At 36.0% G+C, this 57,671-nt stretch carries 50 protein-coding genes (2 of these 50 cut by a window edge); 19 read left to right on the forward strand and 31 right to left on the reverse strand.

Features of this window, described 5'->3' with window-relative positions; all coding sequences use genetic code 11:
• From FB551_RS17265 to FB551_RS17290, 6 genes are all read left to right on the forward strand, one after another.
• Positions 1-374: the 3' portion of a phosphatidate cytidylyltransferase gene (locus FB551_RS17265; protein ID WP_047427173.1), read on the forward strand. Its footprint begins 499 nt before the window's first position; 374 of the gene's 873 nt are visible here — the last part of the coding sequence; the start codon falls outside the window, past its left edge; the stop codon is at positions 372-374.
• A gap of 4 nt (positions 375-378) precedes the next feature.
• Complete coding sequence (locus FB551_RS17270; RefSeq protein WP_047427176.1) at positions 379-1,035, forward strand: phosphatidylserine decarboxylase family protein; 657 nt, start codon at positions 379-381, stop codon at positions 1,033-1,035.
• A 433-nt stretch (positions 1,036-1,468) separates the two neighbouring features.
• Positions 1,469-2,461, forward strand: coding sequence for a helix-turn-helix transcriptional regulator (locus tag FB551_RS17275; RefSeq protein ID WP_142018378.1), 993 nt, complete (start codon positions 1,469-1,471; stop codon positions 2,459-2,461).
• Positions 2,462-2,558: 97 nt separating this feature from the next.
• Complete coding sequence (locus FB551_RS17280) at positions 2,559-2,972, forward strand: transposase (RefSeq protein ID WP_142018379.1); 414 nt, start codon at positions 2,559-2,561, stop codon at positions 2,970-2,972.
• A gap of 4 nt (positions 2,973-2,976) precedes the next feature.
• Positions 2,977-3,315, forward strand: coding sequence for a hypothetical protein (locus tag FB551_RS17285; protein WP_047427182.1), 339 nt, complete (start codon positions 2,977-2,979; stop codon positions 3,313-3,315).
• Between the two features lie 269 nt (positions 3,316-3,584).
• A complete protein-coding gene (locus FB551_RS17290; protein WP_226798726.1) occupies positions 3,585-5,384 on the forward strand; it encodes a hypothetical protein in 1,800 nt (599 codons plus the stop codon).
• A 50-nt stretch (positions 5,385-5,434) separates the two neighbouring features.
• Here the strand turns inward: FB551_RS17290 and FB551_RS17295 are convergent, their stop codons facing one another.
• The 4 genes from FB551_RS17295 to FB551_RS17310 all read right to left on the reverse strand — a co-directional run bounded on the left by FB551_RS17295 (position 5,435) and on the right by FB551_RS17310 (position 9,326).
• Positions 5,435-5,782: a DUF1801 domain-containing protein gene (locus FB551_RS17295; protein WP_142018381.1), complete on the reverse strand. Its 348-nt coding sequence runs from the start codon at positions 5,780-5,782 to the stop codon at positions 5,435-5,437.
• A gap of 18 nt (positions 5,783-5,800) precedes the next feature.
• On the reverse strand, positions 5,801-7,639 hold the full coding sequence (locus FB551_RS17300; RefSeq protein WP_142018382.1) for an ABC transporter ATP-binding protein: 1,839 nt from the start codon (positions 7,637-7,639) through the stop codon (positions 5,801-5,803).
• 233 nt (positions 7,640-7,872) lie between these two features.
• Positions 7,873-8,793 (reverse strand): M28 family peptidase, encoded by a 921-nt coding sequence (locus tag FB551_RS17305; RefSeq protein WP_142018383.1) that lies wholly within the window; start codon positions 8,791-8,793, stop codon positions 7,873-7,875.
• Positions 8,794-8,936: 143 nt separating this feature from the next.
• Complete coding sequence (locus FB551_RS17310) at positions 8,937-9,326, reverse strand: DUF4293 family protein (protein WP_034691563.1); 390 nt, start codon at positions 9,324-9,326, stop codon at positions 8,937-8,939.
• Positions 9,327-9,469: 143 nt separating this feature from the next.
• Here FB551_RS17310 and rho point away from each other — a divergent pair, with 143 nt between their 5' ends.
• Positions 9,470-11,299: a transcription termination factor Rho gene (rho, locus tag FB551_RS17315; protein ID WP_047427197.1), complete on the forward strand. Its 1,830-nt coding sequence runs from the start codon at positions 9,470-9,472 to the stop codon at positions 11,297-11,299.
• A 28-nt stretch (positions 11,300-11,327) separates the two neighbouring features.
• On the opposite strand, the gene FB551_RS17320 is transcribed toward rho, so the two are convergent.
• A complete protein-coding gene (locus tag FB551_RS17320; RefSeq protein WP_142018384.1) occupies positions 11,328-12,077 on the reverse strand; it encodes a 4-hydroxy-tetrahydrodipicolinate reductase in 750 nt (249 codons plus the stop codon).
• A 281-nt stretch (positions 12,078-12,358) separates the two neighbouring features.
• On the opposite strand from FB551_RS17320, the gene FB551_RS17325 reads away from it, so the two are divergent.
• Entirely contained in the window at positions 12,359-12,955 is a 597-nt protein-coding gene (locus FB551_RS17325) for a superoxide dismutase (RefSeq protein ID WP_047427203.1), read from the forward strand.
• A 70-nt stretch (positions 12,956-13,025) separates the two neighbouring features.
• Here the strand turns inward: FB551_RS17325 and FB551_RS17330 are convergent, their stop codons facing one another.
• Positions 13,026-13,445 carry a DUF6146 family protein gene (locus tag FB551_RS17330; protein WP_047427206.1) on the reverse strand — a complete coding sequence of 140 codons (420 nt, stop codon included), beginning with the start codon at positions 13,443-13,445 and terminating at the stop codon, positions 13,026-13,028.
• Between the two features lie 51 nt (positions 13,446-13,496).
• On the reverse strand, positions 13,497-14,687 hold the full coding sequence (locus tag FB551_RS17335) for an endonuclease/exonuclease/phosphatase family protein (RefSeq protein WP_142018385.1): 1,191 nt from the start codon (positions 14,685-14,687) through the stop codon (positions 13,497-13,499).
• Between the two features lie 246 nt (positions 14,688-14,933).
• Here FB551_RS17335 and FB551_RS17340 point away from each other — a divergent pair, with 246 nt between their 5' ends.
• Positions 14,934-17,810 carry a carboxypeptidase-like regulatory domain-containing protein gene (locus FB551_RS17340; RefSeq protein ID WP_142018386.1) on the forward strand — a complete coding sequence of 959 codons (2,877 nt, stop codon included), beginning with the start codon at positions 14,934-14,936 and terminating at the stop codon, positions 17,808-17,810.
• Positions 17,811-17,835: 25 nt separating this feature from the next.
• On the forward strand, positions 17,836-19,260 hold the full coding sequence (locus FB551_RS17345) for a DUF5689 domain-containing protein (protein WP_142018387.1): 1,425 nt from the start codon (positions 17,836-17,838) through the stop codon (positions 19,258-19,260).
• A 93-nt stretch (positions 19,261-19,353) separates the two neighbouring features.
• On the opposite strand, the gene FB551_RS17350 is transcribed toward FB551_RS17345, so the two are convergent.
• The 6 genes from FB551_RS17350 to FB551_RS17375 form a co-directional block, all read right to left on the reverse strand.
• Complete coding sequence (locus FB551_RS17350) at positions 19,354-19,905, reverse strand: inclusion body family protein (RefSeq protein ID WP_047427218.1); 552 nt, start codon at positions 19,903-19,905, stop codon at positions 19,354-19,356.
• Positions 19,906-20,183: 278 nt separating this feature from the next.
• Entirely contained in the window at positions 20,184-20,654 is a 471-nt protein-coding gene (locus FB551_RS17355) for a DUF6702 family protein (protein WP_226798727.1), read from the reverse strand.
• 58 nt (positions 20,655-20,712) lie between these two features.
• Complete coding sequence (locus tag FB551_RS17360) at positions 20,713-21,465, reverse strand: LOG family protein (RefSeq protein WP_142018388.1); 753 nt, start codon at positions 21,463-21,465, stop codon at positions 20,713-20,715.
• A 9-nt stretch (positions 21,466-21,474) separates the two neighbouring features.
• Positions 21,475-22,188, reverse strand: a complete 714-nt coding sequence (locus FB551_RS17365) for a nucleotidyltransferase family protein (protein WP_142018389.1) — start codon at positions 22,186-22,188, stop codon at positions 21,475-21,477.
• Positions 22,189-22,256: 68 nt separating this feature from the next.
• Positions 22,257-22,673, reverse strand: a complete 417-nt coding sequence (locus tag FB551_RS17370) for a RapZ C-terminal domain-containing protein (protein WP_142018390.1) — start codon at positions 22,671-22,673, stop codon at positions 22,257-22,259.
• Between the two features lie 86 nt (positions 22,674-22,759).
• A complete protein-coding gene (locus FB551_RS17375) occupies positions 22,760-23,779 on the reverse strand; it encodes an aminoglycoside phosphotransferase family protein (RefSeq protein WP_142018391.1) in 1,020 nt (339 codons plus the stop codon).
• Positions 23,780-24,008: 229 nt separating this feature from the next.
• On the opposite strand from FB551_RS17375, the gene xrtF reads away from it, so the two are divergent.
• Together xrtF and FB551_RS17385 are read left to right on the forward strand one after the other, a co-directional pair.
• A complete protein-coding gene (gene xrtF / locus FB551_RS17380) occupies positions 24,009-24,539 on the forward strand; it encodes an exosortase family protein XrtF (RefSeq protein WP_142018392.1) in 531 nt (176 codons plus the stop codon).
• Complete coding sequence (locus FB551_RS17385) at positions 24,526-24,966, forward strand: exosortase F system-associated membrane protein (protein WP_047427239.1); 441 nt, start codon at positions 24,526-24,528, stop codon at positions 24,964-24,966. The genes xrtF and FB551_RS17385 overlap by 14 nt, the downstream gene beginning before the upstream one ends.
• 17 nt (positions 24,967-24,983) lie before the next feature.
• Here the strand turns inward: FB551_RS17385 and FB551_RS17390 are convergent, their stop codons facing one another.
• The 3 genes from FB551_RS17390 to FB551_RS17400 all read right to left on the reverse strand — a co-directional run bounded on the left by FB551_RS17390 (position 24,984) and on the right by FB551_RS17400 (position 27,538).
• Complete coding sequence (locus tag FB551_RS17390; protein ID WP_142018393.1) at positions 24,984-25,991, reverse strand: cation diffusion facilitator family transporter; 1,008 nt, start codon at positions 25,989-25,991, stop codon at positions 24,984-24,986.
• Between the two features lie 57 nt (positions 25,992-26,048).
• The gene (locus tag FB551_RS17395) at positions 26,049-27,041 is read right to left on the reverse strand and encodes an aspartate-semialdehyde dehydrogenase (RefSeq protein WP_047427247.1); all 993 of its coding nucleotides are present in this window, start codon (positions 27,039-27,041) and stop codon (positions 26,049-26,051) included.
• A 65-nt stretch (positions 27,042-27,106) separates the two neighbouring features.
• Positions 27,107-27,538 (reverse strand): hypothetical protein, encoded by a 432-nt coding sequence (locus tag FB551_RS17400; protein ID WP_047427250.1) that lies wholly within the window; start codon positions 27,536-27,538, stop codon positions 27,107-27,109.
• A 644-nt stretch (positions 27,539-28,182) separates the two neighbouring features.
• Here FB551_RS17400 and FB551_RS17405 point away from each other — a divergent pair.
• The 7 genes from FB551_RS17405 (at position 28,183) to FB551_RS17435 (ending at position 36,039) form a co-directional block, all read left to right on the forward strand.
• The gene (locus tag FB551_RS17405) at positions 28,183-28,476 is read left to right on the forward strand and encodes a class I lanthipeptide (protein ID WP_047427254.1); all 294 of its coding nucleotides are present in this window, start codon (positions 28,183-28,185) and stop codon (positions 28,474-28,476) included.
• Positions 28,477-28,493: 17 nt separating this feature from the next.
• The gene (locus FB551_RS17410) at positions 28,494-28,772 is read left to right on the forward strand and encodes a class I lanthipeptide (protein ID WP_047427257.1); all 279 of its coding nucleotides are present in this window, start codon (positions 28,494-28,496) and stop codon (positions 28,770-28,772) included.
• A 21-nt stretch (positions 28,773-28,793) separates the two neighbouring features.
• Positions 28,794-29,075, forward strand: coding sequence for a class I lanthipeptide (locus FB551_RS17415; protein ID WP_047427261.1), 282 nt, complete (start codon positions 28,794-28,796; stop codon positions 29,073-29,075).
• 22 nt (positions 29,076-29,097) lie between these two features.
• Positions 29,098-29,397, forward strand: coding sequence for a class I lanthipeptide (locus tag FB551_RS17420; RefSeq protein WP_047427264.1), 300 nt, complete (start codon positions 29,098-29,100; stop codon positions 29,395-29,397).
• Positions 29,398-29,494: 97 nt separating this feature from the next.
• On the forward strand, positions 29,495-30,700 hold the full coding sequence (locus tag FB551_RS17425) for a lanthionine synthetase LanC family protein (RefSeq protein WP_142018394.1): 1,206 nt from the start codon (positions 29,495-29,497) through the stop codon (positions 30,698-30,700).
• Between the two features lie 22 nt (positions 30,701-30,722).
• Positions 30,723-33,818, forward strand: a complete 3,096-nt coding sequence (locus FB551_RS17430) for a lantibiotic dehydratase (RefSeq protein WP_142018395.1) — start codon at positions 30,723-30,725, stop codon at positions 33,816-33,818.
• A 19-nt stretch (positions 33,819-33,837) separates the two neighbouring features.
• Entirely contained in the window at positions 33,838-36,039 is a 2,202-nt protein-coding gene (locus FB551_RS17435) for a peptidase domain-containing ABC transporter (protein WP_142018396.1), read from the forward strand.
• 27 nt (positions 36,040-36,066) lie between these two features.
• Here the strand turns inward: FB551_RS17435 and FB551_RS17440 are convergent, their stop codons facing one another.
• The 15 genes from FB551_RS17440 to FB551_RS17510 all read right to left on the reverse strand — a co-directional run.
• Positions 36,067-36,807, reverse strand: coding sequence for a nucleotidyltransferase domain-containing protein (locus FB551_RS17440; protein WP_047427276.1), 741 nt, complete (start codon positions 36,805-36,807; stop codon positions 36,067-36,069).
• A gap of 70 nt (positions 36,808-36,877) precedes the next feature.
• A complete protein-coding gene (locus FB551_RS17445) occupies positions 36,878-39,520 on the reverse strand; it encodes a TonB-dependent receptor (protein WP_142018397.1) in 2,643 nt (880 codons plus the stop codon).
• Positions 39,521-39,728: 208 nt separating this feature from the next.
• On the reverse strand, positions 39,729-40,589 hold the full coding sequence (gene nadC / locus FB551_RS17450; RefSeq protein ID WP_142018398.1) for a carboxylating nicotinate-nucleotide diphosphorylase: 861 nt from the start codon (positions 40,587-40,589) through the stop codon (positions 39,729-39,731).
• A 14-nt stretch (positions 40,590-40,603) separates the two neighbouring features.
• A complete protein-coding gene (gene nadB, locus FB551_RS17455; RefSeq protein ID WP_142018399.1) occupies positions 40,604-42,175 on the reverse strand; it encodes an L-aspartate oxidase in 1,572 nt (523 codons plus the stop codon).
• A gap of 31 nt (positions 42,176-42,206) precedes the next feature.
• Positions 42,207-42,833, reverse strand: a complete 627-nt coding sequence (locus FB551_RS17460; RefSeq protein WP_142018400.1) for an NAD(P)H-dependent oxidoreductase — start codon at positions 42,831-42,833, stop codon at positions 42,207-42,209.
• A 122-nt stretch (positions 42,834-42,955) separates the two neighbouring features.
• Positions 42,956-45,214 carry a T9SS type B sorting domain-containing protein gene (locus FB551_RS17465; protein WP_142018401.1) on the reverse strand — a complete coding sequence of 753 codons (2,259 nt, stop codon included), beginning with the start codon at positions 45,212-45,214 and terminating at the stop codon, positions 42,956-42,958.
• A 138-nt stretch (positions 45,215-45,352) separates the two neighbouring features.
• Positions 45,353-47,611, reverse strand: a complete 2,259-nt coding sequence (locus tag FB551_RS17470) for a T9SS type B sorting domain-containing protein (RefSeq protein WP_142018402.1) — start codon at positions 47,609-47,611, stop codon at positions 45,353-45,355.
• Between the two features lie 165 nt (positions 47,612-47,776).
• Positions 47,777-48,253, reverse strand: a complete 477-nt coding sequence (rnhA, locus tag FB551_RS17475; protein ID WP_047427291.1) for a ribonuclease HI — start codon at positions 48,251-48,253, stop codon at positions 47,777-47,779.
• Between the two features lie 69 nt (positions 48,254-48,322).
• Positions 48,323-49,912 carry a replicative DNA helicase gene (gene dnaB, locus FB551_RS17480; RefSeq protein ID WP_047427293.1) on the reverse strand — a complete coding sequence of 530 codons (1,590 nt, stop codon included), beginning with the start codon at positions 49,910-49,912 and terminating at the stop codon, positions 48,323-48,325.
• A 156-nt stretch (positions 49,913-50,068) separates the two neighbouring features.
• Positions 50,069-52,216 carry a T9SS type B sorting domain-containing protein gene (locus tag FB551_RS17485; RefSeq protein ID WP_142018403.1) on the reverse strand — a complete coding sequence of 716 codons (2,148 nt, stop codon included), beginning with the start codon at positions 52,214-52,216 and terminating at the stop codon, positions 50,069-50,071.
• A 102-nt stretch (positions 52,217-52,318) separates the two neighbouring features.
• Complete coding sequence (locus tag FB551_RS17490) at positions 52,319-54,391, reverse strand: T9SS type B sorting domain-containing protein (protein WP_142018404.1); 2,073 nt, start codon at positions 54,389-54,391, stop codon at positions 52,319-52,321.
• A gap of 170 nt (positions 54,392-54,561) precedes the next feature.
• On the reverse strand, positions 54,562-55,164 hold the full coding sequence (locus tag FB551_RS17495; protein WP_142018405.1) for a tetratricopeptide repeat protein: 603 nt from the start codon (positions 55,162-55,164) through the stop codon (positions 54,562-54,564).
• 303 nt (positions 55,165-55,467) lie between these two features.
• Complete coding sequence (locus tag FB551_RS17500; RefSeq protein WP_142018406.1) at positions 55,468-56,703, reverse strand: MFS transporter; 1,236 nt, start codon at positions 56,701-56,703, stop codon at positions 55,468-55,470.
• A 92-nt stretch (positions 56,704-56,795) separates the two neighbouring features.
• Complete coding sequence (locus tag FB551_RS17505) at positions 56,796-57,158, reverse strand: hypothetical protein (protein ID WP_047427308.1); 363 nt, start codon at positions 57,156-57,158, stop codon at positions 56,796-56,798.
• Positions 57,159-57,227: 69 nt separating this feature from the next.
• On the reverse strand, positions 57,228-57,671 hold the 3' portion of the coding sequence (locus FB551_RS17510) for a GH3 auxin-responsive promoter family protein (protein WP_142018407.1). Its footprint extends 1,056 nt past the window's final position; only the last 444 of its 1,500 coding nucleotides appear in the window; the start codon falls outside the window, past its right edge; its stop codon occupies positions 57,228-57,230.

Consider the following 57,671-nt stretch of genomic DNA (forward strand, 5'->3'; position numbering starts at 1 on the left):
TCCTGATCTGGAGTAGCGATACCTTTGCCTATCTGGTTGGAAAGTTCTTCGGGAAACATAAAATGGCGCCTAAAATTTCGCCTAAAAAAACTTGGGAAGGGTATGCCGGAGGTGTTGTTTTAACATTGGTTTTATCCTACTTTATTGAACACTATCAACCTGAGCTGAGAGGCAACTGGATGGTTGTAGGATTTTTGATTGCAGCCTTTGCTCCTTTAGGAGATCTGGTGGAGAGTCAATTGAAGAGAAACTTCGGTGTAAAGGACAGTGGAAACATCATTCCCGGGCATGGAGGAGTTTTAGACAGACTGGATAGTTTTATTATCTGCGTTCCTGTCGTATATTTGTACTTTATTTTAGAAAAATTTATTTAGTCTCATGAAATTACATAGAGAATCAAAAGGAACGATTACCGTTGCAACCCTGCTTTTTATTATTCTGGGTGCTTTAGCAATTTATTTCCTTGAAATATGGTCACTGGTGATCATTATGCCTTTGTTGGTTATTTACGGTTTAGTTTTCTGGTTCTTCAGAGTTCCGGATCGTAATATTCTTGATCACAAAGAAAATGTTATTGCTCCGGTGGACGGAAAAGTGGTAATGATTAAAGAAGTGGAAGAGGATGAGTTTATCAAAGGAAAAGCCATCCAGGTTTCTATTTTTATGTCACCACTTAATGTTCACATCTGCAGATATCCGGTTTCGGGAGAAGTGATTTACAAAAAGTATCACCCGGGAAAATATCTGGTAGCATGGCATGAAAAGTCTTCCACAGAGAACGAAAGAACTACAGTAGCAGTTCAGACGATGACAAATCATAAAGTAGTCTTCAGACAGATTGCCGGATATGTTGCAAGAAGAATCGTTTTCTACTGTAATGAAGGAGATAAAGCAAAAGCCGGACATGAGTTCGGATTTATTAAATTCGGTTCCAGAATGGATGTGTTCCTGCCTTTGGATACTGAGATTATCTGTAAAATCGGAGATATTACAAAGGGAGGTGAGGATGTCATTGCCAAACTGAAAGAAAATTAATATTCTTATCATATATAAAATCAAAAGAGAGCCATTATAGCTCTCTTTTTTATTTGAGGGATAAAGTGATATATTTTGTTGTTTGAGTTTAATTACGCATGCGTACTATTGCGTATCAGAAGAGTAATGCTTTTCCATTTGGATCAATAATTTTGCCTGCTTAAAAACACAAGCCCATGCTTTTTAAGTGATCTGAGGTAAATGATTGTTAATTTATTGTCAAAAATGGCATTTCATTTGATAATTTTAACATTGAATTTTAGTAAATTGTAGAAAAACACCTTGATCATCTCCTTTTTAATGCTGAAAAAGACTGTACATTTCGTTTTGTAGATTTTTTATTTTGCATGAAAGGCTGTTAATATTGGAAAATTTATACTTTCAGGAGTACAAATGCCAACTTAAGCTTGTGAAAGCATAAAAAAACAACAAGATGATTTATAAGTTTTTCTTTAAGGTGATCAACGACGAAGCCGAGAATATGGATGATGATTTTGAAAGTAATTATCTTCATCTTATTAACCGGTATTTGCTTTTACTGTTTTTCATATTCCTGTTTTATTCTATTTTCATTATTGCTTTTTTCGGGGATATGCTGATCTCCATATTTCTTACCATCATTACCTTTTTCTGGTTGTTTCTCATGGCCATTAAAGGAAAAACCAAACGGTTCAGAAGGGTTTTAAAACCATTCATTGTCGGTATATTTGTTTTACTCACATTTATCGTAAGCTTTTTTAATATTTATACTTACAAAAATGCCGGAGTAGAGTACTTTTACTTTTGTCTTTTGTTTGCTGTTCCGTTCTTTCTGAAATACAAAAAAGACGCCTATACCATCTTTTTTATCACTTTCATCATCAGTATCAATTTTATTGCCTGTCTTTATTTTGATTTTGATTTTCTTCCTAAAAGCAGATATATAGAAAAAGCAGATTTTAAAACAATCAAATTGCTGAATATTTTATTTTCGGTTGCTTCTTTTCTGATGGATATTGTTTTTATTACCCAAAAAGACGCTTTGATTCATGGCTTAATTTCTGATAAAAAAGAAAAAGATTCTACCATCAAGGATCTCGTAAAAACAAATGCAGAACTGATGAAGCACCAGATGCTGATAAACCATCTCTCAGAAGAAAATATTCAGGAGATCTTAAATTTAGCGGAAAGTAATTCACCCATGTTTTTTGAAAAGTTTCAGGTGTTCTTTCCTCATTTTATTCCCGAAATTTTAAGAATAAATCCTAATCTGATCCATTCTGAGCTCTATTTCTGCGCACTGATGAAGCTGGATTTTGATACCAAGAAGATTGCACAGTGTACGAATAACAGTATCCGGGCGGTGGAAAGTAAAAAATACAGAATCCGTAAAAAACTGAATATCTCCTCTGAGATCAATATCAACAGCTTTTTGATTAAAATTTAAACAGAATTCCGATTTTTGTTACTCATACGTAATCTTGAGTAGTTTCCGATGATGTTTTTTGGTTTTCTTGTGAATATTTTTACTTAAAAACATTGTGATGAATATTAAGAACATTCATATTGGAAGCCTGATCCAGTCTAAAGTGGAGGAGTGCCAGATTTCAATAGAAAGAATTTCCAGGTTTCTGAACCGTACGGAAGATGAAGTAGAGATGATGTATCATGCAAAAAGTATGGATACCGATATTCTCCTGAAATGGTGCAAGCTTTTAAAATTCGATTTCTTCAGATTCTATACCGGACATTTGATTTTGTATGCTCCCCAGGCAAGAATTGATACTGTCTTCACTCAAAATAAAAACACGCTGGTTTTCAGAAAAAGTATCTATACACAAGAGGTTAAAGATTTTATTCTTGATAAAATAAAAACCGGGAAAATGACAGCAAATGATGTAGTGATAAGGTACAAGATTCCCAAGACCACTTTATATAAATGGATGAAAAAGATATAGTGCTATGATACCTGATTACAAACAGATTTACACCGATATTCTTGAAGAGAAGTTTCCCGAAAAATTATCAGATGCCACCATCAGACATAAGTTGGAAACATTTCATTCTGCTTTTGACATTCTGAAATTTAATCAACTGATTTTTGGAGAAACTGAATATATGATGGAACGTAAAAATCAGAGACTCCGTTCTTATGATAAGGAATCTATTTTGAAAATTCTTACTTATCAAAAAAGAAACGGGCTGACCAATCTTCAGGTGAGTGATCATTTTAAAATAAGCCGAAATACCATTGCCAAATGGAAAGCCATTTTTATGACAGAGGTGTTGCAGTCTGTTTAATCTAATTATTTTATTAAGTAAGAAATAATTGGTCTTCTACTATTTTGATTTTCTTTTTTGAATTAATGGTTGGGTTTTGTTAAATAACTCAACTTTTTATTGATGTGTAATGTTTTGATAAGTCATTGTCATTTTGTGAGTTTTACTACGCGTGAGTAGTATTGCGTAGTGAAAAATTAACATGTAATAACCTGTGGTTGATAATTTTGTGGAAGTTAAATGTCAAGATTAATATTTTTAATTATCAAACAATTATAACTTATACAATGATGGAAACAAAATTTACAATGCCTTCAATCAAAGTCTTGCTTATGGCAATGCTCTTTGTTTTTGGAAAATCTTTTTCTCAAACCAATAATGGTGCAGTAGGGATTAATACTACAACACCGAATGCTAATTCCGTTTTGGATGTTGTTTCAGGAAATAATAACAAAGGAGTACTTATTCCAAGATTAACGGAAGCACAGCGAAATGCAATAGTAATTAATCAATCCAATGACGATGGGCTGACAATTTACAACACCACAGAAGACTGCTTTAATTACTGGAGCTTTGCGGATAACGAATGGAAAAGTGTCTGCGGACAGATGGGTAAATCTGTTTTTACCATAGACTGTTCTACTTCAAAAGCAATGGGAAGCTATGTAAAAGGAAAAGAGCTTACCAATTCAAATTATCTGAACATTGCTGTGAATGTAACAAAACCCGGTAATTATACCATTTCCGGAACTACTGCAAACGGATACAATTTCTATGGAACCGGAGTATTTCTAAACACCGGAACACAAACAATACAGATTCCGGGACAGGGTACTCCTCAGAATATCCAGACCGATAATGTTGCTCTTGAAGCCAACGGAACTGAAGTGACTTGTACACCAGCTATTTCCATTACTGTGCTGAGTCCGGCAGGAACTTATACCATGAGCTGTGGAACTGCAACAGTAAATGGAGTATATAAAGTGGGGACGGCTCTTACTGCTTCAAATACAATTACCTTACCTGTGAACGTTTCAACATTGGGAAGCTACACGGTTACAACCAATACGGTTGACGGTATTTCTTTCAGCGGATCAGGAACTTTTACTTCTACAGGAAATCAGAATATTACATTAAGCGGAACAGGTACTCCAACCTCTACATCGGTGAAAATAATTACAATTACTTCCGACAGCCAGGGAGGTGTATCTACAACATGTTCTGTAAATGTAGTGGTTGTTATTCCTAAGAAAACGGTTCTCCATATCGGACTGGAGACAGCTTATGGTTATAGCGCCTATACCGGCCCGTCAAGAAGTCTGATGGATTCTCCGACAAATTTCGGTACCACTGCTTCCAGTATTGTTAAATATGAAGGTTTTACCCATACTTCTTTAGGAAATTCACCTTCATCAACAGCCCTTCAGACAGCTCTGAATAATAAGCCGGATATTGTTGTGATTGGTTACAACTATACACCTAATGCTACAGATGCCGGTTATATTGCTTCTTATCTTAATAAAAAAGGAGTTGTCATTGCGATGACTGATGATACAGGGACTGCACAGAATTTATTCAGAGGAATATTTTCTGATCCTACCATTTCAGCTTCTTATGGAGGTGGTGCAGGTTCTGTGTATGCTCTTACCAATACTGATGATCCTATCCTTAACGGGCCTTTTGGAGATATAAGAGGAAAAAACTGGGGTGAAGATGCTTCTACAACCGTAAACATGTCAGGATTGACAAGTGGGTTTGTTCCTTACAGCTACGCGCAGCCTATCAACAGTACAACTACGAGAACGGGAATTTCAGGGTTAAGAAATACCAGCTTAAACTTTATCTGGTTTGGTGACGGTGGCTTTTTAAGTAATGAAAATGCCAATGGGAATCAGTATTCCAGTAATACTATTGAGCCTTTTGTAGCGCCCAGCACAGGAGGATATTTCCCGGTTCAGAAATCAGCTTACGGATATGCAGGAAACGGATATACAACAGGAGGAATGCAGGTTCAGAATTCAATCCTTTTTGCCAATATGATTGCCTGGGCAATAAAGCAGGCAGAATTTAACGGAATAAACACACAATGATAAAAGGTTTTTAAAGATGGCTCCGGCACGATTATTCGTGCCGGAGTTTTTTATTTTATATGTTTTTTAACCTCCTGTATCATGTTTAATATCAAATCCACAGGAATATCTTCTTCCATATCAATAAGAAGGATTTTAAACTTCTTTCGGTCATCCTGGATCAATTCGGGATAATCAAGTCTGTCACCGTGATAAAAACTCAGATAATGTTTTTGATATTTTTTGCTGTAATAAAAGTAGCACAGCATTTTCTTTTTGTATTTGATAAAAGGAAGTCCGAAACTGAATGTTTCTGTAATATTTTCCTGATCTGAAGCTAGGATAGTATCACGCAAAAATAAAAGAGTACTTCTTTCAGGCTCTTCGATTCTGTAGAAATACTCTTGTATTGGGTTCATTTTAATTAAGTTAAAAGATTAGTCGAAGTTTTGAAGTTCAACAAGTTTATGATACATTCCTCTTTTTGCAATCAGGTCGTGGTGGGTTCCCTGTTCCACGATATCACCTTTTTCCATTACCACAATCCAGTCTGCTTTCTGAATGGTTGAAAGACGGTGGGCAATCACTAACGAAGTTCTGTTTTCCATCATTTTCTCCAGTGCATCCTGTACAAATCTTTCGGATTCTGTATCCAGTGCAGAAGTTGCCTCATCCAGAATCATGATTGGTGGGTTTTTCAATACCGCTCTGGCAATAGAAACCCTTTGTTTCTGACCTCCGGAAAGTTTACCTCCATCATCTCCGATATTGGAATCATATCCTTCAGGAAGTGAAGTGATAAATGTATCAGCATTGGCAATTTTAGCTGCAGCAATTACTTCTTCTCTGGTAGCATCAGGTTTACCCATCAGAATATTATTGTAAACAGAATCATTGAATAATACAGATTCCTGGGTTACCATTCCCAATAGCTTACGGTATTCCTGTAATTTTAAATGCTTGATATCGGTTCCGTCAATCAGGATTTCTCCTTCCGAAACATCATAGAATCTTGCCAGAAGGTTAGCAATAGTTGTTTTACCACTTCCACTTTGGCCAACAAGGGCAACCGTTTTCCCCTTAGGGATGGAAAGTGAGAAGTTTTTAAGAATGGTATGGTCTTTATCATAGTAGAAACCAATATTATTAAATTCGATTGAATGATTTAATGTTGAGATGGAAACAGGGTTTGGTACTTCATCAATTTTCACATCAGCATCCAGAATAGCCAGAACTCTTTCAAGAGAAGCTTCTCCCTTCTGAACATTTGAAATAGACTGTGATAAACTTTTTACAGGAGGCAAAATCTGGAAGAAAATACCCAGGAAAACCAGGAAATCCGCAGGTGAGATACTTTGCTCTACAATAATTTGTTTTCCACCATACCAGGCAATAATTAAGAATGTAACCGAACCTAAAAATTCGCTCATCGGAGAAGCCAATTCCTTTTTTCTTCCTAAGCTTATGGAGCTGTTGATCCACTTCTGCATAGACTGCATAAAGCGGTTGTCCATTATTTTTTCTGCACTGAAAATCTTAATCACCTTTGTAGATTTCAATGTCTCATCTACGATTGAAAAAATATTCCCCATCTCATTTTGAGCCTGGTGAGAATCTTTTTTGAGACTTTTTCCTATTAAAGCAATCATCGTTCCCATGACAGGCAATACTAAAAGAGAGAAAAGAGTCATTTCTGTACTTAAAAAGAAAAGAGTTACCAATGTACTGATCAGCATGAAAGGTGCATTGATTAATTCTACCAAACTTCCCAGAATATTCCCTTCAACTTCACCCACATCATTGGACATACGGGACATCAGATCTCCCTTTCTGCTTTCTGTAAAAAAGGAAACAGGTAAAGCAAGAATCTTTCTGTACATTGCTCCACGAAGGTCTTTAGTAACCCCTACACGGTAATTGATCAATAAAAATGAACCTAAATATCTGAAAAGGTTTCTCAGTAAAAACATAAACGCTGTTACCACACAAAGCCACGCCAAAACGTTAAGTGCTCCATACTGGGTTACTAGACTCTGAACATAATAATTGGCATATTCTTTTGCATAAGAGAAAAAATCTAAAATTTCTCCCGAATACACAGGTGGATGGCTGTATTTTTTAGCCTCAATGGTTCCGAAAAGCATTCCCAAAACAGGTAGGATAGTCCCTAAGGAAGCAATCTGAAATACAGAATACATAAGATTGAAAAACAAACTTCCGTAGATGTATTTTTGGTGAGGTCTTGCGAACTTTAGTATTTTAATATATTGGTTCATTCAATGAAAAAATTGGATAGCAAAATTACGTAAAATTAAAAGATAAGACGTTCTTAATCCTATTTTACTTTACCTGATAAGTTTCAAAAAATATATTTTTGTTACAGCTCAGGGCTATTCAGCTATATTTTTTAAATATATAAAACCGAATAGGGCTTAAGAACAGGGGATAAGAAAGTAGTATTGGTTAATAAAAAAACTGCTGAAACAGCAGTTTTTTATAATGATTTCACTTAAAATTTCACCTGATCATTGTACTTCGGGGCAAAATTTTTAGGACTCAGTTTATCCAGTGTTTTACCAAAATTATTGATGATCTGGGTCATGTTATCAAAATCTACAATAGTAACATCATCATTTTCATGGTGATAATGAGACGCTTTCGTCATATCCACAGTAGAAAATGAATGGGCAATGATTTTCTTTTTGACAAAACTTACATTGTCTGAACGGTAAAACAGCTGCTGTTTCGCATATGGATCTGCATTTATTTTTAAACCGTTTACTGCATTTTGATTGAATAATTCATCAAGATCTGAGAATCCGTCTCCTGTCATATATAATGAATTTTTCCCCCATTGAGATTCTGTAGCTACCATTTCAAAATTGAAAAGAGCGGTCATCTTATTATAAATGTGATCCAGATTTTTATCGGTGGAAATCGCTCTTGAACCCAGCATTCCTTTTTCCTCTCCATTGAATGCCATGAACACCATAGAGAATTCCGGTTTTTTGTTTTTAAAATAATCAGCGATACCTACCAGAGTAGTGATTCCGCTGGCATCATCATCTGCTCCGTTATAAATATTATCTCCGCTTTTATCACTGGTTCCGATATGATCAAAATGACCTGAAAAACCCAGATACTGATCTGACTTTCCTTTTTTGATTCCACAAACATTGTATACGGTCTTTCCGTTATAATCAAAAGGCACCAGATAAGATTTTCCGGTACAATATTCCAGATTATTTTCTTTGAAAAGTTTAGCAATATAATGGGCTGCATTTTCATTTTCCTGAGTTCCGATTTCGCGGCCTTTCATTTCATCTGAAGCGAGAGTGGAAAGAACTGTTTTTACTCTTTCTTTGGAAATCTCCTGCCCGAAGGTCAATATAGAGAATAGTGATAAAGTAAGATACGTTAGCTTTTTCATTGTCTTTTATTAAAATTATATGATCTGTCGTGGTTTTAATCAAAAAGTTGCAATGAATTTACATAATTTAAATCAGGAATGGATATCAAATAAAAAAACAGCTCCTAAAAGAAGCTGTTCTCACTCAAAAAATCGTTGTAAGGCTATCGAAGTCTGTCTACAGATTTTACGAGCCTCTCATCTTTACGGATGTAAATGTTTGCTATAAGCAGACAGATTACCGCAATTAATGGGAAAATCGGCTCAATACCCTTCTCAGGAATCTGAATTCCTCCGGATAAGTTTAGTAACCAGTACGCCAATACACCAATCAACAAAACGTTTATAATGATGCTGATGGTATTCAGCAAAATTTGTCTTTTTCTGTTTTTGAAACTAAAAATACTTAATGCTCCAATAATAACAAGTACTATACAGCTTATATTAAGTAAGGGAATACTGTCTGAAATGACAACATCCTGTCCTGTTATAAAAAGGAAAACAGCAGCTAAAACTGCTAATAAAGTCCATATTGTTTGTATTCTCTGTAGCATTGAATATTAAATTCTTGGCAAAAATAACATAAATTTTGCACAATTCAAAAATAAGTGTAGATTTGCATTATACAATGTACTTGAAAACCAAAGTCGCCGGACTTACTTTTCTTACTCACAATTAATTACATTTTTACATAAATATGTTTAACATAGAAACGTTAAGGTCAAAATCCGTAACGGAACTGACTAAAATCTTGAAAGATTTGGGCGTTAAAGTTGCAAGAACCAGCAATGAAAATGACAAGATCTTTGCTATTCTTGACTTTCAGGCTTCTAACCCTAAAGTTGCAAAAGATTATTTCAACGCCACCGAAACCACCAGTGTAAATACTGAAGAGGCTCCAGCAGAAAAACCTGCCAAAGCCCCGGCAAAAAAAGCTGCCCCGAAAAAACCGGCAGCCAAGCCAAAAACAATCGCTAAAGCTCCGGTAGAACCTAAAACTGAAGATATAGTAGAAGAAAAGATACCTGTCTCTGAAGAAATAAAGCCGGAAGCACCAAAAGCTGAAACCAACGTAGCAACAGTAACAGAAGAATCAGCCGCCGCCGCTCAGGCCAAAAAGAAGAGAAAAAGAGTTTCTACCAATGCAGGGAATGCAGAAGTATCTCAGGAAAGAACTGAAACTCCAAAAAACACAGAATCCCAGGAGCCTGCTCAGGCTGAAGAAAAGCCTAACAATCCTCAACAACCACAGGCTAACAGACCTCAAAAAGGACACAACAATCCACAGAACAGTGGAAACCAACATAAAAATCAAAACCAACAACATCAGCAGCATCAAAACCAGAATCAGAATCAAAACAGACATTCTGAAAAGGCAGAGGAGCAGAACGACCATAAAAAAGAATTCAATTTCGATGGTTTGGTAAGTATTGAAGGTGTTTTGGAAATTTTACCTGATAACTACGGATTTTTACGTTCTTCAGATTTCAGCTATATCTCTTCTCCTGATGATGTGTATGTTTCTACCGCTCAGATCAGAAATTTCGGTTTAAAAACCGGAGATACAGTAAAAGGGATTGTAAGACTTCCGAAAGAAGGTGAAAAGTATTTCTCATTATTAAGACCTACAGAAGTTAACGGACGTGATCTTGCATTTATCAAAGACCGTGTTGCTTTCGAATACCTTACTCCACTTTTCCCTGAAGAGAAATTCAACCTTGCAGGAAGCGGTTCTACAGTGTCCACAAGAATTGTAGATTTATTCGCTCCTATCGGGAAAGGACAGAGAGCTATGATTGTTGCGCAGCCTAAGACAGGTAAGACGATGTTGCTTAAAGATATCGCCAATTCTATTGCAGCCAATCACCCGGAAGTTTATATGATGGTTCTTCTGATTGATGAACGTCCGGAGGAAGTTACTGACATGGAAAGAAGCGTAAATGCAGAAGTAATTGCTTCTACATTTGATGAAGCTGCTGAAAAACACGTAAAAGTTGCTAATCTTGTTCTTGCAAAAGCACAAAGAATGGTAGAATGCGGACATGATGTAGTCATCTTACTGGATTCTATCACCAGATTGGCAAGAGCATATAACACGGTAACTCCGGCATCAGGAAAAGTTCTTTCCGGTGGGGTAGATGCCAATGCTCTTCACAAACCGAAAAGATTCTTCGGAGCAGCAAGAAAAATTGAAGGAGGAGGATCTCTGACAATCATTGCAACCGCATTAATTGATACAGGATCTAAGATGGACGAAGTAATCTTTGAAGAATTCAAAGGTACAGGTAACATGGAACTTCAGTTAGACAGAAAAATTGCCAACAGAAGAATTTATCCTGCTATTGACCTTGTAGCATCAAGTACCCGTAGAGATGATCTTCTTCTTGATGAAGTAACTTCACAGAGAATGTGGATTCTTAGAAAATATCTTTCTGAGATGAACCCTGTAGAAGCGATGGAATTTGTAGATAAAAACATCAAAGGAACCCTAAACAATGAAGAGTTCCTGATGTCGATGAATAAATAATAAGTTAAATTGTTAATAGGCCGGGCTTCTATACTTTGAAATAAGGATGTAATAAATCCTCAAATTTATAGAAGCCTGGTTTTTTATTGATCAGATGTTCGGCAGCAAACAACGCTCCGTTACCAAAGGCATCTCTTGAAATTGATTCATGAATGAGCCTTACTGTCTGAAACGGAAAACCGAAAATAACCTCATGTTTTCCTACAATTCCACCCGCTCGGATGGTATTTATCTTTTCATCTTTTAACTCCAGAACATCTGCAATCCGGATGGCTGTTCCTGAAACTCCCTGTTTATCTTTAAAATGTTCTTCCACGATTTCAATATCTACGAAAGGAGCAATCTTTTTTAAGAACTGAGCCGCATAAAGTAAATAATTAATACCTAAAGTAATATTAGGTGACCAGAACACAGTAGCTTTCTGAGCCAGTTTATTCAGGAAATGTACTTCCTTTTCTGAGTAATGAGAAATAGCTGATATGATCTTTACCTTCTTTTGTGCAGCAGATTCTCCGTAAGTATAAATCCCATCCTGAGACGAAAAGTCGATAATAGCATCTACAGGATGTTCTTCAAGCAATTCGTCTACACTCTTTTTTTTCTCTGAATAAAAATGACCGGGATCATCACTTTCTACTCCAAGAAAGTCTGCGGCATCTCTGGCAGACGATCTGCTCGATTTTCTGTACACCCATTGTAGAGAATGATCTTTGTTTTGAAGAATAACTGAGGCTACAGCTTTTCCTGCTTTTCCAAATCCAAAAAGTCCAATTTTCATAATAAAAAGTATTTAAAGTTAAACATTCAGTTATTGAAGTGTTTTTATATAAATATTTACTTCATATTGTGGAAGTTACGAAATTGAAAATAAACCATGCTTTGAATAGGATTGGGGAACATCAAAATGGAGGGGGTTTATAGATGAAATTAAAAATATTTAAAATTTAATTCATTCTAAATCAATATATCAATGTTAAAGATTTATTAAAGTAATCCACAATCCTTGATAATACCTTAAATATTGGCTAATTTTGAAATATAACATTAAAAATAAAGATTATGTCATTTGAATTACCAAAACTAGGATATGCATATGATGCATTAGAGCCAACGATCGATGCAAGAACTATGGAAATCCACCATACAAAACACCACCAGGCATACATTGACAATTTAAATAAAGCAATTGAAGGAACTGAACTTGCAGGAAAAACTATTGAAGAGATCTGCCAGACAGGAACTGACAAACCAGCAGTAAGAAATAACGGAGGAGGTCACTTCAACCACTCTCTGTTCTGGGAAATTTTAACGCCTGGAGGAAGCAAAGAGCCTGTAGGAAATGTAAAAGCTGCTATCGAAAATTACGGAGGTCTTGATAAATTCAAAACTGATTTTTCTGAGGCTGCTAAAACAAGATTCGGTTCAGGATGGGCTTGGTTGGTAAAGAATGCTGACGGGTCTGTATCTGTTTCTTCCACACCTAATCAGGACAATCCATTAATGCCTGTAGCAGACGTTAAAGGAACTCCGGTTTTAGGATTAGACGTTTGGGAGCACGCTTACTACTTAAACTACCAAAACAGAAGACCTGATTATGTTTCTGCATTCTTTGATGTAGTAAACTGGGATAAGGTAGAAGAATTATTCAATAAATAATTTTCAGCTATTATAAAAATGAAAAGGTTCAGAATTATTCTGAACCTTTTTTATTACTATGTTTTAAAACTTACCTTATGGCATCGCTTCCGGATAATCCATTCAGTCTCAGCTTATACTTCCAGTTTACATACGCAAAAACCTGGTAGAGTTTATATTCAAACTTGATCCCATAATTTTCTTTTGGATCATAATCGATTCCGGATTCAATAATATTTCTGTATCTGCCGGAATAATAATAGCTGTTCCATTCATTGACTAAAAATGTGTTTTTTGTCTTCAGATAAGATTCTGTATACTGGCTGATAGGTTTTGCAACAGCACTCAGAAAATAGTCAAATTGGGTATCAATGACTGTAAGATCCCATTCTCCGTCTTCATTTTTTGAAGGCTTCATTTCATGTTGCTCTTTATCTTTCTTTGGTGTTTCCTGAGAAAAACAGCTGAAAGGTACCAATGCAATCATTACTAATAAAATAATATGTTTCATGATATAGGTATTTATATAAAAAAGCACTCCAATAAGAGTGCCTAAATTTTTTTATGGTTCTTTCTGAAGAACTACAAATGCCGGGAAGTGATCACTGTAGCCTCCTGTAAACTGATCTCCATTCCATGATCTGAAAGGATATCCTTTATAATTTCCTTCTTTATTAACAAGGTAAGCTGGGGCGAAAATTTCTGTTTTGTAAACGGAATATTCTTTCGTTACCTGGTCTGAAACTACATTTTTAGAAACGATAATCTGGTCAAACAAATTCGGAGCATCCTGATAAGCCAAAGAAGCAACTCCTTTTTTATATAAAGGATACATCAGATTAAGATAAGGGGTTTCCTCGCTCAGGTCTTTAGGATTAGCCTGAGCCTTAAGATGGTTTTTTAAACTAGGGCTTACAGGGTCATCGTTAAAGTCACCCATGGCAAAAAGCTTTGTTGCAGGATCTGCTGCTCTTACGCTGTCCATCTGTTGTTTTAATAATGCAGCTGCAGCATTTCTTTTAGGTAGGGAAATCGCTTCACCACCTCTTCTTGAAGGCCAGTGGTTCATGAAGAATGCTACTTTTTCATTATCTAAAAATCCTGTTACGACAAGGATGTCTCTTGTATATTCTCTTTTTCCGTTGTCACCATAAATGACCAGTTCTTTTTTTAATGAATTGGTAGGGGTGAATCTCCTTTTCTGGTAGATCAATGCAACGTCAATTCCTCTATAGTCATAAGAATTGTAATGAATAATTCCGTAGTCATATTTCTTTAAAGCCGGTTCGTTCACAAGATCCTGAATGACCTGTCTGTTTTCAACTTCTATTAATCCTACTACTGCCGGAGCTGTTTTGGTATATTGTGCTCCCATTTCAGAAATTACCTTAGCTTCGTTAGCCAGTTTTGCCTTATATATTTTACTTCCGTAGTTCTTTGCACTTTTTGGGGTAAATTCTTCAGAACCACTTTGTATTCTTACTGCTTTTTTACCTTTTAAAGCTCCGTCGCTCCATGGCCCATCATATTTTTCAGCTTCCAGAAACTTGATAGAATCCATAGGAATACTTCTGTGGAAAGCAGGATTTTTAATGTCCCTGATTCCATCTATATAATCTGCTGAGCGAATAGTATCCCAAAGGTTTTCCACATTTAAGAAACCTACGGTTGCTACTTTTCTCAGTTTTCCTTGTTGTTGGGAGAATGCCACGATCGAAATAAGCAGGGCAAACAGACTCGAAAATCTCTTCATCTCTTTTGAGTTTTATTATACTATTAATTACAAATTTACCTTTTTTTAACTTGCTGCTTTTTAAATATTTGTAAATTTAAAAGCAGTAATCCGAATCTCTCTTTTATAATGATTCTTAAAAGATTGCAATGTTAAGGAAAAAATACGTTAAAAAAGTTTGAGATTGCAAAATTTGATTAAATTTGTGCCCCCAACTTTTAAACTGTTGAAAATTAACAATAAAAGTATTAAAAAATAAATATACTCATGATTAAAAAATTATCATTGATCTCTTTATTTACTTTGCTGCCTGCGTCGTATTATTACGCGCAGACAACTGTGTTTGCGTATCTTAAGGATGCAGACGGTAAGCCTGTTGAGCAAGCAAATGTAGATTTAAAAGGAGCAGGAAATGATGCAAAGGCAGACAAAATCGGATATTTCCAATTTAAAGATTTGATGCCTGGACATTATCAGATTATGGTTACAAAACCCAATTTTGAAACTAAAATTTTTGAATTTGATGTAACCAGTGATGAGAAGAGAAAAGATCTTGGAGTAATTACTCTTTATTCGGCATTGAACGGTGCAGATCAGGGGTTGGCTATCATAGAAGACTCGGGAGAAAGTGATAGCGGTGGCGCACAACAAACTGCAACAGTAGGATTACTACAGTCTTCTCAGGATGTATTCAACAGAATTGCAAGTTTCGATTTAGGACCGTACTGGTTCCGTCCAAGAGGAATTGATAGCAGAACAGGTGAGAATATGATCAATGGGGTTTCTATGGCCGCTGCAGATAATGGAGATGTAGACTTCAGTACCTGGGGAGGATTGAACGAAATTACCCGTTACCCGGAAATTGCAGTTAACCATGCACCTTCAGAATATGCTTTCGGAGGAACTACCGGAGTATTTTATAAGAATACCAGAGCCAGTGAGTACAGAAAAGGAAGCCAGCTGACGTACTCTCTGACCAACAGAAATTATACCAACAGATTATCTTACAGATTTTCATCCGGAATGAATAAGAACGGATGGGCATTTACAGGAATGATCGCAAGGAGATGGGCACAGGAAGGGATTCAGGATGGTACAGCTTATGATGCATACAGTGGATATATCGGTATTGAAAAGAAATTCAGTGATAGCCATACCATGACCCTGAATGCCATAGGTTCTAAATATGCCAGAAGCTCTTCAAGTCCAAGTACTCAGGAAGTATATGACTTCAGAGGAGTTCATTATAACTCTTATTGGGGATGGCAAAACGGAGATAAAAGAAATGAAAGAGTAAAAAGAGGTTTCCAGCCTATGATCCAATTGCAGGATTTCTGGAAAATCAATAAAAACTCTCAGCTTTGGACATCAGTTTCTTATCAGTTTGGGAAAGAGTACAGTTCAAGACTGGATTGGTACAAAGCCAATAACCCGTCACCAACTTACTACCGTAACTTGCCAAGCTATTGGTTAAACTATAAAGATCCGTCACCGGAACAAGCTGCCAACATCGGGATTACGAGAGATTGGTGGACGAATGATGACCAGTCTCATACACAGATCAATTGGGATAATCTTTATAATGCCAACAGAAACGTAGAATACAATGCGTTACTTGGTGGAAGGAGAGCCGCTTATTATCTTGTGGACGATGTAAAAGATGATAAAGTATGGAATGTATCTACTCATTATACATATAACTTCACCGATACTTCCCGTTTTATCTTAAACCTATCTTACCAGAATTACAGATCTGAGCAGTACAGGGAGGTAAATGATTTGTTAGGTGCTGATTTTGCGCTGAATATGGATCCGTTTGCATCCAATACCAATGCAGGAAGTGTTTGGGGTAAATTCAATACAAGGGAAAGCGATACTGATGTTGCTAAAAGAGAAGGTGATAAAATCGGGTACAGCTATATTTTCAGAAGACAGGAATTCAAAATAAATCCTGCTTTCAAATTCTCCACAGGAAAATTTGATGTTTTTATCTCCGGATTATTCGGATATACAACGAACAGCAGAGAAGGGTTATTCCAACACTATCTGTATGAGTCTTCTTATGGAAAAGGAGCAGACCAGAACTTCTGGAATGCAGGGGTTAAAGGTCAGGTTACATATAAGATCAACGGGAGAAACTTTCTGGTTTACAACGGAGCTTACTTCTCACAGTCTCCTTTCTTAAATGATATTTATTTTAATACCAGAGTAAGTGGTGTTACCACTCCGGGAATCAAAAACGTTGTTGTTGATGCCAACGACCTGAGCTATGTAATCTCTACTCCGATTGTTAAACTTAGACTGACAGGTTACCTTGTTAATACTCAAAACGAAACAAGTGTACAAAGATATTTCGCACAGGGAATTAAACTGACAAACCTTACGGAGAGCGGTGAGCAGGCTCCGGTTCAGGATGGAGCTTTCATTACGCAGGTGTTGGCAGGAGCCAATAAGAGAAATATGGGAATTGAGCTTGGTGCACAGGTGAAGGTAACTCCTACCTTAACTGCCAGTGGGTTACTAAGTGTAGGACAATATACTTATACTAACAATCCTACGGTTTATTTTGCATCTGACGCAGTTGGAACCTTCAGAGAACTTGATGGAAACGGAAATATCGTCTCAAGATCTTATACCAACATGGGGGAAGCAACGCTTAAAAACTACAGACAAGGAGGTACTCCTCAGGAAGCATATACACTGGGTCTTCGTTACAGCAGCCCTAAATACTGGTGGGTAGGAGCAACATGGAACTACTTCGGGCAGTCCTTCCTGGATCCGTCTCCTGTAACCAGAACAGACAGGTTCTATACGAATCCTGGCACACCGGGAGTCCCATATGACATTGTAAATGATGAAGAGCTTGCAAGAGTACTTACGCCTACAAAGCTTCCTTCGGCATTCTTTTTCAATGTCAACGCAGGGAAGTCCTGGATGATTGGCAAATATTATGTATTGGTATCCGGATCTGTCAATAATATCCTTAATAACAGAAATTATATTACAGGAGGGTTTGAGCAGACCAGAAACGTTAACTATATTGATTATAAGAATGATTACGACAGCGGAAACATGGTATTCGCTCCAAAATATTGGTATAACCAGGGTAGATCTTATTTTGTTAACCTTCAATTCAGATTCTAAAAACTAAAATTAAAAATCGAAAACAATGAAAAATATATATTTTAAAGCGGCGATATTTAGTGCTATTTCAATGCTGACATTCTCGTCTTGTGTAAAAACTGATGATTATGAATTACCGGAAATCAAATGTACCAACAAATTTGCAGCAGCTAATCACCCGTTAACTGATCTTGCTGTTATTGCAAAAGTAAAACCAACTGAAGCCGATATCATTAAAGAAGATTATATTGTTGAAGCCTACATCTCTTCAAGTGATGAATCAGGAAATATCTATAAAATGATGTTCCTTCAGGATAAGCCTGAAAACCCAACACAAGGGATTGAAATTGACATCGATGGTGGAAACCAGTATCTTGATTATCCTACCGGGTCCTTAGTAAGAATTAACCTGAAAGGATTGATTGTTCAAGGTATTAATGGGAACATTAAAGTAGGTTCTTTTGATCCTAATTATCCTATCGGTAGAATCAACCCCAATAAATTATCCAATTACATGGCAAGAGTTTGTGACGGACAAAAGCCTGTAGTAGCTACAATGAAGCCATTGGAGTTCAATTCTATTTCTGATGCTTTGAAGAATGGTGCTCACATCAATCAGCTTGTAAAAATTAAAAATGTTCAGTTTGAAGAGCCTGAACTGACGAAAACTTTTGCTGACGAATCCACTACAGGTGACCGTTATATTACAGATAAAAAAGCAGGAAGATTAGATCTTCGTTTCAGTAACTATTCAACTTTTGCAAAATCTCCAATCTCTCCTAAATATGAAAAAAGCGGTGATATCGTTCTTCTACTAAGCCGTTTTACCAGCTCAAGTAATGCAACGATTTTCACAGACCAGGCTTATATAAGAGATCTTAACGATATTAATTTCCCGAACGCCAGATTCACTCCTGGTGAGCCGGAACTTCCATCTGCTAATGCTGTCAATCTTTTCCCTAGCTCTGATTTTGAAAACTGGCCATCTTTCCTGTCAAGTTTAAATAGCTTTGGGCTTATGTCTTATGCATCTCAAGGTATTGGTTTGGGGTATAATGGTACAAACTCCCTTCAGATTAAAGGTACACCTGCCAATAATGATTATGTATTTACAGCGAATGCTGCATCTGGAATACCAGCAGCTCCGAAGAGAATTACCATGTATATCAAAGGTACGGCGTCAGGAAAATCACTTTCTTTCAATGTATACAGAGCAACACCATTGGCTCCTAATACATCTGCTTTCTATACATTTAATTTAGCAACATTCTCTACAGGTGCTACTTTAAGCCCGGAAAGTACAAATTCATATAACGGATCTATCAACACGAACGGACAATGGAGGCTGATTGAGCTTACGCTTACAGGTCTTACCGATCTTAATACTACCGCTGGAAAACCAATGTTTGCCCTTAAAACTGGAAAGGATGGTGTATATGACCTTCAGATCGATAACATCAAAATTGAGTAATACATCAGGATCAAATATATTTCTCATACATTTATAAAAATCGGGCAGCTTTTTAAGCTGCCCGATTTTTATTTATACGGGATTTACTTGCGTTTATTTAACCGTAATTGTTGGATCCCAGTAAAAGTATCCATACAGAATCTGTTTGTTACTATTACTTGGATCTAAAATATAAAGTCCAAACTGTACATAGAAATTCTCTGTTCCTGTAGCTTTTACTTTAGAGTCGATACTTGCAAAAGTGATATCTGCACTAGCAGCAGGAAGACCATTCTGAGAATTCAAATTAGGCACAGCGGCCTGCTTTCTTTCCACTGAATTGTATATAAAACTGTTAAAAACCTGATCACCTGACCAGTACTTAATATTATAGATGATTACTGCATCATCGGAGTTTTGGTATATTGATGTTCCTCTGAAAGAAACAATATCCCCGGCTCTTGCACTGAAATTCAAATCAGCTGTACCTTGTCCGGAAATAGCGTTGGCATTCGAAACGATCATATGCTGGCTGTTATGATCAATTCCTGTAGGATTATTAGGGTCTGTACTTGGGTTTTTATAAGTTTGTCTTACATAATCCGTGTCAATAACGATCAGGACATCAATTTCCTGACTGGATGATTTTAGTTCTATATCTTCCATGATATTTAGTTTTTGATTGGTGTTTTCTTACTCATTGGGCTTTTCAGATTCCGCCCCGTTATTAAAGTGATACGGCTTCACTGATTGGGTTGTAATTACAGTACAAATGTACATGTCTGAAAATGAAAATCTTAGAGTGGAAATGCTGAAATTTTGGATTAGGTATTTGTACTTAATTAATCTCTTTGAAGTGATTTTTTATTGCTGCAAAAAAAATACCCTGAAAAGTTCAGCTTTTCAGGGTACCCATTTTTATAATGGTTAAATCTAATTTTCATTTAAAAAGAAACCTCGTTCACTTCTTTTCCTCTTTGGAAGTTCATTGTTTTCTGGCTGCCTTTATAGGCTATGTTTACCAGATTGATCTGCTTAGGAAAAGCGCTTAAAAGGATCGTATTTTTAATCTTTAAGGTATTAATATCCGAAACACCTCCGGTTTCAAAATATACCCATACAGTTTCTCCACTGACCTGACTTCCCGTGAAGGTAATCGTTTTGGGAGACCCATTGACAAATACATCAAAATTATTGTTCACATATTTTTTTACCTCTGCTTCAAATCCTGCCGTATTCGGGTTGATTTTAATCGCGTCAGAGATATGGCTTGTATTCATTTTTGTGGTAAACTTCAATGTCTTGCTTCCATCAATATAGTCAACTTTGGTCATTGAAGAGAAAAAGTCTACATACATAAAACTCATTAACACAAAAAATGTTAAAATTCCTGATATATATAAAAGTTTTTTCATCTTAATTAATAGATTTACAATCATAGTTGTTTGTTATAAGTCACAAATAATATGCCAATTAAAAATTTACATTCACAGAATATTTATCATAAAAGGCTTTAATATGTGCTACAGCCTCATCAGCAGTATCTACCACACGATAAAGATCAAGATCATCTTCCGCAATCATTCCTTCTTTTAACAGAGTTGCCTTAAACCAATCCAGTAATCCTCCCCAGAATTCACTTCCTACTAAAACAATAGGAAATTTTCCGATTTTATTGGTCTGAATCAGAGTCATCGCCTCAGTAAGTTCATCCAGTGTTCCAAATCCGCCAGGCATCACTACGAAACCCTGAGAGTATTTTACAAACATTACTTTTCTCACGAAAAAGTAATCAAAATTCATGGAATAGGATTTATTGATGTAAGGATTGAAATGCTGTTCAAAAGGCAGATCAATATTAAGTCCTATAGATTTCCCTTTTGCATTGAATGCTCCTTTATTTCCTGCCTCCATAATTCCCGGGCCGCCTCCGGTAATAATACCGAAACCCAACCTGGTAATTTTTTCAGCAATATCTACAGCCATTTCATAGTATTTATTCTCCGGCTTCAGTCGCGCAGATCCAAATATAGAAACACATGGGCCAATTTTAGCCAGTTTTTCATAACCGTCTACAAATTCAGCCATGACCTTGAAGACCATCCAGCTGTCTTTGGTGATTGTTTCGTCCCAGGTTTTTTGTCTGAAACTGTTGTGAAGTTTTGTTTCGTTACTATCAAGTTCTGGATTTACTAAACTTTCATCCCTGGTTCCATCAATTTCCATTGCAAAAAATTATTTAAAATGTTTTTCGGCTTCTAGTATGGATGCCGGTCTCCCAACATCAATAAGAATACTGTCGTGTACAAAACCATGTATATGTTCGGTCTGCATCAGATCCAGATATTCTTCCATAACAGAGAATTTGCCTGTTCTTTTTATTTTTTCGAAGATGACAGGATTGATACAGTGAATTCCACTGAATGCAAGGGCTCTAAAGCCTTTATTGAATTCTGCCAGCCTTTGTTCTCCGGTTTGTACATTCAGCCAGCCTCTCAAAACCATATCATCATTGAAAAGGAGTTTTCTCGAACTTTCTCTGTCCGAAACCGCTAAAGTAGCAAAATCTTTTATCTTTTTGTGGTATTCTACCAGTGTATTGATATTCAAGTCCGTTAGAATATCAGCGTTCAAGATTAAAAAATCTTCTCCGTGATCTAAAAATTTTCTTGCAAATATCAAGCCGCCACCTGTTTCCAGCAGTTCGTTGCTTTCATCAGAGATTTCAATCTTACATCCGAAACTATTGTTTTTATTCAAAAAATCAACAATCTGATTTCCAAAATGATGAATATTAATAACAAAATCCGTAATTCCGAAACTTTTAAGGTATTTGATATTTCTTTCCAGAAGCGGAATTTCATTCACTTTAGCCAATGCTTTTGGATGGTGATCTGTAAACGGTTTCAGTCTGGTCCCTTTGCCTGCTGCGAAAATTAAAGCTTTCATAATAGTATAAGTAATGAGTGATGGGTAATGAGTAATATATAAATGTAATCAAAATTACTTATTGCTCATTACTGATTACTAATATTCAGTTGCGGTTGTTCATCGTGTTGAAGGGTAATTTCGGTTCCTTCAGGATATTTTTCCTTGATGAATTCTGCAATTTTTATGGCACAATATACCGATCTGTGTTGTCCTCCGGTACATCCGAAATTAATCTGAAGATGCTCAAAACCTCTTTCCAGATAGTTGTTAATATTGATGGAAACAATAGATTTTACCAGTTCTAAAAACTTTGGCATTTCCGTTTTTGTTTCAAGATATTCCTGAACTCCGATGTCATTTCCGGTCTGGATTTTATATTCTTCAATTCTTCCGGGATTTAAAATTCCACGGCAGTCAAAAGCGAAGCCTCCACCATTTCCGGAATTATCTTTGGGAATTCCTCCTTTTTTGTAGGAAAAACTGTGTATCTCGATGTGTAGCATATTTTTTATTTTTAAACCATTAAGGCTTATTTAGTCATATTGAAGTATTTTATTTCGTTTCTGTCTGTCTGAGCGGAGTCGAAGACTTAGTTATTTAATATTTCCTCGATTTTTTGCTTTGCTCTCTCTGAAATCAGCTGCTGAATTACTTTTTTCAGTTCAGGATAATCATTCATCTGCTCCCATGAGTCTGCAAATTGTGTAATATTCTCAATTCCTTTTTCAAGGCTGGCCATGAAATGTTGTTTCCTCTGAATTAATCCCCTGAATCCATAGGCTCCCAAAACCTGTAAAAATCTCATCATTTGAATTGGCATCACTGCGTTTTTCAGCTGCATTCTTGTTTGATGGTTTTCGAACTGCTGAATATAAAACTCAAGCATTTCCTGTTTGAAATCTTCGGGGAAATTTGCTTTCGCCTGAAATAGAAACGAGATGACATCATACATTAAAGGACCTTTCATTGCCGATTGGTAATCGATGAAAGAAACTTCATTTTTCTCGTTGACCATGATATTTCTTGCCTGAAAATCGCGGATCATAATTCCTTTGGGTTCAAGGTTTTCAATAAGGGCTGCAATTTTTTTGAATTCTTTAAGGAGTGTAGATTTGTTGTATTCAAGTTCCAGAAAATCGGCGACAAAATTTTTAAAGTAATACAAATCATGAATCACGGGAAGTTCATCATAGCTTTCATATTCAAAGGTTTTTGAAAAATCAATTTTACCTTGCGTCTGCACCTGAAGCTGGTAAAGCTTTTTTAAAGTCTGCTGTACCAAAGATCTTACAGTGGAAGACAGTTGTTCTTTAGCAATCACTTCAGAAAGAGTATGTTGTCCCAAAAATTCCTGAATATACATTTTCCTGTCATCTGAAACAGCAAGGATGGAGGGTGTATTAAGGTTCAGGTCTGAGAATACTTCAGAATAATAAAGAAAACTATCATTTTCCGGAATATTTTCATTGTACGTGATGATGTATTTTTCAGTACCGGCAGTGGCCAGAAAATTTACCCTCGCAGATCCGCTTTGAGCTAATGTGACGAATTCGGAAGATTTTTTACCTAAATGGTTTTCAAAAAATCGTTTTGCGTTTTCAGAAGTCATAATATGGAAACAAATATACTAAATTAACATGAGTTGGAAATGATCGTTTAAAGAACTGATCAATTGGGGGTAAAGAGTGTGATAATAGCACTGAATAATTTTGATATTATTAAATTTTTTAGCGAAAATTTTTAAGTATTCTGTGTGAATAACGTTAAGTTTGATTGCTTGTTTTTAACTTTCTTTGTTCAAATTCAGGATATTACAGGCTAATTTTTATCTTTGCAGTATGCTGAAAGACTTTAAACCTGTTTTAGGTATTTTATTGCGCTTTATTGTTATTTACCTGGTGTTGCTTTTCGCTTATCAGTTCTACTTGAACAGTGGTAAAGATTCCGGGTTGGATTCGTTTTCAAGGCTGATTGCCCGTCAGGTAACGTCTTTACAGAATGCAATAGGTTATCCTACAGAACTTTATGATGATGTAAAGAACGAACAGGTTTGGTTTTATGTAAAACACAATTATGTGACGAGAATGGTGGAAGGATGCAATGCCGTTTCTGTCATCATTCTATTTGTGTCTTTTGTTTTTGCCTTTTATAAGGGAGTAAAGACTTTCGTTTTTGTTGCAGTAGGATTGGTTTTACTGTATATTATGAATCTCCTTAGAATTGTCGGATTGAATATAGTAATGGTTGATTATAAGGAATATGGAAAGATATTTCATGATTTTATTTTCCCTGCTGTTATTTACGGAAGTGTAGTTTTACTGTGGTTAATCTGGATTAAATTTTTTGCTTTAAAACATGAAAATTCTTAGCTGGCTTTTGGTTATCGCAGGAATCTGCGGATTGATAAGTGTAAGGGTTCTGGAGGATACTATTTTTTATGATCCTTTCTTAGACTATTTTCATGAAGCCAATAAAAATATAGAATTCCCTGCCTTTGAATGGGGTAGACTGATTGCCGGACATGTGTTCAGATTTATTTTAAATCTTTTTTTTTCCTGCCTGATTATTTACGGATTATTCAAAAATAAAGAATGGACGATACAGGGAGCAGTGATGATGATTGTGGTCTTTGCCATTACTTTCCCGATCTATCTCTACTGTATTCACAGCAAATTTGAAATAGGATATCTTTTTTCTTTTTATATGAGACGATTTGTAATCCAGCCGTTGATTATACTTCTGATTGTTCCGATGTTCTATTACAGAAAGCAGATGATTACTAAAGAAAGCAGATAAAGTAAGACCCGATTTGATTATTCTCCTTCAATGATTATATGTTTATCCACGCTGGTAACATTTTCCGGTGTCCATTCTACACGTTTGATGAAATCTTTTTCGCGGACAGGGCAGTCTTTGATCTGGCATACCGGGCATGAAATCGGTTTACAGTCATCCATATGGAAATTGAACTCAATACTTCTTTTAATATTTCTGGCAAGAAGAATAATGACTTTTTCCATTTCACCATGAGCATCACGAAGATCATAATACCAGGGAAGTGTTATATGGGCGTCAATGTGCAGAGAAGATCCGAATTGCTGAATTTTCATATTGTGGACATCAATCCATTCTGCATGTCTGTTTTCTTCAAGGATCTTAATCACCTGATTTAATATTTCAGGATCCTGTTCATCCATAATACCACTTAATGATTTTCGGACGATTTTATAGCCTACAAATATGATATAAAGTCCAAAACTTAATGCTACTACGGAATCGAGCCAATAGATTTTGGTAAAATAAACAATGATTAAGCTGGCCACTACGCCAAGGGTGGTAATGGTATCGGACTGAAGATGTTTACCGGATGAAATAAGAACCAGAGAGTTCTCTCTTTGCCCTTTTTTTATAGAGATATATCCCAGCAGATAATTAATAACAGCAGTGGCTGCAATAATCCATATTCCAAGATCAATTTTACTCAGCGTTTTTCCAACAATAAGACTATGGACCCCTTCATAAATGATCATAACGCCGGCAATAGCGATAAGTGCTCCTTCAATACCGGAAGTAACGAATTCTACTTTTCCATGCCCGTAAGGGTGGTCTTCATCCTTAGGTTTGGCTGCAAGATGGAGAGAATACAATCCCATGAACGCACTGATGACATTGACAATACTTTCCATAGCATCGGAAAATACAGCGTCGGAATTGGTGAGCTTCCAGGCAATAATTTTTCCAACAAAAAGGATGATTCCGAATGTTGCAATGAGCTTTTGAAATCCTATTTTCTCTTTATGGGCATTTTTCTGGGTATTCATAATTGTGTTTGATAAAAAAAAGAATCTCAATTCTGAGACTCTTTTTATTTTGTTAGTTTATACTAAGTTGTTTGCTACAAGGTATTCTGCAATTTGTACAGCGTTTGTTGCTGCTCCTTTCCTCAGATTGTCTGCAACGATCCAGAGGTTGAGCGTCTTGGGCTGTGACAGATCTCTTCTGATTCTTCCAACGAAAACTTCGTCTTTTCCTTCTGAGTACAGCGGCATCGGGTAGTGGTTGTTTTTTACATCATCCATTACAATGACACCCGGAGTTTCAGATAAGATTTTTCTTACTTCGTCCAGTTCAAATTCATTTTCGAATTCGATGTTTACACTTTCAGAATGTCCTCCCTGAACCGGTACTCTTACAGCGGTTGCTGTTAAGTTAAAAGTATCATCTCCTAAAATCTTCTTAGGCTCCTTCATCAGTTTGATCTCTTCTTTGGTGTAATCATCATCAGCAAATACATCACAGTGTGGCAATGCATTTTTGAAGATCTGATAAGGATATACTTTTTCAGTAGAATCGTCTCCGCTGATTTCACCGTTCAATTGGTCTACAGCTGCTTTACCTGTTCCTGTTACAGACTGATAGGTAGAAACAATTACTCTTTTTAAATCATATTTCTTGTTCAAAGGTCCAAGAACCATTACCAATTGGATGGTAGAACAATTCGGATTTGCAATGATTTTATCTTCTTTCGTTAAAACATCAGCATTGATCTCAGGAACGACTAATTTTTTATCAGGATCCATTCTCCATGCAGAAGAATTATCAATGACTGTTGTTCCTGCTTCTGCAAATAAAGGCGCGAATTCAAGAGAAGTAGAACCTCCTGCAGAGAAGATAGCAATATCCGGTTTGGCAGCTATAGCGTCCTTCATGCTTACAATAGTAAATTCCTTCTGTTTATACTTCACCTTCTTGCCTACAGATCTTTCGGATGCTACCGGGATTAATTCTGTTACAGGGAAGTTTCTCTCCTCCAAAACTTTAAGCATAACTTGTCCAACCATTCCTGTTGAACCTACTACAGCTACTTTCATTGATTAATTAAAAATTTAAGATTAAACTATTTATAAATTATAACGCATATAATTTCTTTGTCTTTTTATGCCCCGAAGACTCTTGTCCAAGGGAACGCGAATGCAAATAAACCTACTGCAATCAGTCCCATAATCACTACTCCTAAAGAAATAGTATCATTGGATTTTACTTTTTTGTTGACAATGGTCATCAAAACTGCTGCAATAAGCATAGAGAATGGGTGTTCAACATATTGAAATCTCAATGCTGCATTTTTCATTACTTCTCCCATGTTTAATCCTTTGCTGAACGTTGTGATCAACATAATGATTCCCAATAAAAACTGAACGTGGAAGAAAATCATTGTGAATAGAGTTGTTTTCTTCAAAAATTTGTTCACTTTTCCACTGAAACCAAACATGGTAGCTAAAAGTGCAATGATAAATAATGCTACCAAAAGAATTTCAAGATACCCGAAACCTTTGTGGGCATTAAGTAAAATGTTGTAAAAATCCATAATCCTATTTTTTTGTACACAAAGATAACAAAAATCCCGGCTCAAAGCCGGGATTGATATTGAGAAAATCTAATATTATGATTTTATTAGAAGTTGAATGATAATGTAGTAGATATCGTTCTTTCGAATTTTGAATGAATTTTGTTGAAGCGATGAGGCATGCATTTATTTAAGTTGATCGGTTACAATTGTCATTGAGGTATTTTCAGATTCCTTACCTTATTCAGGAAATTTAATTTTTTTCTTTTTTAAAGTAAACTATTGGTGATTTTAGCTATTTCTCACATTGAAAATTTCTTTATAAAATCAAGATGTTGTTTCTGTAACTGCAGATTTATAAGGTTTTCAAATTTTTGGATAACCTGTCCTTTTGACATTCTAATACTTTCTTATTCTGATGTAAATTTACTGTCTGTTTTGTAGGATGTTTAAGGGATTGAAGTCAGAAGAATACATATTATTCTTGTTAGAAATAATCGCATGACATTTTTATTAAGTGTACAATGATCTTTGAATTTTTATGAATTACTGAACGAGTAACGGCCAACAAAAGGATTAGACACTATTTGGTGTATTGTTAATGAAATATAATGTGTTTTATTCGGAAATAAATGTATATTTGATTTACAAAGTCTAAAATAACTATGAAAAAGAAAAAAATCATCAAATTAGAGATTAACAAAGAAGACATCCTTAATTTGTCACACGATGAATCCCAGAAAATTTTAGGTGGAGGAGGGACAGTAATTACTGTAGATCTTAGCCAGTGTCCGGGAAATGTATGTGATGAGACAGAGCGTTGCAACACAAATGAATGTACAGATGAAGATTGTACATATGGGGGTTGTACTATGAATGAAACAGATGATATGGCCTGTATCACTGATGTTACAAGAGACTGTGACAGAACTTTTGATTTCACTTGTGAAAGAACGTAATTAATACTAGTTAAGATATGAAAAAAAGAATCGTTAAACTAGAAATTAATAAAGAGGATATTCTTGACCTCTCACAGAGCGAATCTCGAAAAATTATTGGAGGAGGAGATACTTTAACGTATGATAATGGTGATACGTGTCAACAACTAACATTGCCAGATGACTGTAATCGTACAGAAGAAGGCTGTCAGGGGTATACAGAAGGGATGGATAGTTGTGATGGCGCTTGCGGAGTGAGTGACGATAGAAACTGTTATACAGGAGATGTATTTCAATGTAATGGAACTAGAACTTAAAATACGAACTAAATTTAAACTATGAAAAAGAAAAAAATCATCAAATTAGAGATTAACAAAGAAGACATTCTTAATTTATCTGAAAAAGAGGCTTATGGAATAGTAGGTGGTGGTCTGAATACTGAAGATCAATGTCCTGAATCTCAGAATGTACGCTGCACTGTTGGTTGTATTGAACCTACCTATGATTGTTGGGATAATACAGTTCAGGATACAGAAATGTGTAACTTAAGTAGTGGAGGGAATTGTGAATCCGGATGGTGTCAGGATACTGGTTTTCATGGAGATTGTGTGAGAACTTAATTAAAAACTAAGTATCATAAACATGGGAAAGAAGAAAATTATCAAACTAGAAATTAATAAGGAAGATATCCTAAACCTCTCACAAGACGAATCTCAAAAAATTATGGGAGGAGGTGGAGCCGTCATTACGGTAGACCTTAGTCAATGTCCTGGAAATGCATGTGATCAAACAGACGGTTGTAACACAAATGACTGCACAGACGAAGATTGCACCTATGGGGGCTGTACTATGAACGATACTGATGATATGGCCTGCGTTACAGATATCACAATGGATTGCTTTACACAAGACGGATCCGGAATGTGTGACGACAGAACCTAATATTTAATTATTTAAGGTTAAAATAAACGCGGATAGCTTTTTATCTTTATTGAAAAGTTATCCGTGTTTATATTTGTATAAAAGACGAATTAATTTTATGATGGAGAATTTGATAAAAGAAATAACAAATATAAAAAGTAAAATAGATCAATTATATCTGCATAAGCAATCATATCTTCCCGGAGTATTACATGAGTTAGGAGGTATTTGTCTTTTTTATTTTTATTATGGAAAAATTTTTAATGATCCTATAAGTGTAGATAAAGGAAATATATTGATTGATCATATTCTTGAAGGCATTAAAGATAGTATAAAATATAAAAATTACAGATTCAGTACTGGAGCTTCAGGTTTGGGATGGTTATTAAAATTTCTTCATAAAGAAGATTTTATTGATTTTGAAGTAGAAGATGCATTATCTGATCTGGACGAGTATATTTATCATTTTGCAATCGAAGAAATAAACAGGGACAATTATGATTTTCTACATGGAGCTATTGGAGCTTTATACTACTTTACAGAAGGAGCTAATGATACAAACGGCTATATAGAAGATATAACTTCCAAACTGTCTTCCGCTACTAAAACGACAATCTATAATAAGCCCTATTGGCCTTCGTTTAATGTAAGCGAAGGTAAAAGGTATGATGAGACAATCAATTTCGGACTTTCACATGGGCAACCAGCTATTGTATCTGTTTTATCGAAGGTTTATAAGCTGAATTCTAGCAGCGAATTGAAGAAATTATTAAGTGAAGCAACCTTTGCAATGCTGGATTTTAAATTTAATATAAGAAAAAATTCGCTTTTTCCTACGATGACATCTGCGGTTGAAGGTATAGAAAAAAATATGAGCAGGGGCGCCCGGCTGGGATGGTGTTATGGAGATTTGGGAATGGGGGTTTCGTTGTGGGATGTTGGACAGGTCATTCAAAATGAAGATTTTAAAAAGATAGCTTTAGATTGTATTAATTTTTCAGCATCGAAAAGAGATCTTAGTCTCAATAGCATTAAAGATGCTGCAGTTTGCCATGGAGCAGCAGGTGTAATGCATATTTTTAATAAGTTTTCTTATCTTAATAGAGAAACGGATTATTCTGAAGCAATAGAATATTGGAAGAATATAACTCTTGAAATGATTCATTCCGAAGAAGAAAAGTATGCAAGCGGGCATTGTGCATGGCACAATGAGCGAGGGTATTATAACGATTTTGGGTTTTTGCAAGGGCTTAGTGGTGTCGGATTATCTTTACTTTCATTAATAGATCCTGATATTAAATGGGGTGATGTGTTATTAATGTAATTCTTTTTTGATATAAACAACAATGTACGAAAGTAATTTTTACGCAATAAGGCAGCCGCTTCTGCCTTTGAAAAATCTTTTTAAATTTTATAAAATCTCTGCAACTTATGATGATAAAGAGATTCTTAAATATCTCATTAAAGAATTTTCTGAGAACTATCAATTAAATGAGGCATTATATCTGGCGTCTGATATTCTATATAATGAAACATTAAAATACTCTGAAAATCCTGAGAACTTCACAGATAAAGACAGAAAAAAACTGCTTCATTCTTTAGCCAAATATTACATAAGATCTACAAGTCGCTGTACTCCATTTGGGTTATTTGCAAATTTTAGTCAAGGTACCTATAATGAACAGAAAGAAAATAAAGAAATACTACCTTCACTACAATATTTTCCTCGCCTTGATATGGAAGTACAATATCAAATAGGAGATTATATTTCAAAACTTGAAGGTGTACAAGATTTTTTAACCTATAGAGTAAATAATAGTTTATATAAAGCAGGTGGAGCCTACAGGTATGTGGAATATAGATTAAAGAAGATGAATCTGACTCATCATCTTGTGTCTTTAGAGTCTAACGAAGTACTGGCATATATTATTAAGATCGCCCGAACAGGTATAAGTTATCCTTTGTTGGTTGAGAAATTATTAAATAAATATGATGTTTCAAAAGTAGAATTGACTAACTATATTAATGGGTTAATTCTCAACAAAGTTTTAACAAGTAATCTGGATATCAATGTCTCAGGGAAAGATTATTTTGATATTCTGTTAGAATTTCTCGAAAACCTATATGAAAATGGGATCAACGATAAAATCTCAGAAATCAGAAATGTTTTATTAAAAGTAAAAAGATTATTGCTTCAGGTTAACAGCAGTCAGTCAAACATAGACCTGTATAAACAAATCCATGGAAATATTACTACTATATTGCCCGGAATACCAGAAAAGAATTTGATACAACTTGATGTTATAGATTTAAAAGATGATCAGACTTTTAGTATAGACACAAAGAAAGAATTAAAAGGTTTAATCGGTATTGTTTCTAAATTCTCTACACCCCCTTCTCAAAATTCCTGGTTTGAGGTTTTTAAAAGAGCATTCAAAGAACGATATGAAGATAGAAAGGTTAAATTAGCAGAGGTTTTAGACGGAGAACTGGGGATTGGTTACAAAAATGCCAAAAGTACCAGGGATTATTATGATAATGGAAAAAAAAATGATAATAATAAACTGACAACTTTTGTTTTACACAAATACCACGAATATTTAAAACATAATAAAGAGCAGATCACTATTGATAAAATTGATATAAAGACCCATTTCAATGACACTGTACCAGCTGATCTCCCACATATTAATTTCTTTTTAAAAATCTATCCCCGCAAGGAGGAGGATCTCATTCACATTGCATCTCTATCAAGTTCTTTGGGAAATAATCTTATGGGACGTTTTTGTTCCTCGCATGATAATGTTTATAATAACCTAAGTACATTAGTTCATGAGCATGAAGAACTGGACAAAAATTATATTTATGCTGAGATTATTCATTTACCGCAAGCAAGAGCTGGAAATGTAATTGCAAGACCTCATTTTGGAGACTATGAAATTCCTTATCTGGCTCATTCTGTACTTCCTGAAAAGCAGAAAATTAATGTAGATGATCTTTACATTCAGGTGATAAATAATGAAATATTTTTATTTTCCGAAAAACTAAAAAAGCCTATTAAGCCTCGTTTATCCAATGCTCATAACTTCAGTAAGAGTGGTCTTCCTATCTATCATTTTTTATGCGATATGCAATATCAGGGTAATCCCTATATTAAAGTATGGGATTGGGGAATCATAGACTCTGTTGAAGAGTCTTTTCCAAGAGTGATGTACGGGAATTATGTATTGGAGCCTAAAAAGTGGATTATAAGAAATGAAAAATTTATAGGATTAAAAAAATGTAAAAACCTCAGTGATTTCAAGAATAAGTTTGAGGTTATCAGGAAAGGATTAAGTATTCATAATTTAGTTACCTTTAAGGAAGGAGATAATACAATTTGCCTGGATATATCAACTTCTTTAGGGATGGATATGTTGTGGAAAATTATTGATAAGAAAGATAAGTATATTACTTTATATGAGAGTTTATGGGAGAAGACGAATGAACATGCAAATACTGTCTATCATAAAGAAATTATAGTACCTTTTATAAATAAGGATAAAAAGTATCCCGCTAAAAGAATATCAGCAGAAAGGATGCTAAATACTAAAGATGATTATAATAGCAGGGTATTTATCCCAGGATCTCAGTGGATTTACCTTAAAATTTATATAGATTTTAAGTTCATCAATAAAATACTTCTCCAGCTTGCGGACTGTATTGAAAGTAAATTTGTTAAAAAAAGAATTGTTGAAAAATGGTTTTTTATAAGATATTCAGATCCCAAGCAGCATTTGAGATTACGCTTGTACGTAAATGATTTAGAGTTCCTTTCTGAAATAATGAAAGCTTGTAACAGTATATTGACACCGTTGGTTAGAAAAGGGTACGTATCTAGTATTGTTCAGGATACCTATGTCAGAGAGTTAGGAAGATATGGGGGTAAAAATATTATTGATTCCGAAACTCTGTTTTATTATGATTCATCATTGATATACAAAATATATAAATACAAGAATAATATAAGTTATCAGGATCTGTTTTTAGTAGGCTATTATCTGACAGAACACTATCTTAATCTTGCTGATCTCAATGATGAGGTAAGGTTACATTTTCTGGAAAAACAGTTTAATTATTATGCAAAGGAGTTCGAGTACACGAAAGATAAGATGATGAGAAATACCTTACATGAGGAGCAAAGAAGGATTAAGGATATTGTAATTACTGAAAAACTCAACGGAGATATAATAAAGCTTATTGACCAATCAAATTTGAAACAGATCATTGACCAGGTTAAACGAAATGTTGAAAATGATTATTTAAATGTTTTGTCCAGCTATATTCACATGAGTATGAATCGATTATTTACAGAAAAGCAACGCTTTAATGAATTTAAAATTTATTTTTTCTTATTAAAAAAATATCAGTCAATTAAAGCACGGAAATCTGTTGAAGTATAAATTTGTTATTTAAATCATTGTGAAAAAATTCCCCTTTTATCGCCAGCCCGACGCTAAGGATTGTGGTCCAACATGCTTGCGTATTATTAGCAAATATTATGGTAAGTTAGTTGATTTACAGCATATAAGAATGCTTTCCGAAACAACAAGAATAGGGAGCAGTTTATTAAATTTAAGTAACGCTGCGGAAAAGATTGGATTTAAAACCAATGGTGTAAAAATAAATTTTGATCTTCTTTCAAGGGCTATCCCGTTACCCTGTATTGTTCATTGGGACAAAAAACATTTTGTAGTAGTATATGAAATTAAAAAGAAATCGAAAGATTATTTGATTTATGTATCTGATCCAGCTCATGGACATGTCACCTATAAGAAAGATGAATTTATAAAACACTGGATCGGAAATAATGCCGATGAAACCTTAAAAGAGGGTATTGCTTTGGTTGTAGAAACTACTCCGGCTTTTTATAATAAAGAATGGGATGATGAAGGAAAAAAACTTAATCTAAGATTTCTTAGTCGCTATGCAATTAAATATAAATCACTAATTATTCAGTTAGCGGTAGGTCTGCTTGCAGGAAGTTTGCTTTCTCTGATCCTTCCTTTTCTTACGCAAAGCATTGTGGATGTTGGGATTCAGAATAAAGATATTAATTTTATTTATCTTGTACTAATTGCTCAGTTTATGCTGTATCTCGGAAGGATGGGAATTGATGTCGTCAGAAGCTGGATTTTACTCCATTTAAGTACGCGAATTAATATTTCATTAGTTTCAGATTTCTTTATCAAACTAATGAAATTGCCTATCAGTTTTTTCGATACCAGAATGACAGGAGATATTATGCAGAGGATTGGAGATCACTCAAGGATAGAGCAGTTACTTACTGGTTCTGCATTGAGTACATTGTTTTCCATTGTTAACTTTTTTGTTTACAGTATTATCTTGCTATTTTATGATTATAGATTGTTTCTAGTATTTTTAGTGGGAGCTACATTCTATTCAATGTGGATTCTTTTTTTCCTGAAAAAGCGAAAAGATCTGGATTATAAAAACTTCTCTCAAGTATCGCAGACTCAGAGTAAGGTTATTGAGTTGATTAATGGTATGCAGGAGATTAAAATGCAAAATGCAGAAAAGAAAAAGAGATGGGCTTGGGAATCATTACAGGTAAAAATATTTAGGCTAAGAATAGAGAGTCTTGCTTTGGATCAGTGGCAGTCTATTGGTGGTGGATTTATCAATCAGATAAAAGATATGATTATTAGTTTTCTTTCAGCAAAATTGGTCATTGACGGTAATATTACATTGGGAATGATGATGTCCATACAGTATATCATAGGACAGTTAAATGGCCCCATAGGCCAGGTTATAGGCTTTATTAAACAATTACAGGATGCCAGTATTTCATTAGAAAGACTTAATGAGATTCATGAGAAAGATGAAGAAGAAACTGCCGGATCCCAATATATTCCAGAAATATCTGGAGGAGACCTGCTTGTACATAATCTAAGTTTTAGATATACAGGATCAAATCAAAATGTTTTTGAGAACCTGAATCTGGTAATTCCCTATCAGAAAACAACGGCAATTGTTGGGGTTAGTGGGAGTGGTAAGACTACACTGATTAAATTATTATTGAAATTTTATGAGCCTACCCAAGGAGATATTAAATTGGGAAACCAGAATTTTAAAAATATTTCTCCCACAATGTGGCGAGATCATATAGGTGTAGTCATGCAGGACGGTTATATTTTCAATGACACGATTGCAGATAACATTGCTGTAGGTGATGATGATATAGATAAAGCAAGATTAAGACATGCTGTACATATTGCAAATATTAAAGAGTTTATAGAAGGTCTTCCATTAACTTATAACACTAAGATTGGTAATGAGGGGATGGGGATAAGTGGCGGGCAGAAACAGCGCTTGTTTATTGCGCGGGCTGTCTATAAATCTCCGGAATATATATTTTTTGATGAAGCGACCAGTGCTTTAGATGCAAATAATGAAAGAACGATAATTGATAATCTTGAACAATTTTTTAAAGGGCGTACAGCTGTCATTGTTGCACACCGCTTATCCACAGTGAAACATGCAGATAAAATTATTGTCCTGGATCAGGGGAAAGTTATAGAAGAAGGTACCCATATGGAATTAGTTGGTTTAAAAGGTGCTTACTATCAACTTGTTAAAAATCAATTGGAGCTAGGAAACTAGTACGCATAGTTATTTTTTAATCGTAAATTAAAAGATATTTTCCTCCCGCACTACTTCGAAATCTCTCCCTTCAATTTGTATCATTTGTGATTGAAGATAATTATAAATTTTTCTAATATTCTCATTATTGTACTCACCTTCTATACAGTCTATCCAGATTTGAATGAAAGTTTTATCCGGATAATCCTGCCATAAGTTGGTCCTTCTGTAATTAGGATTATTTAGGATCAAATCTGTTTTTATATCAATAAATAATTCATAGCTCATAAACCACGAATAGGTATGTAAAGCATTCTTCAAAAAGCTCATGTAATTATAAGTATAGAGTTTTGAAGATTCATTCTGAATCAGATAATTATAGTTAACTGAAAGCGAATACATTTTTAATATGATAGCATCTCTGTGATGTTGAGTATTCCTGAAAGGTGTATTCATAAACTTGTGAGCAATGATGATCAATTCATCGACTGTGTCATTTTTTTTGTATAATATCTTTCCGATACTAAAAAGCCTGGCTTCGAATTTCATATTACGTGCATAGTCCTGTTGCATTCTTTTCTTTACAGAGTCAATACTTTCAGCGAAGTATGAAATTTTATTTTTTATGCCTTTCAGTGTTGTTTTTTGGGTAGTATCAAATATAATTCTGATGTCGATGTCTGAATTTTCATTTTGCAATCCCAATGCATGGCTACCAGTTAAGACGATTCCAATTACATAGTCTTTGGATTTCCAATGTTCGATAAATTCGGTAAGAACTATGTCCATATTTATTTTTTATAAATATAAAAAATAAAAACCCGCCATTGGCGGGTTTTTATGTTAATATATCAAAATATTAGAATTTAAATGCAATAGATGCTGACCAGGTAATTCCAGCCCCAAAATACACTTGGTTTGAAGGATCTATACCTTTATAAAGAGTGTTTTGATAAGCATCAAATTGTTGTTGTGCAGTTGCAGATGCATTATCTTTAAAGTCAGACAGTTGTTTTGTATGAACGGAAGTTCTGGCATCAGAAATATAATATCTGTCAAACAAGTTATATACATTAACTCCAAAAACAAAACTTTGCTTTTGATCTTTTAATTTTAAAGTATATGATGTACCTACATCGAAAAGACTAAAGCTAGGATACTTTAATGCACCCTTTTTTGCAGCATCAGTTACTTCTCCATTTGGTCCTACTAAATAATCCTGATTAAAGCTTACACCTCCGTAGTATCTGTCAGCATAAGTCCATGTACCATACACCGAAAGATTTTTTACAGGATTTACCGTTACTCCAACAGAAGCTGTTGTTTGAGCTGCATCTGAAACTTTTACTTTATCTAATGCAAAAGTTCTTCTATTGCTTTGTCCGGCCGCTAACTGTACAGGTTGGTCATTTTCATCAAAAATCTCACCCGTTGCATTACCTTTATATTTCCAGTCACCAATAGATAGCATACCATTAAGAGTAATGTAATTAGTGATTTTATAAGCACCTTCAAATTCCACTCCCATATGAACCTCTTGTATGCCATCCATATTAGCATAAGGACGGGACACAGGCTTTCCGTTAACATCGGTTAAGTTAGGAAGGTTTGTAAATCTTTGAAATCTGTCTTTCCACGAAGTATAATAAAGATTCACATTCATAGTAAGTTTGGAGCTTCTATAACCATATCCTAGTTCTCCACTCATCACCTTCTCATTGGTTAGATTAGGGTTAAGATTTTGGTTATTACTAGGATAGACTCCATAGTTGTTAGGTTGTCTTTCGTAGTAACCAATATTACCGAAAATATTGTGATTCTGGTCAATATTGTAGTTTACTCCCCCTTTTGCATTATATCCGAAAAGATATTTGAAACCTGTTTTAGTATTTTGGATTTGTCCGTTTTTAACTGTTACACCATCAACAATCCAGTTATCAATTCTTTGGAAACCTTGTTCTGATGCTGATCCCTGAACATAAGCAGAGAATTTCTCAGTTGAATACTCTAACTGTCCAAAGAAGCCTCCCCACAATACTTCTCCATCAAAGTTTCTATATGCATATTGGGTATCACCTTTAGTAGCTTTTGCGAATGGATTAGCAGAAGGAACAGCATTGAAAGAATCTCTTACAATATATCCCCCTGGGTAATTTAGATTTCCTTTTTCCTGGTAACCTGAAGCCCCTAAGAAATCAGTTACATATCCCGGGTGGTATCCATAATAATATCTTCCATCAAAACCAACTGAGAAATTCCAGTTATCATTGATTTTGTGCTGGAAATTAGTCAAGACCCCATACCAGTTATGTGAGTTTACACTAGCTCTTCTGGTAAGTCCATTATTAGATGTATTAATCCCAATTTCTCCATTAGTAGCAGTTTTATTTGCGCCAAAATCAGGAACAGATCCACCTTGATTCCATTTTACGATATCATCCCATCGAATAATTCCATTAGCATCTCTTAATGGGGAATTGTCTGCGTAATTTGTATTTTTACCATTGATTGAACCAAGCATTCCAGTTCCACCACCTCTACCCCAAGAACCATACAATACTGTAGATAACTTAGATTTTGAGTTCATATTCCAGTCCCAGTTTAGCATGGCAACAGGTTTACTATACCAGTTCCTGTTTGTTGAAAACTCTTGTCCATTAAGATATCCCCAATTTGGGTTGTATCTTCTATTAGGGTTTCCGTCTTTACCATATTTTAGAAAGGCTGATATAGGAGACTGAAAGTTTTGCTCATGCCATTGTGGAGCTCCGGTAAAAGTAAACTGAAGTTCATGAGTTTCATTAGGTTTGTAACCTAAAGCGAAATAATAATTATAAGCTTCTCCCTTACCTCCGTCAATATAACCGTTAGTAGAGGTTCTACTCATTAAAAATGATGTAGACCAGCCATTCTGGTTTTTACCAGTATTATAAGAAAATAAAGTTTTTAAAAACCCATTATTACCTACCCCAAGAGTTACGTTACCACCTTGTTTTGCATCAGCGGCTTTTGTAAGCATATTAATAGTTCCTCCTACAGAAGCAATTGCCAATTTAGATGCCCCAAGCCCTCTTTGCATCTGCATAAATGTAGTTACATCGCTTAGCCCTTGCCAGTTAGACCAATATACTGTACCTCCTTCCATATCGTTAACAGGCATACCGTTAACCATTACAGCCGTATTTTTAGTATCAAATCCTCTAATTCTTAGTGATCCATCACCAAGACCTCCACCACCTCTTGTTACATATACAGAAGGAGTAGTTTTTAAAATCTCTGGAAATTCCTGGTTACCTAGTCTTTCTACAATCTGTGCAGATTTAATAGTAGAAACAGCAACAGGTGTCTTTCTATCTTTAGCGATATCCGTAACACCTCTTAAGATTACCTCGTCAATATCTTTGGACTTTTGTACTGTGTCCTGAACTTGTTGAGCGTAATAAACACTAGCTGTAGATAATGTAATAACCGCAGTTAGTATCGATTTGTTGATTAATTTCATAATCGTTAGTAATAATTAGATTTAATTTTCTGCAAAATTCGCAAAATAAAATTTAACTATTATTAACTCAATGTTAATTTTTAATAAGTCTTAATAATGTTAACCTGTTAAAAATCAATATTATGGCTAAAAATTGAATTTTAGTATGAAAAAAGTCATGTTATTGAATTTTTAACAAAGTGGTGGTGTTTTTGTTAAAAATTCAACGCTATTTCACTGCTTTGAGACTCAGATCTATATTCTCAGCAGAGTGCGTAAGGGCTCCTACAGAGATATAGGTAACGCCTGTGGATGCAATTTCTTTCAGCATATCGCGGGTAATTCCTCCTGAAGCTTCAGATTCACAAGAACCATTGATCATTTTTACAGCCTCCTTCATCGTTTTTACATCCATATTATCAAGCATGATTCTGTCGACCTTTGCATTGATGGCTTCCTGAACTTCTTCAAGGTTTCTGGTTTCAACCTCTATCTTTAACTTTTTCTTATTTTTTTTAACGTAATCTTTTGCCATTGCCACGGCATTGGTTATGCTTCCGTTGTAATCAATATGATTGTCCTTTAGCATAATCATATCATAAAGACCATATCTGTGATTGGTTCCGCCGCCAATAGCAACCGCCCATTTTTCACACATTCTGAAGTTAGGAGTTGTTTTTCTTGTATCTAAAAGTTTAGTTTTTGTACCTACTAATCTGGAATCCCATTCATGGGTTAAGGTGGCAATACCACTCATTCTCTGCATACAGTTAAGAACAAATCTTTCCGTAGAAAGGATGGATCTTGCACTACCTGTAACAGTAAGGGCAATGTCTCCGAATTTGCAGGGAGTTCCATCTTTAATGAAAACTTCCACTTTCAGATTTTTGTCAAAAGTCTTGAAAATGATTTCTGCCAATTCAACACCTGCAAGAATACAGTCCTGTTTCACCAAAAGCTTAGCACTTTGTACAAGATCCTGTGGAATAGTAGATAGGGTAGAGTGATCCCCATCCTGAATATCTTCCTCAAGTGCGTTTTTTATAAATGTCTTTAATGCTTTATCTGTTACGTATGCTGGTCTTTTCATTGTGTGATTTCTTTTTAAACCAAATCTTTATTATAAAATGCTCCCTTGTTCTCTGTCATTTCCATGGATTGGGTAATGATGAGATGGGCAACAGTTGTTAGGTTTCTTAATTCCGATAATTGCGGCGAAAGAATAGAGTAGTGGTAGATTTCATCTACAGCGGCTGCAATCTCCTGATATTTTTGCAATGCCATATTCAGACGTTTGTTGCTTCTTACAATACCTACCAGGTCGCTCATCATTTCCTGAAGTTGTTTTCTAAGATAACTGACGATGACCATTTCATCCATGATTTTCATTCCCTCTTCATTCCATTCCGGAACGGCTTTCAGATCATCAAAGTTGAAACTGTTTTCATTCAGAAGTTCTACTGTTTTCATAGCAGCATTGTGTCCGAAAACCAAGCCTTCAAGCAATGAATTGGAAGCAAGTCTGTTGGCGCCGTGAAGTCCGGAGTTGGTGCATTCTCCTACAGCAAAAAGATTTCTGATGGAAGACTGTCCGTCTCGGTCTACTTCGATCCCGCCCATTAGATAGTGGCAGGCTGGTACAACAGGAATCAGTTGAGTGAAAGGGTCAATTCCTTCGTTTTTACATTTTTTATAAATATTAGGGAAATGTTCTAAGAACTTTTCATGGTTCATTTCTTTGCAGTCTAAACCGACAAATTCGTCTCCGGTAATTTTCATTTCGGCGTCGATGGCTCTTGCAACGATATCTCTTGAGGCTAATTCTTCACGTTCATCATATTTATGCATGAATTTTTCACCCCTTTTGGTTCTTAATTTTGCTCCATCTCCACGAACTGCTTCTGAAATTAAAAACAACATTCCATCCATTTTGCTGTACAAAGCTGTCGGGTGGAACTGGTAATACTGCATATTGGAAACCTTTCCTTTAGCACGGGCTACAAAGGCAATTCCGTCTCCTGTAGCAATCGTAGGATTGGTGGTGTTTTTATAAACATGTCCGGCACCTCCTGTGGCAACCAGTGTTATTTTAGAAGTGATTTTTTTGATGGTTTTGGAATTTTCATCCAGAATATAGGCGCCATAGCAATGGATGTCTCCTTCATTGAGCTCTTTTCCGGGAACATGGTGCTGTGTAATAATATCAATAACGTAATGATGATCAAGAATTTCAATATTCGGGCTGCTATTGGCTGTTTCCAGCAAAGCTCTTTCAATTTCAAAACCTGTGATATCTTTATGATGGACGATTCTGTTTTCAGTGTGGCCTCCTTCTCTGCCTAAAGCAAACTTACCATTCTTCATATCGAACTGGGCGCCCCATTCTACAATTTCATTGAATCTCGCTGGAGCTTCTCTTACCACCATTTCTACAACATCGCGTTTGTTTTCTCCGTCGCCGGCACGCATGGTATCGTCAATATGTTTTTGAAAATTGTCATTCTGAAAATCAGTAACAACAGCGAGACCACCTTGTGCATATTTGGTGTTGCTTTCGCCTTCATCAGATTTGGTTACAATAATGATTTTGGCATCAGGGTGCTGCTCAGAAACTTTAATGGCATAGGAAAGTCCGGAAATGCCGGAACCGATTACTAATACATCCGCTTTTATCATATGCTGGCTTTAGGTACAATCGTTTAAAATATTAAATAAATTTAAACAATTTTTCGTTTGGTTTTCTTACTTTTTTCATGTGCTGGAAGTGATCTTCTTCAGAACGGTAACCTAAAGCGAGGGTAACAGTTACTTTTTCTGTTTCAGGATCTATATTCAGAATTTCTTCAATGAGATACTGACGGAAGCCTTCCATGGGGCAGGAGTCTATGTTTTCAATAGCAGCAGCATACATAAGATTGGCCAATACTATATAAGACTGTTTTTCTGCCCAGTTGAAAATTTCATCATGTGTTTTCTGGTTAATATGCTGATTTATGCTATTTCTGAAAGGGTCCAGCGTTTCCATAGGAGTATCTCTTACTTCAGAAATATGATTAAAATAACCTCGGATATAGTTCTCTTCTATAATTTTTTTTGAAATAATAACGATAAGATGAGAACAAGTGGAAATCTGAGAAGGATTATAAAAAGCAGGAATTAATTTCTGTCTCATCTCCTCGCTTTCAACAACCACAATTTTATAGGGCTGAAGTCCCAGCGAACTGGCAGACAGCTTTCCTGACTCAAGAATGTTGTGAAGAGTTTCCTGAGGAATAATCTGATGATTGAATTTTTTTACAGAATATCTTCTGCTTAAAGCTTCCAAATAATTCATAGGACAAATTTAAGAATTGAATATGAATAAAGAGTCTTTAAAATGAAATATCTCCTCCCTGTTCTTACAAAAAAATCACCCCGACTGGCGGGGTGATTCTTTTGATGTGATGGAAAGTGTAATTATTCTCTGTTTTTTACAACAATCCAACCTGAGAATTTTATCGGAGTACTGTTTTTATTATTTTCATTCCATGAAACAGAATACCAATAGTTTCCTGTAGGGACTTTTTTATGTCCATTGGTAGTTCCTGCCCATTTATAGCCATTGGTTTTATCTGCCTGGAACATCTTATAACCATATCTGTCGAAGATGGCTATTTCCAGATTTTGTTTGTTGGCCAGTGCAGAGTAATCAACAAAATCATTGATTCCGTCATCGTTAGGTGTAATGATGTTGATAAGATTAGGGACTGTGATATTGACTTCAACAGGTACACAGTTATAGCCATCTCTTACATATACTTTAGCTTCTCCTCTTGCAATATTGGTAAATACATTGGAGTCCTGCCAGTTGATATTATCCATTGAATACTGGTAAGGAGGAGTTCCGCCATTGGCATATACTGTTACTGTACTTCCCGAAATGTCAACAGTAGTGATAACCGGATTGTCTGAGGGATATACTGTTACTTTTTGTGTCACAATACAATCTCCGGTTTTAAGTTTTACCCAGTAAGTTCCTACTCCTACATTTTTGATAGACTGTGTGGTAGCTCCTGTGCTCCATTCGTAGCTTTTGAAACCTGCTCCGGCATCTAATGTTGTAGTGTTTTCAATACAGATGGTCTTGTCAAGTAAAGTTCTTGAATAAACAGGAGGTATTACTGTTAATGTAACTTTAGCGATGGAATAGCATCCGTTTCCATTAAAAACTTTAATATAAACAACACCATTAGGAGCGATGTATGCTGTCGGAGTTGCGATTGCATTAGTTCCACTGATAGCATCTGTCAGGGATGGATAGTATTCTTTCGTAAGTCCACCCTGGGAAACTACAGCTCCTGTAAGATTAAAAGAGGCCGTAGATGGGTTAGTTTCAATGAAGCAGGATTTTATTTCAACGTCATTAACAACTACGACAGGGTAAATATTCAGTGTGATTTTAGAAGTACTTACGCAACCCTGAGGTGTGGTTACTTTTACATATATTGTTGCTGCTGCAGAAGCATAGGCAGAAGGATTTGTTATTTGATTCGTACCGTTATTCAGATCGTATAAGGTAGGGTAGAATTCTTTGGTTACTCCGGCAACAGTTGTTACAGCAGCCGTATTGAGGTCAAACGTTGCTGTTCCGGCATTGTTGTTATTACATCCGCTAAGACTGGCATCCGTTGCTGCAAATGGAGTAGGATTAAGCTGAATAACACCGTCGCCATTATCACAAAGAGTAGATGTAGGATCTTTCACAACCACTTTAATAGTTGTATTTCCAGAATATTGGAAACTTGTGGGATTGGCAATAGGAGTAGAGCTCCCCAATACATAATAAGTGAAAATATAATTCCCCGGATTATTTACAAATTGAGAATTATAAGAAGTAAGGTCTACTGTACCATTTCCGGTAGCTGGATTTGTACAAACGAACGGACTTATGGTATTACTTAAAATAGGAACTTTATCTACATACACCTTAACATCTTTAATAGAATGTCTTGCACTGGCACCACCGGTTGCGGCAGAGAAACCAAAATACCCTTGTGACATTCCCACAGCTCCTCCGGAAGGAGCAAAAGACTGATCTACGATAAGGACACCGTTGATTCTTACTTTGATGATCCAGTTTGTCGGGTTGGTAAGGTCTGTTTCACCATTTACTTCCACATGTCTGTAGGTGTCTCCTACAAACGGCTGAGTAGCGATAAGATCCGGCGAATGGAATGTGCTTCCAGGAGTGGTGTTGAATTCAATGTTGTTACCTGCTGTATTATTTGTACCGTAAAGAATGTGAACTTTACTCATCTGGCCTTCGGTAGTATTGTTGAAGATATCAAAACCAACCATAAGCCCGGAAGCATTAGCTGGAATACCCAATCCTCCTCCTGATACAAATCCTGTTGGTGGGTTGGCCAGATACCAGAAGGTGAAGCCGTCTCCTTTTCCAAACTGTGTGGTTCCGTTTCCGTCAATTCTGAAATCGAATTCCACTTTCCACTTATCACAATAGCTTAGAGTGATAGGAGTGGATAATTTTACAGCCCCGTATCTGCTGGTCTGATCGGTTGTCAGTCTTACAAAGTCTCCGCTTACTATAGCATCAGAGACAAGATCCCAGCCCGTCGTATTTACAGGGTTTCCGGTAAGTTGATAGGTTTGTGAAAGAAACCTTCCCGGCAAGCATAATAAGATAGTTAGTAAAAAAATGAGTATATTTTTTTTCATAGTGGATGGATTATGATGTTATTGTTTTTTATCTTTAAATTATAGTGAGACAGTAATATCTGGTCTCAATCTCTTCTTGAGCAAATCCTTTTTTTTAATACAGAAACTACCCCAAATGAGGTAGTTTCCGATAGTAAATTATTCTCTGTTTTTAACTAATACCCAGCCTGAGTATTTCGTTTCAGTATTGTCTTTATTATTTTCGTTCCATGAAATGGTGTACCAGTAAGTCCCTGTAAGTACTTTTTTACCGGAAGCAGTTCCATCCCAGGTAAAGTTTCTCATTTTTCCGGCTTCATATAGTTTGTTGCCATATCTGTCATACACAATGAATATCAGATTTTTCTTGTAAGCCAGTGCTGAATAATCAATGAAATCATTTACGTTGTCGCCGTTTGGAGTGATAGCGTTAACTAGATTAGGAACGGTAATCTGAACTTCAACAGGTGTACAGTTATAAAAATCTTTTACATACACTCTTACTTCTCCTCTTGCTAATCCTGTGAATATATTACCCGGCTGCCAATTGACTCCGTCCAGAGAGTATTGATATGGAGGAGTTCCTCCCGCTACATTGACAGTAATGGTGTTGTTGTCAATATCAATGCTGGAGATGACAGGATTTGCAGATGCTTTTACATTAACAATCTGTGTAGTGATACAGTTTCCGGTTTTCAGTTTTACCCAATAAGTGCCAACACCTACATCTTTAATAGATGAGGTTGTTGCTCCTGTACTCCATTCGTAACCATCAAATCCAGATCCTGCATCCAAATCTGTTTTTTCTCCAATACAAATGGTTTTGTCTTTTAAAACAGAAGATGTTACAGGAGGTAATACAATAAGGTTGATCTTAGCAATATTAAAGCATCCGTTGGCGTCTGTTACCTTTGCATATACTGCAGTACTTATGGATAAATACTGAAGCGGATTCATAATTTCATTGATGCCGTCCAAAGCATTTGCGATGGATGTGTAGTACTTTTTGGCAGCGCCTGCTCCTAAAGTTGTAACATCTGCAGTTGTCAAATTAAAAATGGCACTCGTAATATTATTTTCAATGAAACATGATCTCAGGGTGGCTTCTTTTACAGGAGTGTCAGGATAGAATGCCAATGTAATTTTTGCTGAACCTGTACATCCCAGAGGAGTGGTTACTTTTACATAAACGACTCCGGGAGCAGATATATAATTGTCAGGATTTTGAATCTCATTCGTATCTGCATTGAGGTCTGCTAAAGTTTTATAATATTTTTTTGTAACACCTAAAACATTGGTTACAGCTGCTGTATTCAGGTTGAAGGCTGCTGTTCCGGCTTTGTTATTATTACATACTGTAATCGTCTTATCTTCCGCTTTGAAAGGGGCAAGGTCGAGTAAAATTTTACCATCCGGGTTGTCACAGAGCAATCCTGCATTATCTTTAATAACAACTGTAACTGTTGTATTGGCATTGAACTGATAATTGGCTGGAGTAGCAATAGGTGTAGAACTTCCAAATGGAAAATAGGTAAATGTATAATTGGAAGGGTTGTTGACAAATTGCGAATTGAAAGAAGTCAGGTTTACAGACCCGTATCCTGTTGTAGGATTAGGACAGAATGACTGTGTTGCTGAATTCTGTAAAATTGGAACTTTATCCGTATAAATTTTTACATTTTTAATGGAATGTCTTGATCTTGCACCTCCTGTAGAAGCTGAAAAACCAAAATATCCTACAGTCATTGCAGCAGCAGCACCTGAAGGCGCAAAAGACTGATTGCAAATTACATTCCCATCTATTGTTATTTTTATAATCCAGCTGGTAGGAGCTGCAGGATCTACCTGTGCCGTTACTTCCACATGTTTGAAAGTTGTTCCCTGGAAAGGTTGTGTAGTATTCAGATCCGGGGAGTGGAAAGAACTTCCGGGAACATTAAAAAATTCGACATTATTGTTGTCAGTGGTGTTTTGAACCAGCCCATAGCCAACGTGTACCTTACTCATGGTAGCCGTTGTGGTATTGTTGTAAGTGTCAAGTCCTACCACAAGACCAACTGCATTTTGAGATACTCCAAGGCCTGAGCCTAATACGCTGGCTACCGGAGGATTGGCAAGATACCAGAAGGCAATTCCATCCCCGTTAGAGGTTTGGTTGGAGTCCATTCTGAAATCAAATTCCACTCTCCATTTGTCACAATATTTTAAATTGATTGGGTCATTCAGCCTGATAGAGCCGGACTGGTTGTTGGTATCCGGGGTAAGCTGAATAAAATCTGTGTTTACCTGAGTGGGAGAAACCATTGTCCATCCGGTAGTGTTCACTGGGTTTCCAATAAGCTGATACGTCTGAGCAAAGGACTTCCCAGCTATACAGAGTAAAAAAACAGATAAATACAATAATAGATTTTTATTCATTTATAATGGGACTTAGATTAATATGTAAAGATATTAAATCCCAATTAAATAATGTGTATTTAATGTTAATTTCGCTTAAATTTTAATAATATTTTAAAAAAATACTGCTAATTATGATATAATGCTGAATATTATAGTAGGTAATACGTATTTGCATTAATTAAATTAAAATAAAGAATTGTTATCCAAACTCTCAAAATACGTATCAATTTCAAGATTCGGAGAACTGGCTGCTGCTACCGCTAATTTATCGCAAAGTTCGTTTTCAAAGTGTCCTGCATGTCCCTTTACCCAATGCATTTTAGGGGTGTGTTTGTTGTAAAGTTCAACAAATTTTTTCCAGAGATCAGGGTTCTTTACATTTTTCCAACCCCTTTTTATCCATCCGGCAATCCAGTTTTGGTTGATCGCATCAGATACGTATTTGCTGTCTGTGTACACGTGGATTTCATTTTCTGTGGATTTCAGTTTTTCCAACGCAGTAATGACAGCCAGAAGCTCCATTCTGTTGTTGGTGGTTTTACGAAAACCTTTTGAAAATGTTTTCTGATAGTTTTTTTCAGGAACGCGCATGAGAATTCCATATCCGCCTTTCCCGGGATTTCCGCTGCACGCTCCGTCCGTATAAATTTCGATTCTCAAATCTGCTTTTTAAAAATTGATGTATTGACTGTACAATGAAACTGAATGGATCTGAACTTTAGTCTTCGCCTAAAAAGGGAAGTCATCATCATCATCAAAATCATTCATTGAAGATCCTGAAAGTTTTGAACTGTCCGGAAGGTCAAATGCTGCTCCTGGCTGAATCGTTGTTTTGATCTTGTCAAATCCACTTGGCTCTCCGAAGTTGGAAGGATATCCTCCTCCGGCCCCACCATCAAGCGCAGCTTCGATATCACCGAATTTTGCAAAATGTTTTAAGAATGATAATCTGACATCTGCCGTAGCACCATTTCTGTGTTTTGCAATAATCAGTTCGGCCTGGTTTTCTGTAGAGGTTTCCTGTCCTTCCTCATCATTATCCCAAACTGTAATTTTATAATACTCCGGTCTGAAGATGAAAGATACAATATCTGCATCCTGCTCGATTGCTCCGGATTCCCTCAGGTCTGAAAGCTGAGGTCTTTTTCCCGGACGGGCTTCTACACTTCTCGAAAGCTGCGAAAGAGCAATCACCGGTACGTTAAGTTCTTTTGCAATTGCTTTTAATGAACGTGAAATCATGGAAATCTCCTGTTCACGGTTTCCAACTCCTTTTCCGCTGCTGCTACCTGCTGTCATCAGCTGAAGGTAGTCGACCATGATCAGTCTTACTCCATGCTGCATCACCAATCTTCGGCATTTTGCACGGAAGTCGAATATGGAAAGGGAAGGGGTTTCATCGATATATAAAGGAGCATTCTCCAGTTCAGATACATTGGAGAATAGTCTTTGCCATTCTTCGTCATCCAGGGTTCCTTTTCTTAGTTTCTCTGACGAGATTCTTGTTTCAGAAGCAATCATTCTGGTGATAAGCTGTACGGAGGCCATCTCGAGTGAGAAAAGAGCCATAGGGATTTTGTGTCCTACCGCAATATTTCTTGCCATCGAAAGAAGAAATGCTGTTTTACCCATCGCCGGACGGGCTGCAATAATGATAAGGTCAGAATTCTGCCATCCACCGGTTTCCTTATCCACATCTCTGAATCCTGAAGGAACTCCGGAAAGCCCTTGTTTGTCTTTTAGAGATTTAATGGTATCAATGGCTTGTTTTACCAATGAGTTGGCAGTATCAAATCCTTTCTTAATGGTTCCGTTGGTGATCTCAAAGAAAGATTGTTCCGCTTTATCCAGAAGTTCAAAAACATCTGTTGATTCCTTGTAGGAAGAATCAATAACATTGGCAGAAACGTTAATAAGGCTTCTTAAAATATACTTTTCAAGAATAACACGTACATGATATTCGATATGGGCAGAAGAACTTACTCCCATGGTAAGATCAATAATGTAATGATCACCACCTGCCTGACTCAGTTTATCTTCTTTTTTTAAATCCTGAATGATTGTCATTAGGTCTACCGGGTGGTTACCTTCATACAATTTTAGGATAGTAGAAAAGATGACCTGATGTCTGGGATCATAAAATACCTCTGGAGTAAGAAGGTCAATGGAATGGTCAAGTCCTTTTTTGTCAATCAAAAAAGTTCCGATAACCAGTCTTTCAAAATCTACTGCATTGGGAGGCATTTTTCCATCCGCAATAGACAATTCTCTTGCAAAGTTTCCGTGTGTCAGGGATGATAATGTTTCTTTCTGCGCCATGGTGCAAAGATAGTTTATTTAAAAAATAATAAAAAAATAGTATTCAACAAATTATTAGCAGTCTTTCGTAAAATGCTGTAAACAGGAGGTTGCTCTTGTTGATAAAAAAAATCACCTCAGTCTGAGGTGATTTTTTTTTAAAGGTGAAGTAAAAACTTACTCTTTATTTTTTACCAGTACCCATCCGGAATATTTGGTTTCGGTACTGTTTTTATTGTTTTCATTCCATGAGATCGTATACCAGTAAGTTCCGGTTGGAATTTTCTTACCAAAGGCAGTTCCGTCCCAAGTGAAGTTGTTGAACTTCTTAGCTTCGTGAAGTTTGTTTCCATATCTGTCATATACAATGAAGATCAGGTTTTTCTTGTAAGCTAATGCTGAGTAATCAATAACATCATTTACGTTATCTCCGTTCGGGGTAATCGCGTTGATAAGATTTGGAACTGTTATGGTTACCTGGATAGGGGTACAGTTGTAAGTATCTTTTACATAAATTGTATTCTCTCCTCTTGGAAGTCCTGTAAATACGTTGGAATCCTGCCAGTTAACGCCATCTACAGAATATTTGTAAGGAGGAACTCCTCCTGTGGCTGTTACTGTGATATTGTTATTGGTAATTTCTATTCCTGAAACCACTGGTTGAAGGCTCGCATGTACACGTACTTCCTGAAGCGTGAAACATTTTCCGGTCTGAAGTTTAACCCAATAAACACCAACTCCTACGTTGCTGATGGATTGTGTAGTTTCACCTGTGCTCCATTCGTAGCTTACAAATCCAGGTCCCGCATCCAAAGTAGTTTTGGCTTCAGCACAAATTGTTTTATCTTTTAACACCGCTGATTTTACAGGAGGTAATACAATCAGTTGTATTTTAGCAATTGAATAACACTGTTTGTCATTATCTACTCTTGCATATACTGTCTTGCTTTCTGAAAGATAATTAAATGCTGCTGATATAGGATTGGTCTGTGCTTTTGCATCAGCTACTGTAGTATAATACTTAATAATAGTTCCTGTAGGTGTTGGAACAGGTACACCGATATCTGCCTTGGAAAGATCAAATATTGAACGTGTAACGTCATTATCGATATAGCAATTCTGAAGTACAGCATCTTTCAATACCACCGCTGGATAGAATAATAGTCTGATTGTAGTGGTTGCAATACATCCAAAAGAAGAAACTACTTTTACATATACAGTTGATTCAGCAGAAACGTAGTTGGCAGGATCTGTAATTTCATTGATTTCTGCATTCATATCTGCAACTGTAGCATAATACTTAATAGTTGCACCCGTGCCTCCAAATACATTGGCAGTTGTTAAATTATATTTTGCAGTACCAGCTCCATTATTATTACAAGAGTATAATGTGGCTGTATTGGCTGTGATTCCCACATTGACAAACTTGAATTTCCCTGTTATGAAACATCCGTTGATAGGATTGTCCGGATTGCTTGGATCCTGGTATACAACTCTGTAATAATATGTTGTTGTTCCATCTACAGTAGTTACTGTAAGAGGATTCTGTCCTGTAAGGGCATCGTTGGTTGTTTTGTGATAAGTAACCTTGAAGTTAGGGCTGTTTCCGTTAACAATAGCTGCCGAAAGTGTTGTGAAATCAAACTGGGTAGGCAATGCACAAACCATTACCTGATTGGGATCATTAGGAGTGGCTCCCGGAATACCCGGCGCGATAAATGGGTTAGGAGAAAGAACAGGATCATTAAATGCCGAACTTAAACTGGCAGTACCTGACCATTCTAAAGAGAAACCATTAACGGATCTACTGAAGTTGTCAATAACCAGGTAATAAGTTTGGCCTACCAATACATCCATATAAGGACTCCATTTCCCATTGTTCATGCTGGATGTAACACCGGGAGGATTGGTAGGGAATACTGCAGGTGGAGCAAGAGTCAGATCCAGACCCGTATCTCCTGGAGTACCACTATAGTTACATCTTATAGGCTGTATGAAGACGTGGTCAGCATTCTGTAATGAAGCACAGCCATTTGCTGTAGGTCCATAAACTGCAAAATCGTAATCATCACCCTGATCGTTAGGTTTTATTTTAAATGCCAGCGTTCCTGGTGTGGATACAGTGAAGGTATACCAAACTGTATATCTTTCATTGGTGCTGAGACATCCTCCGTTTTGATTAAGAATTTCTATAATATTCCCCGGGCCTGAAGGGGTATAAGAAATGTCAGAATTACCACAGATGGGAATTGCTGTGACACAGTCTGACTGTGAATAGGCCATTTGCGCTATCAATAAAATAAAAAGAAGTAATATTTTTTTCATTGTTAAAACTTTTTTTGTTAAACAAACTTGAAATCAATAAATTTTTATCATTATTTGTAAAAGAAAAAGCCGCCAAAGCGGCTTTTTATATTGTAAGGTGTTTTATTCTCTGTTTTTTACAACAATCCAACCTGAAAACTTGAAAGGAGTGTTCTTCTTATCATTCTCGTTCCATGTTACAGAATACCAGTAAGTACCTGTTGGAATGTTCTTACCACCAATTCTACCATCCCATTTGTAACCGTTGGATTTATCTCCCTGGTGGATTTTTGTTCCATATCTGTCAAAGATACTCAAAATAAGGTTCTGTTTATCAGCCATAGCAGAATAATCTACCACATCATTCACGCCATCCCCGTTTGGAGTAATCATATTGATAAGGTTAGGAACAACAACATTCACTTCAATAGGTTCGCAGTCGTAAGCATCTTTTACATACACTTTGTAAGTTCCTCTTGCTACATTGGAGAATACATTAGACGGCTGCCATAAAATTTTATCCATTGAATACTGATAATCAGGAGTTCCTCCGATAACATTGATTGTTAATGTAGTGTTGTTAATATCGATGTTTGTTACTACCGGTTGCTCAGAAGGATAAACGGTTACTTTTTGAGTGGCAACACATTCTCCCGTTTTTAATTTTACCCAGTAAACTCCTACTCCTACGTCTTTAATAGACTGTGTTGTAGCTCCTGTGCTCCATTCATAGCTTTTGAATCCAGGTCCGGCATCTAAAGTGGTAGTGTCTTCCATACAGATAATTTTGTCTTTCAGAACACTGGATGTTACCGGAGCAATTACTGTTAAACCGATTTTTACCACTACATAACATCCTCTCGTGTCAGATACTCTTACGTATACCAAACCGCTTGGTGCAATATAATTAGCATTTAAAATCTCGTTGGTTCCATCAATGGCATCTGTCAGTGAAGGGAAGTATTTTTTAGTAATACCTGCCTGCGGAGTAATTACAGCGGCATTATCAAGGTTGAATAAAGCAGTCGAAGGATTTGCTTCAATAAAGCATGATCTCAATTCTGCATCCTTTGCAATAATTTGCGGATAGAACTTAAGGGTAATTTCTGCAATATCAGTACATCCGAATACAGAGGTTACTTTTACATATATTTTACCTTCTGCAGAAACAAACTGATAGATATTGGTGATCTCATTGATTGAGTTGTTCAGATCATATAAAGTATAATAATATTTTTTAGTTGCTGTAGGATCAGCAAAAACTGCAGCAGTTGTAAGATCATACATTGCAGTACCTGCATTGTTGTTATTACAGCTTGTTAGCGTTACATCGGTAGCTGTGATAGTACCATCTTTAAATTTAAATTTACCAGTCTGTCTACATTTGTTAATAGGACTGTTAGGGTTAGTCGGATCGGTATAATTGATACTGTAGAAATAAACACCAACAGGAGTAACTGTTTGAGGCCCAACAAGAGGGTTGTTACCAGTTAAGGCATCATTCTGACTTGTGTGGTAGCTAATGCTGAAGTTAGGGTTGCCGTTAAGAATTCCTGCTGATAATGATGCGAAATCAAAACTTGCAGGATTTGAACATATCACCACTTCTCTTGGGTCAGTAGGGTTGGCTCCCGGAATACCAGGTGGGATAAATGGATGAGGCTGTATATTCGGATCGGTGAACGGAGAAGATAGAGTAGCCGTTCCGCCCCATGATAATTTGAATCCGTTCGCTGTTTCTCTGTGGTTATTTACAATTAAATAGTAAGTCTGACCAGGCAATACATCCATGTATTTTACCCATTTGTCTCCTGTAGCGTCCTCACTAAGGTCTGTAGCGGTCATATTAAGACCTGTATTTCCACTTTGCCCGGAATAAGAACAACGTATTGGAGTTCCCAGATTTCCGCAAGATTTGTTGGGTCCGTATACTCCAAAGTCATAATCATCTCCCTGGTCGTTAGGGATGATTTCAAACGTAAGTGTTCCGCCGGTAGCAATGGTGAAAGAATACCATACAGAGTACTTTTCGTCAGAAGTTAAACATCCACCCAGGTCTTCTGCAATATCTCCATGCCCGCCTGGTGTATATGAGATGTCCGAGTTACCACAGACTGCCATTGCAGTATTACAATCTGATTGAGCAAATAAAATATGTGAAAATATGATTAATAAAACAAGTAATGTTTTTTTCATGAGAATTAATTTTAAAAACAAATATTAAAAGTGTTTAATTACTAAGGAAATGTTGTTTTTCATCTGATACAAAATAATGTTTCTCTGAATATTCAATGAATTGTAGGCTTTCATATCAAAAAAAAACTGATCGCCCTGATGTACTCAGGAGATCATGCATTTTCTTACTGTTAATTTGTTCCGATCAGCTGTTTTCCCCAGCTGGGTGAACTGGATGAAGCGTCTGATGTTTCAAATTCTTTAGCTGCTTTTTGATACAACTTTATAGCTTCCGTCTTGTTTCCCTGTTTTTCAGCGATTTCAGCTTTTAAAAAAGAAAGCCTTGGATTATTCTTTAAGGTTTCTGCTTTATTCATGAAACTTGTCACGGTCTTTAATTCCTTTTGAGGGTCTGCTGCTGTTTTTATTCTGATTTTCTGAAAATGAATAAGGGCAAGAAGCAGATTTACTTCTCCATTATTCTTTTCAGAAGCAAGAGCCTGCATTGCCAGTTTTCTTGCGGACTCATTAGGTTCTCCAAGAGGACTGTTCGGGCTGTTCTTTAAAAGGAAATTGGTTTTAAGATACAAGGCTGCTGCTGCATAGTAATTAGCCTGCCATTTTTCTGAAGTTTTAGCTGCTGAAAACTTAGAAAAAAGCATATCGTAGTCGTTTTCTGTTTTAGCATTATTGAATTGTAAAACAGATTGTTGTAAGGTTTGATCTGAAAAAAATTGAGCATTCATCAGAGAACCTGTCACGAGAAAGCTCAAAATTAGTAAAAGTTTAGTCATAGGGGGATATTTTATGAAGCAAATATAAAAAATTATTAACGTTAAATTAAAGATTTTGAGATATATTTAATGAAAGTAACGTATTGGTTTTAAATATTGTATTTTCTTGTTTGGGTTATATTATGTAGAGATCGTAAAGATATTGGTGCTTTTGATGAATATTTAAGGTTTAATTCTTTTATAAATTTTTAAAAAACAGCTATAAAACAAAAATCAGAATAGAAAACGTTCTATTCTGATTTTAAGTATTTCGAATTCTTATTTTTTTTGTGCCAGATTTCAAATAATCTGATAAACAATAAGTTAATATTGCATCTTTCTCAGTTTAGGATTGGTGCTTCCCACAAGAAGGGCTACTAAAACGGTCATACAACCTCCGAACACCACAGAGCGCACAACTCCCAGTAGTTTGGCCATGAGTCCACTTTCAAACTGCCCCATTTCATTGCTGGACATAATGAAAATTGAATTCACACTCAGAACGCGTCCCCTGATGTGATCCGGTGTTTTTAACTGTACAATGGTACCCCTGATAACCACTGAAATTCCATCAAGCATTCCGCTCATTACCAGGAACATAAAAGATAACCAGTATAGTTTTGATAGACCGAACCCAATAATGCACAGTCCGAATCCGGTAACAACAACAAGAAGTATTTTCCCCTGATTTTTTCGAAGAGGAACAATAGATAATAGAGTAATAATACACATGGAACCAATATCCGAAGCTGCATTCAGTAAGCCGAAACCTTCAGCTCCTGACTTTAGGATATCCGTTGCGAATACAGGAATCATGGCTACTGCTCCCCCAAAAAGTACCGCAAACATATCAAGACACAGCGCTCCCAGGATCTCCTTCGTTTTAAAAATATAAGAAATTCCTTCGCGCATACTTTCTACTACATTTACCGTTTCCTTTTTGTATTCTGAATGCTGTTTGTGAAGCTGCCAGAAAAATAATGAAGCCACAAATATGAGTGCTAAAATAGCAACCAAGGTCCATTTTACACCGATAAATCCAATAAGAACACCTCCAATAGCATGTCCGCAAACAGAAGATATCAGGAAAGTAGCCTGGTTCAGGGTTACGGCATTCGGAAGGTTTTCCTTCTTTACGATTTTAGGAATCATGGAAGGAACAATAGGCCCGATAAAGGCTCTTGCTATCCCAGTGAAAAAGATAACCCCATAAATATAATAGGTAATCTGATGGCCCGTAAAGTGCATTTCTACATCAAGGAACGCGGGAATCAACAGAAGGCCGATCAGGAAAATATAAGCATAATTACAAATAAGAAGCAGCCTCTTTTTTTCATTCATATCAATAACATGTCCGGCATACAGCGCACAGCTTACAGCAGGAATAACCTCTGAAAGTCCGATAAGACCTATTGAAAAGGGATCTTTCGTTAATTGATACACCCACCATCCCAATAAAGTGGCAAGCATTCTGAAAGCTAAAACAATAAAAAATCTCCCGGTGAGAAGATTTCTGAACTCAACATTTTGTAATGTTTGTAATGGGGTAAAGGAAATCATGAACAAAAATAGCCCTAAAAATTTATTTAAGGCTATTCATATGACAATTTCTGAAAGATATATTAAATATATTTCAAAAGATAAAATCTATTTTAGTCAGCTCTGGAAGAACTTAATACGATAGCTGCAACACCTGCTGCTCCGATAATTGTTGCTCCTGCAGCAATTCTTGCTTTTCTTCGGTCTTTTACAGCCGCTACATTGGCTTTGGGAATAATCACTTCTGTACTGTCTTTTTTACCGGCTGTACCTACAATATTTTCACCCACCACGTTTCTGAATAAGATGGTCTGCTTCGGAGAGCCATCTCTCATAGTTACTTTATATACTTTTCCGGCTTCAAGATTAGAGTAATTGTTTTTTGAAATATCTTCGCTGTATTTTGTAGTAGCACAAGATGTAATAACAAATAAAGATGTTAGTAAAGACGATTTCAACAGTACAGATGCTTTCATTATTTTCTTTTAGTTTTTCAAATTTATAATTTTTTTCGAATATACGTTTTTGGAATTGAAAAAATATGATTAAAGTTTGTAAATTTCTAAGAGATTTGCAGTCTTTCTGTCATTAGCCAATCTTGGCGTCTTGTTTTGACCTCCCAGTTTTCCCTGGGATTTCGCATATTCATGAAAGGCATTTTTTGTAAGTCTGGTGATTTGCAGTTTCTGCAAAATATTTCCCGAAATCAAATCATCATAGTAAGTGTTTCTTGCCCGAAGCTGTTGATCCAGTTCATTTCTGAATACTTCTAAATCCTCGGGTTCTTTTTCAAATTCAATCAGCCATTCGTGATATGGAAGTCCTTCAGCCGGATTTACCTGTGGAGCAAGGTGGAATTCTGTAATCTGTGCGGAATATTTTTCAAGCGTTGCTTTCATTGCTTCTTCCACTTCAATGGCAATCACATGCTCTCCAAATGCAGAGGTAAAATGCTTTGTTCTTCCGCTTACCAAAACCCTGTATGGATC

The sequence above is a fragment of the Chryseobacterium aquifrigidense genome (assembly GCF_006716485.1).
Classification (GTDB): Bacteria; Bacteroidota; Bacteroidia; order Flavobacteriales; family Weeksellaceae; genus Chryseobacterium; species Chryseobacterium vietnamense.

Excerpts from the sequence above, each read along its gene's own strand:
- FB551_RS17270 (WP_047427176.1), top strand. The coding sequence starts at position 379 with ATGAAATTACATAGAGAATCAAAAGGAACGATTACCGTTGCAACCCTG.
- FB551_RS17275 (WP_142018378.1), top strand. The coding sequence starts at position 1,469 with ATGATTTATAAGTTTTTCTTTAAGGTGATCAACGACGAAGCCGAGAAT.
- FB551_RS17280 (WP_142018379.1), top strand. The coding sequence starts at position 2,559 with ATGAATATTAAGAACATTCATATTGGAAGCCTGATCCAGTCTAAAGTG.
- FB551_RS17285 (WP_047427182.1), top strand. The coding sequence starts at position 2,977 with ATGATACCTGATTACAAACAGATTTACACCGATATTCTTGAAGAGAAG.
- FB551_RS17290 (WP_226798726.1), top strand. The coding sequence starts at position 3,585 with ATGGAAACAAAATTTACAATGCCTTCAATCAAAGTCTTGCTTATGGCA.
- FB551_RS17295 (WP_142018381.1), bottom strand. The coding sequence starts at position 5,782 with ATGAACCCAATACAAGAGTATTTCTACAGAATCGAAGAGCCTGAAAGA.
- FB551_RS17300 (WP_142018382.1), bottom strand. The coding sequence starts at position 7,639 with ATGAACCAATATATTAAAATACTAAAGTTCGCAAGACCTCACCAAAAA.
- FB551_RS17305 (WP_142018383.1), bottom strand. The coding sequence starts at position 8,793 with ATGAAAAAGCTAACGTATCTTACTTTATCACTATTCTCTATATTGACC.
- FB551_RS17310 (WP_034691563.1), bottom strand. The coding sequence starts at position 9,326 with ATGCTACAGAGAATACAAACAATATGGACTTTATTAGCAGTTTTAGCT.
- rho (WP_047427197.1), top strand. The coding sequence starts at position 9,470 with ATGTTTAACATAGAAACGTTAAGGTCAAAATCCGTAACGGAACTGACT.
- FB551_RS17320 (WP_142018384.1), bottom strand. The coding sequence starts at position 12,077 with ATGAAAATTGGACTTTTTGGATTTGGAAAAGCAGGAAAAGCTGTAGCC.
- FB551_RS17325 (WP_047427203.1), top strand. The coding sequence starts at position 12,359 with ATGTCATTTGAATTACCAAAACTAGGATATGCATATGATGCATTAGAG.
- FB551_RS17330 (WP_047427206.1), bottom strand. The coding sequence starts at position 13,445 with ATGAAACATATTATTTTATTAGTAATGATTGCATTGGTACCTTTCAGC.
- FB551_RS17335 (WP_142018385.1), bottom strand. The coding sequence starts at position 14,687 with ATGAAGAGATTTTCGAGTCTGTTTGCCCTGCTTATTTCGATCGTGGCA.
- FB551_RS17340 (WP_142018386.1), top strand. The coding sequence starts at position 14,934 with ATGATTAAAAAATTATCATTGATCTCTTTATTTACTTTGCTGCCTGCG.
- FB551_RS17345 (WP_142018387.1), top strand. The coding sequence starts at position 17,836 with ATGAAAAATATATATTTTAAAGCGGCGATATTTAGTGCTATTTCAATG.
- FB551_RS17350 (WP_047427218.1), bottom strand. The coding sequence starts at position 19,905 with ATGGAAGATATAGAACTAAAATCATCCAGTCAGGAAATTGATGTCCTG.
- FB551_RS17355 (WP_226798727.1), bottom strand. The coding sequence starts at position 20,654 with ATGAAAAAACTTTTATATATATCAGGAATTTTAACATTTTTTGTGTTA.
- FB551_RS17360 (WP_142018388.1), bottom strand. The coding sequence starts at position 21,465 with ATGGAAATTGATGGAACCAGGGATGAAAGTTTAGTAAATCCAGAACTT.
- FB551_RS17365 (WP_142018389.1), bottom strand. The coding sequence starts at position 22,188 with ATGAAAGCTTTAATTTTCGCAGCAGGCAAAGGGACCAGACTGAAACCG.
- FB551_RS17370 (WP_142018390.1), bottom strand. The coding sequence starts at position 22,673 with ATGCTACACATCGAGATACACAGTTTTTCCTACAAAAAAGGAGGAATT.
- FB551_RS17375 (WP_142018391.1), bottom strand. The coding sequence starts at position 23,779 with ATGACTTCTGAAAACGCAAAACGATTTTTTGAAAACCATTTAGGTAAA.
- xrtF (WP_142018392.1), top strand. The coding sequence starts at position 24,009 with ATGCTGAAAGACTTTAAACCTGTTTTAGGTATTTTATTGCGCTTTATT.
- FB551_RS17385 (WP_047427239.1), top strand. The coding sequence starts at position 24,526 with ATGAAAATTCTTAGCTGGCTTTTGGTTATCGCAGGAATCTGCGGATTG.
- FB551_RS17390 (WP_142018393.1), bottom strand. The coding sequence starts at position 25,991 with ATGAATACCCAGAAAAATGCCCATAAAGAGAAAATAGGATTTCAAAAG.
- FB551_RS17395 (WP_047427247.1), bottom strand. The coding sequence starts at position 27,041 with ATGAAAGTAGCTGTAGTAGGTTCAACAGGAATGGTTGGACAAGTTATG.
- FB551_RS17400 (WP_047427250.1), bottom strand. The coding sequence starts at position 27,538 with ATGGATTTTTACAACATTTTACTTAATGCCCACAAAGGTTTCGGGTAT.
- FB551_RS17405 (WP_047427254.1), top strand. The coding sequence starts at position 28,183 with ATGAAAAAGAAAAAAATCATCAAATTAGAGATTAACAAAGAAGACATC.
- FB551_RS17410 (WP_047427257.1), top strand. The coding sequence starts at position 28,494 with ATGAAAAAAAGAATCGTTAAACTAGAAATTAATAAAGAGGATATTCTT.
- FB551_RS17415 (WP_047427261.1), top strand. The coding sequence starts at position 28,794 with ATGAAAAAGAAAAAAATCATCAAATTAGAGATTAACAAAGAAGACATT.
- FB551_RS17420 (WP_047427264.1), top strand. The coding sequence starts at position 29,098 with ATGGGAAAGAAGAAAATTATCAAACTAGAAATTAATAAGGAAGATATC.
- FB551_RS17425 (WP_142018394.1), top strand. The coding sequence starts at position 29,495 with ATGATGGAGAATTTGATAAAAGAAATAACAAATATAAAAAGTAAAATA.
- FB551_RS17430 (WP_142018395.1), top strand. The coding sequence starts at position 30,723 with ATGTACGAAAGTAATTTTTACGCAATAAGGCAGCCGCTTCTGCCTTTG.
- FB551_RS17440 (WP_047427276.1), bottom strand. The coding sequence starts at position 36,807 with ATGGACATAGTTCTTACCGAATTTATCGAACATTGGAAATCCAAAGAC.
- FB551_RS17445 (WP_142018397.1), bottom strand. The coding sequence starts at position 39,520 with ATGAAATTAATCAACAAATCGATACTAACTGCGGTTATTACATTATCT.
- nadC (WP_142018398.1), bottom strand. The coding sequence starts at position 40,589 with ATGAAAAGACCAGCATACGTAACAGATAAAGCATTAAAGACATTTATA.
- nadB (WP_142018399.1), bottom strand. The coding sequence starts at position 42,175 with ATGATAAAAGCGGATGTATTAGTAATCGGTTCCGGCATTTCCGGACTT.
- FB551_RS17460 (WP_142018400.1), bottom strand. The coding sequence starts at position 42,833 with ATGAATTATTTGGAAGCTTTAAGCAGAAGATATTCTGTAAAAAAATTC.
- FB551_RS17465 (WP_142018401.1), bottom strand. The coding sequence starts at position 45,214 with ATGAAAAAAAATATACTCATTTTTTTACTAACTATCTTATTATGCTTG.
- FB551_RS17470 (WP_142018402.1), bottom strand. The coding sequence starts at position 47,611 with ATGAATAAAAATCTATTATTGTATTTATCTGTTTTTTTACTCTGTATA.
- dnaB (WP_047427293.1), bottom strand. The coding sequence starts at position 49,912 with ATGGCGCAGAAAGAAACATTATCATCCCTGACACACGGAAACTTTGCA.
- FB551_RS17485 (WP_142018403.1), bottom strand. The coding sequence starts at position 52,216 with ATGAAAAAAATATTACTTCTTTTTATTTTATTGATAGCGCAAATGGCC.
- FB551_RS17490 (WP_142018404.1), bottom strand. The coding sequence starts at position 54,391 with ATGAAAAAAACATTACTTGTTTTATTAATCATATTTTCACATATTTTA.
- FB551_RS17495 (WP_142018405.1), bottom strand. The coding sequence starts at position 55,164 with ATGACTAAACTTTTACTAATTTTGAGCTTTCTCGTGACAGGTTCTCTG.
- FB551_RS17500 (WP_142018406.1), bottom strand. The coding sequence starts at position 56,703 with ATGATTTCCTTTACCCCATTACAAACATTACAAAATGTTGAGTTCAGA.
- FB551_RS17505 (WP_047427308.1), bottom strand. The coding sequence starts at position 57,158 with ATGAAAGCATCTGTACTGTTGAAATCGTCTTTACTAACATCTTTATTT.